Here is a 57,671-nt window from a genome sequence, read left to right on the forward strand (position 1 = left end):
GGAGTGGTAGTTCAGTTGGTTAGAATACCGGCCTGTCACGCCGGGGGTCGCGGGTTCGAGTCCCGTCCACTCCGCCATTTATATTAAGCCTCAGTCGAAAGACTGAGGCTTTTTTCGTTTTGGTTCCCCGACTTACCTTAAACCCACTTTCATATTGAAACCTTGCATCGAGAGGCAGGCTTCCCTCTGGCTATGCTTTCTAAGCCCTGTATGAGTGAAGTGGAACGCAGTTTTGTGTGGTTTCTGCAGTCTCGAGCGCTAGTTTTGAGCCTCTTCATTCACCAAAGCTCCTTTTGTTCGATATTAGAAAATCTAGTTATGTGACAGAGTTTAATTGTTTGAGGTGTCACTTGTTCCAATTTTGAAAACAGGACGACTTTGAATACAAGTTTAGTCTCACTGAGATCAAGAGAGAGGGGGACTAAATTTCTGTTAAGGCTTTGATCTACCTGAATGCTAGCTCAGTTTTATCTTGGTGAGGTTGCTAACCTGTCTGGGTTCTGAACGTAAGCACCCTAAACGTCTCTTTCTCATAAAAATATAAACTCGCTCATTGCTAAGTATTGTGGAAGTTTAGCTTTGATGTTTGCGAGGAGCCTATATTGCCAAGGGAAGAGAAGTGATACAGATGAAAATGGGTAAATTAAAAGATTCGTCTATGAATACTATCTGTCGGCAATAGTTAGTATCTATGAAAATGTAGCGTAGCGATTCTTAGTATATTTGAAGGTATATCAAAGAATAAGGAACATTCGTCCTTGAAGGGGAGTCTGAAAATTAGTTATGAAAAAAGCAGCTAGGTAGCTGCTTTTTATTTATTAAGTTACGTGTCTTTAAGAGTCCACTGGCTCCGTATGTTCCGGAGTGGTTATTGCTTGGTTGTTCTCTTCCATCTTCTTCTCTTCTGCTTTTGCTTTTTCAATCATTGGAGTGATTGTTGAGCCTTGAATGAGGATAGAGAAAACAACGACGGAGTAGGTCATTACAAGAATAATCTCTTTTACATCGATTAACTTATCTTGAATCACCCAAATACCAGATGGAATGGAAAGTGCCATTGCCAATGCAAGGCCCCCGCGTAAGCCGCCCCACGTCAAAATACGCACTGACCATGGATTATATTTTCTGTAACGTTTAAAGCCTATGTAAGAAAGAAATACACTTAGATAGCGAGCTGCTAGTACAAGAGGGACTGAAATAGCCATCATGATCCAGTCTTCTTTGTGGAATTCAAATAGCAGCATCGACATACCGATCAGTAGGAATAACACGCCATTCAAGAATTCATCAACAAGCTCCCAAAAATGGTCAAGGTGATCTTCACTCTCTTTTGAAAAGCCAATAAAGCGTGTCCAGTTGCCAATCATAATACCGGATACAACCATTGCGAGTGGGCCTGATACATGGATGTATTCAGCAAATGCGTAACCTGCCGTTGGGACACCAATGGTAAGTAACAATTCCATTGAGTGATCATCGGTGGCACTGATCAAGTAGTGGAATAGCAAACCGAGGACGAAACCATATGTGATACCACCGATAGCTTCTTGGATGAAGAGTAAGGTGACACTACCTACAGTTGGTGCCTCAGTGCCAAATGCAATCGTAAATAGAGTGACGAAGATAACCAAACCGAAGCCATCATTGAAGAGCGATTCTCCTTCAATCTGAGTGGAGATACGTTTAGGAGCATCGAGTTTTTTCACAATAGCCAATACAGCGATTGGGTCAGTTGGCGATATTAGAGCACCAAATAGTAAGCAGTAGACCAAATCAAATTGGATGCCAATTAACTGACAAAACCCATACAGCGCAAATCCAATAAAGAACGTAGAAAACAGTGTAGCTCCAAGGGCTAAAACAGTGATCTCCCACTTTTGATCTTTAAGGTTCGGGAGTTTGATGCCTAGTCCACCAGCAAATAGTAAGAAGCCAAGAATGCCTTTGAGCAAGAAATCTTCGAAGTTAATCCTTGTGACCGTCTCCGTTGCAATTTCGGTGAGATGGAACCAGTTGTTTTGACCCGCAATTAAGATTAGAAGTGAAAGCACCATTGAACCTGCGGTAATCGCAATGGTGGTTTGCATCTTTCCTATCTTGCTGTTTACAAAAGCAATTAGCATCGCAGCTGCGGATAGAAAACATAAAGTATGATAGACCGACATAGAGCTCTCTATTTGTAACATTTTATGAATGGAATTCTCGGCTGATGCTGCTTAAATAGCAAACATTTTTTCGTGATTATTTTGCAAGTTAAGAAGGATATAAAATAATCATTAATTCTACGTTTAGACGTCTAGACTCCTGAAGTTTGTGTGATAGGATGGAAAGATAACTAAAGGAATGAGGCTGTACTGTGGGAAGTAACGTAATACAACAGATTGAAGCTCAATTGAAGCAACGTATTCTTTTGATTGATGGTGGTATGGGAACCATGATTCAAGGGTACAAACTTGAAGAGCAAGACTATCGAGGAACGCGCTTTGCGGATTGGCATTGTGATCTAAAAGGTAACAACGACCTGTTGGTTCTAAGTCAGCCTCAACTTATCAAGGAAATTCACGCTGCATATTTAGAAGCGGGTGCAGATATTCTCGAAACCAACACGTTTAACGCAACAACCATTGCGATGGCTGACTACGAGATGGAAAGCCTAAGTGAAGAAATTAACTTTGCTGCTGCCAAGCTTGCACGTGAAGTTGCAGACGAATGGACCGCAAAAACACCCGATAAACCGCGTTATGTCGCAGGGGTTTTAGGGCCGACGAACCGCACTTGTTCTATCTCTCCTGATGTAAACGACCCTGGATATCGAAATGTTTCTTTCGACGAGTTAGTTGAGGCTTACTCTGAATCGACTCGAGCGCTGATTAAAGGTGGTTCTGATCTTATTCTTATCGAGACCATCTTCGATACTCTTAACGCTAAGGCTTGTTCATTTGCTGTTGAAAGTGTGTTTGAAGAGATGGGGATTGAGTTACCTGTGATGATCTCGGGGACTATTACTGATGCTTCCGGTAGAACATTATCCGGTCAAACCACAGAAGCGTTTTACAACTCATTACGTCATGTTAAACCGATTTCGTTTGGTTTGAACTGTGCACTTGGCCCGGATGAACTGCGTCCTTATGTTGAAGAGCTCTCGCGTATATCAGAATCTTTTGTTTCCGCTCACCCAAATGCTGGGCTTCCGAATGCATTCGGCGAATACGATTTGTCGCCAGAAGATATGGCTAAGCATGTTAAAGAGTGGGCTCAAAGCGGCTTTTTAAACTTGATTGGTGGGTGTTGTGGTACAACTCCTGAGCACATTCGCCAAATGGCACTCGCGGTTGAAAATATCGCCCCTCGTCAATTACCTGAACTTCCCGTTGCTTGTCGCTTGTCTGGCTTAGAGCCGCTCGCCATTGATAAAGACTCTTTATTCATCAATGTCGGTGAGCGTACGAATGTAACTGGTTCTGCGCGTTTTAAGCGCTTGATTAAAGAAGAACTGTACGACGAAGCGCTCGATGTGGCTCGTCAACAAGTTGAAAATGGCGCTCAAATTATCGATATCAACATGGATGAAGGCATGTTGGATGCACAAGCTTGTATGGTTCGCTTTTTAAACCTTTGTGCGTCAGAACCTGAAATCTCAAAAGTACCAATCATGGTTGACTCTTCCAAGTGGGAGGTTATTGAAGCCGGTCTTAAGTGTATCCAAGGCAAAGGCATTGTTAACTCGATCTCTCTCAAAGAAGGCAAAGAGAAATTCGTTGAACAAGCTAAGTTGATCCGCCGTTACGGTGCGGCTGTGATTGTGATGGCGTTTGATGAGATTGGGCAAGCAGATACACGTGAGCGCAAAGTAGAAATTTGTACCAACGCTTACCGAATTCTTGTTGATGAAGTGGGCTTTCCACCAGAAGACATCATTTTTGACCCAAACATTTTTGCCATTGCTACGGGGATCGAGGAGCATAATAACTACGCGGTGGATTTCATTGAAGCCGTTGGCGATATCAAACGTGATTTACCACATGCGATGATATCTGGTGGTGTTTCTAACGTCTCATTCTCTTTCCGTGGCAATAACTATGTACGTGAAGCGATTCACGCGGTGTTCCTCTACCACTGTTTTAAAAATGGTATGGATATGGGGATTGTGAATGCGGGTCAGTTAGAAATCTACGATAACGTGCCTGAAAAATTGCGTGAGGCTGTGGAAGATGTCGTTCTTAACCGTCGTGATGACGCCACTGAGAGATTGTTAGATATCGCGGCGGAATATGCAGGCAAAGGGGTAGGTAAAGAGGAGGATGCCTCTGCACTTGAGTGGAGAACTTGGCCTGTTGAAAAGCGTTTAGAGCACGCGTTAGTGAAAGGAATAACTGAGTTCATCGTTGATGATACCGAAGAGGCTCGTGTCAACGCTTCAAAGCCATTAGAGGTGATTGAAGGCCCACTAATGGATGGGATGAACGTCGTCGGAGACTTGTTTGGTGAAGGTAAAATGTTCCTTCCTCAGGTCGTAAAATCTGCACGAGTGATGAAGCAAGCAGTCGCGCATCTGGAGCCCTACATCAATGCAGAAAAGCAGGTGGGACAAACAAACGGTAAGATTTTGCTAGCGACGGTCAAAGGTGATGTACATGATATCGGGAAAAATATCGTTGGCGTTGTATTGCAGTGCAATAATTATGAAATTATTGATCTTGGTGTCATGGTTCCTTGCGAAAAGATCTTAAAAGTAGCGCAAGAAGAAAACGTCGATATTATTGGTTTATCAGGGTTGATCACGCCTTCATTAGACGAAATGGTGCATGTTGCAAAAGAGATGGAGCGTCTCGACTTTAACTTACCTCTTCTCATCGGTGGCGCAACAACGTCAAAAGCCCATACAGCAGTTAAGATTGAGCAAAATTACAAGCATCCAGTGGTTTACGTGAGCAACGCCTCACGTGCAGTGGGCGTATGTACTTCTCTTCTGTCAGATGAACGTCGCCCTGAATTTGTTGAAAAACTTGAAGCTGATTACGAACGAGTACGTGATCAACATAATCGAAAGAAACCGAGAACCAAACCAGTGACATTAGAAGCTGCTCGAGCGAATAAAGTTGCTATCGATTGGGAAGCTTATACTCCTCCAGTGCCTGTTAAGCCTGGCATTCATATCTTCGATGATTTTGATGTGGCTATATTACGTCAATACATCGATTGGACACCATTCTTTATGACTTGGTCACTTGTGGGTAAGTATCCAACAATTTTCCAACATGAAGAAGTTGGTGAAGAAGCAAAACGTTTATTCGAAGATGCCAACGAGATACTTGATCGAGTTGAGCGAGAAGGCCTGTTAAAAGCGCGTGGAATGTGTGGCTTATTCCCTGCTGCGAGCGTGGGGGACGACATTGAAGTTTATGCTGATGAAACTCGTACCGACGTTGTGAAAGTATTACGTAACTTGCGACAACAGACCGAGAAACCAAAAGGATTCAACTATTGTTTATCCGACTACATCGCACCTAAAGAGTCGGGTAAGCATGATTGGATAGGGGCATTTGCTGTCACTGGTGGTATTGGTGAACGAGAGCTTGCTGATGAATACAAAGCACAGGGAGATGATTACAACGCAATTATGATTCAAGCGGTGGCGGATCGCCTAGCCGAAGCGTTTGCTGAGTATTTGCATGAGCGTGTCCGTAAAGAAATTTGGGGTTATGCTGCGGATGAAGATTTATCTAACGATGATCTCATTCGTGAAAAATACCAAGGTATTCGCCCTGCACCAGGTTATCCAGCGTGCCCTGAGCATACTGAAAAAGGACCGCTTTGGGAGCTACTTAATGTGGAAGAGAATATTGGCATGACTCTAACCTCCAGCTATGCAATGTATCCGGGCGCGTCAGTCTCTGGTTGGTATTTCTCTCATCCTGACTCACGTTACTTTGCGATCGCACAGATTCAAGAAGATCAGCTAGAGAGTTACGCCGATCGTAAGGGGTGGGATAGGATCGAGGCTGAAAAATGGTTAGGGCCAAACATTAACGGTTAAATTGATGTTTACCTCGTCCAAATGTAACAACTATTGAAACAACAAAGGGCTGCAGATACGCAGCCCTTTGTTTTATTGAGTTGAACTTACTTCTCAAACAACTCCGTGTGGAGTTTTTGTATGGCTTGTTTCGATACCGATTCATGGAGCAAGAAGCATAAGTTGTGAGGGCTAGCGCCATAACAAATCATGCGTAGGTTAAAATCTTCTAGCGTGCCAAAAACCTGTTTCGCGTAGCCTTTACTCTCACTCATGTTGTTACCAATGAGAGCAACGAGGCATAGGTCATGTTCAACTTCTACCTTACATAACTCTTCTAACTCTTCTCGTGCAGCTTGCGGCAGCTGCGGCGCGCCACCAGATGTATCAGTTTGATCAAGTGTTAACGATACACTGATTTCAGATGTCGTGATCAAATCGACAGAGATCTTATGCTTTGCAAGGATCTCAAAGACCTTTGCTAAGAAACCGTATGCGTGGAACATATTGGCGCTGCGTAGCGTTACCATGGTTTGGTTACAACGCAAAGCTAGCGCACGGAATAACGGTGAGCTTTCGACTTGGTGGCGAATCCAAGTTCCCCCTTTTTCAGGCTCTTTCGATGACCCTACAAATACCGGAATGTCGTGGCGCAATGCAGGTACTAGCGTAGAAGGGTGAAGGATTTTAGCGCCAAAGTTAGCCATTTCTGAAGCTTCACTAAAGCTGATCTCAGGAATTGGTGAGGCTTTTGGTGCAATTCGCGGGTCTGTTGTGTAGATACCCGGAACATCAGTCCAGATTTCTAGCCCTGCCGCTTTAACGCTCTCAGCAATTAAGGCGGCGCTGTAATCGCTGCCCCCTCGACCTAATGTTGTTGTATTACCGGCTTCGTCAGATCCTATGAAGCCTTGAGTAACAACAACGGATTGTTGGCAAAGTGGTACGAGTTTATCTTGCGCAAGCGTCGAAATTGCTTCAATGTTTGGCTCCGCGCGACCAAAGTTGTCATCAGTACGCAGCACATCGCGGATATCAAAGCGCACTGCTTGAATGCCTCGCTCACACATTAACTGAGTTAGAATGTGCGTCGACATGAGTTCACCACATGCGACTAAATGATCGGTTAACTTCGCACTAGCTTGGATAGATGCAGCCTCGGCCAGGCTGGTTACGGTATCTAATATGCCATACACCTCGGCAGCAGTTTTCGTGCTGTCTTCGAGCTGAGTTAAAATGGCGTCATGAATGTTGGCCAGATTTTGCAGTAGCTCAGTACGGTGCGTTTGATCCTGAACACCGTTGGCGAGTTCTACCAATAGGTTGGTGACGCCAGAGCAAGCGCTGCTCACGACTAGGCGAGTATTTGGATTGTTTTCGATAATGGTGGCGCAACGACTCATTGCCTCAAAGTTGGCAACACTGGTTCCACCGAATTTAGCTACGTTAAATGCGCTCACTGCGTTCTCCCACGACTTCCTAAAAAATTGTACATCCAATGTTTAGTGAGAAAAGGAACAGAGCAAAAAGAGAGGTATTTAGAATGCTATTTGAAAAATTTACCCTCAGAAGCCCTTCATCAGACTGCGCTGATGACAGTTGATGGGATTCAGCCCAATTCAACCGACAAGTCAAATCCTGCAACTTTGACTTACCTCGGCACTACTCCCCCTCAATGATTGGTGTTGGAATTGCGGTTCCACAAATCATCTACCTGGGTAGCGCTCCTCTTCTACATAAAGCTCAAACATTGAACGGTTTTGAGGCCTTAATGTCAATCAATATTTCAACCTTTATGGTGTTTTTTATTAACGATTTTGTGACACTGGTTTGACCTCCATACTTACGGCTAATTGCTGATAGAGGAAAAATCTATTAGGGTGAAGAACCCTACACCTGAGCCATGTTATTGAATAGAACTTTTAGAATGCTCAGGATAAAAGATAATCAAGGAGCTGACATGTCGATCCAAAGCTTTATTCCACCTCACCGTATTTTAATGGGACCTGGTCCTTCTGATATTTATCCTCAAGTGTTACAAGCACTAAGCCGTCCTACTGTAGGTCACCTTGATCCTCTGTTTATCGGTATGATGGATGAGCTCAAGCAGCTATTGAAGTATGCCTTTCAAACTGACAATGAGTTCACTATTGCGGTTTCAGCGCCAGGTAGTGCAGGGATGGAAACCTGCTTTGTAAACTTGATCGAGAAAGGCGATAAAGTGATCGTCTGCCGTAATGGTGTATTTGGTGAACGCATGCGCGAAAATGTCGTCCGTGCTGGTGGTGAAGTTGTTATCGTCGATGATGAATGGGGGACGCCTGTTTCCATTGATAAAGTCGAGCAAGCATTCGAACAGCACCCAGATACAAAAATTCTTGCTTTTGTGCATGCGGAAACCTCAACTGGTGCAGTCAGTGATGCTCAAGCATTGGGTAAGCTGGCGAAACAGCATAATGCATTATCTATTGTTGATGCGGTGACGTCACTTGGTGGTGTGCCGTTAAAAGTGGATGAATGGCAACTGGATGCGGTTTACTCTGGCAGTCAAAAATGTTTGTCATGTGTACCTGGACTCTCACCAGTGACGTTTTCTCCTGCCGCGATTGAAAAGATTCAAGCAAGAACAACACCAGTACAGAGTTGGTTCCTCGATCAGAGTTTAGTTTTGGGGTATTGGAGTGGAAAAGGCAAGCGTAGTTACCATCATACGGCGCCAGTTAATAGCTTGTATGCGCTTCATGAAGCTTTATTGATACTGAAAAATGAAGGATTAGAAAACGCTTGGGCTCGTCACCAACTGATGCATGAAAAACTCAAAAATGGCTTACAAAAGTTAGGATTTGAATTTGTTGTGGACGAAGCCCATCGGTTGCCACAATTAAATGCGATTTACGTGCCTGAAGGAATTGATGAAGCAAAAGTTCGTGCTCACTTGCTAGAAACCTATAACCTAGAAATTGGTGCAGGCCTTGGGGCATTAGCTGGTAAAGCGTGGCGTATTGGCTTAATGGGTTACGGCGCTCGATCTGAAAACGTTGCGCTGTGCTTAAAAGCGTTAGAAGAGTCACTCACTGAATAAAATCATACAGCAATGAGATAAAGAAAAGCGAAGGTCATCCCTTCGCTTTTTTGTACTTATTACTCTGCACCTGAAGTGGGGGCTGGTGAGGCAGAGATTGCTTGAGAAGGTGGTTGGTAATTGACGTCACTGAAATCAATCTTAGGGAACAAAAACTGCGCTTCAGCTCTAATTTGCTCCGCTTTACTTGAGTCATCTAAGCCTTGGTAGGCCAAAATCAAATTATTATAAAATGCAGGGCGAGGCTTATCTTTGATGATTTTTAGCGACCAATCGATATAAGGCTGAATCAAGGTTGCGTCTTGTTGGTACAGCCCAAGGTTTAAAAACGTGCTATAGACATCCCAATCAAACCTGTCTTTCCAAACCACAGGGTTACTGACTTGATTCAGAATATCAGGGTTAGTTGGTCTAGTGGTCTCAAACTTCGTCAATACATAGTTCGTATGTAATGCGCTTACCATGTAAAACGTAAACGCAACGGGAAGTACCAAACTAAAAACACGCAGCAAGCTTTTGGTCACATTACTAAAGCCGACTTGTCGATAACGAGAGACGCGCTGATCGACCCAGTACAGTAGGATAACGAAGATCAACCAATGCACGAGAGAGTGGTAGAAAGGGTATTCCAGTTGCGAGTGCAATACGATAGGTATAAACAAGGCCAGCAACGCAAGACGAGTTCCGCGTTTGGCTTGATAGATTCGATACAGTACCAGTGCCATCGCTAAGAAGATGCCGAGTATTGGCAGCAAGCCACCTTCTACTCCCCAGTAAAGCAGCTCGTTATGCGGATGATCCATGGCTGGCAAACCTGCTGGGTAATTCTCATTTAGGGCATGTTGACGAGCCGTATACAGCATGTACTCAGATTCAAACTTGCCATATCCATAACCAGTAAAAGGCTTTTCAATCACCATGTCTAATGTTTGCGGAAAAGTATACGCTCGAGGAGACTCCATATTTACTTTTTCTGCGGCTAACCTACCTCCATCAGGAAAGGCAAGATGCATGACAACGACAGAGAGTAAGAGCCCACTTACAAGTGACACAACCCAGCGGATAAAGCGCCCTTTGGTTGCAAAGCGGTACATGTATGGAATGACCAACAACACGGCGATGACCGAGGCTAACCAACCAGTGCGTGAAGCCAACGCCACAATTAGTGGTAAAGTTAAAACTGGTACGGCATAGAGAAGGTAAACATCGCTTAACTTACGATCGTATTTGTAGGGCTGACGTGCAAGTAAATAGCTGGCAATCACCAACCCTGTCGCAAGAAAACTGGCCATTACATTGGGCTGTTGGAAAATACCATAAGGACGATTGGCCACCGTGTCGTAACCAAACGGATTGCCTGGTTTGAGATACAGATATTGTGTCAGACCAAAAATGGCTTCGATAACAACCGCAAGGACAATGAACCATAATAGGCGTTGGCGATGTTTATTACTGAAATGAAATTGTTGTAAAACAATAAAGAACAGGACACCACACCACAGGCCTATGAGCTTATTGGCTGCCAAGCTGCTATTCGCATTTGGGTACAGAATGGGCACTGTCATGATAAGAGCACTAATGAACAAGCCGATGGTTAGTTTTGAGTAACGTAGCACTCGATTATTCGCTAGTTGGTAACACCCAATGCCTAATGCAAAGCTAAAAGCAATCCAAGTTGTCGCATTGAACGAAAGCGAAAGCCCCGAACCGCCGGGGTTGGGCATGAAAAAGTGCATTGCCAACACAAATAGTGTTGCCAAGGCAATGAGAAACTTGCGATTGAGGGGAACCTGTACTTTTTCGGGAGAAAGCTTTGTTCCACTTACATGTATAGTAGCCATAGTTATTGCGTTGTTTTGAATGAAAAAAGACCAGCACTTGCTGGTCTCGATACTTTACCTGTTTTTTCTACTTCAACATAGGCTTGAGGAAGTGAGCTGTGTGCGAACCCTCGATTTGCGACACATCTTCCGGAGTGCCTTGAGCGATTATCTCGCCGCCACCTTGACCCCCTTCAGGACCAAGATCGATAATCCAGTCCGCAGTCTTAATGACGTCCAGGTTATGCTCGATCACCACGACAGTGTTTCCGTGGTCGCGAAGTCTGTGCAGTACAGTGAGCAACTGCTGGATATCATGGAAGTGCAAGCCGGTTGTTGGTTCATCCAAAATGTACAAGGTTTTTCCTGTATCACGTTTGGATAGCTCTCGCGCCAGTTTCACACGCTGTGCTTCACCACCGGAGAGTGTTGTTGCCGCTTGACCCAATCGTATGTACGACAAACCCACATCCATCAGTGTTTGTAGTTTGCGAGCGATGGCAGGAACTGGATCGAAGAAGGTGCGTGCATCTTCGACCGTCATTTCTAGCACTTCATCAATAGTTTTACCTTTGTAACGTACTTCGAGCGTTTCACGGTTGTAGCGTTTACCTTTACACACATCACATGGCACATAAACATCTGGTAGGAAGTGCATTTCTACTTTGATAACACCGTCACCCTGACAGGCCTCACAACGACCACCGCGTACGTTAAAACTAAAACGGCCCGGTTTGTAACCGCGAGAACGCGACTCCTGTGTGCCTGCAAACAGTTCACGGATTGGTGTAAAGATCCCCGTATAGGTTGCAGGGTTAGAGCGAGGTGTACGGCCAATTGGGCTTTGATCGATATCGATGACTTTATCGAAGTGCTCTAGACCTTTAATCGATTTATAAGGTGAAGGCTGAGCCGTTGTCGCTCCGTTAAGTTGGGTATGCGCAATTTTAAAGAAAGTATCATTAATCAGCGTTGATTTACCTGAGCCAGATACTCCTGTAATACAGCTGAATAACCCAACGGGAATTGAAAGGTTAACGTTTTTAAGGTTATTACCTGTTGCGCCTAATAGCTCAACCGTTTTTTTCGGATCTCGCGGCGTGCGATCTTTCGGTACTGCGATTTCTTTAACACCACTTAAGTACTGACCTGTCAGAGAATTCGGATTCGCGACTATCTCTTCCATGGTGCCTTCCGCAACAACATTACCACCATGTACGCCAGCACCAGGACCAATATCTATGACATGATCTGCACAGCGAATCGCATCTTCATCGTGTTCTACCACAAGTACGGTATTACCTAAATCGCGCAAATGAGTGAGCGTTTTTAATAAGCGTTCATTATCACGCTGGTGGAGACCAATCGACGGTTCATCTAAGACGTACATGACACCAACAAGACCTGCACCAATTTGGCTTGCTAAACGAATACGTTGAGCTTCACCGCCTGATAAGGTTTCAGCACTGCGTGATAAGTTTAGGTAGTTCAAACCGACGTTAACTAAGAATTGCAGACGGTCGTTGATTTCCTTCATCACTTTTTCAGCGATTTGGGCGCGTTGACCTTCCAGTTTCAAGGAATGGAAGAATTCCAATGCATCAGCAATGCTGAGTTCAACAATCTCAGGTAGTGTCGTATCAGCAATAAACACGTTACGTGCTTCAAGGCGTAGACGAGTACCGCCACAGCTTGAACAAGATTTAGTGGAGATGTATTTTGCAAGCTCTTCACGGACAGAGTTGGATTCTGTATCACGATAGCGACGTTCTAGGGTATTCAGAATACCTTCGAATGGATGGCGTTTAACGCGAATATCGCCACGATCGTTGATGTATTTAAACTCAATCTCAGTACGACCTGAGCCCTTTAGAATGACATCTTGCGTTTTCTTTGGCAGAGAATTAAAAGGGGCATGGAGGTCAAAACCATAATGATCGGCCAATGAGGTGAGCATTTGGAAGTAGTAGTAGTTCTTTTGATCCCAACCGCGAATCGCACCTTGTGCCAAGCTTAATGAATCATCTTGAATGACTCGGCTTGGATCGAAGTATTGTTGAACACCCAAGCCATCACAAGTGCCACATGCACCAGCAGGGTTGTTGAATGAGAAAAGTCGCGGCTCTAACTCTTGCATGCTGTAACCACATTGTGGACAAGCGAAGTTGGCGGAGAAAATAATCTCTTCACCGTCGCCATCCATTGGCGCGACAACCGCAATTCCGCCTGATAATTCGAGCGTGGTCTCGAAAGATTCGGCCAAGCGCTGTTGTAAGTCTGGACGAACTTTAAAGCGGTCTACCACCACTTCAATGGTGTGCTTTTTATGTAGCTCAAGGGTTGGAGGATCGGAAAGATCGCAAGTTTCTCCATCAATACGCGCACGAATAAAGCCTTGAGCCGCTAAGTTCTCAAGCGTTTTAACATGCTCACCTTTACGTTCTTTGACAATAGGTGCCAATAGCATCATTTTGCTGCCTTCCGGCATCTCTAGGACTTTGTCCACCATTTGACTGATGGTTTGCGCAGCAAGAGGGGCATGGTGCGTTGGACAGCGGGGTTCGCCCACACGAGCATACAATAGACGTAAGTAGTCGTAGACTTCGGTAATTGTACCGACGGTTGAACGCGGGTTATGAGAGGTAGATTTCTGTTCAATAGAAATCGCAGGTGATAACCCTTCAATGTGGTCGACATCGGGTTTTTCCATCAGAGACAAAAACTGACGAGCGTAGGCAGAGAGAGACTCTACGTAGCGTCGTTGGCCTTCTGCATACAATGTATCGAAAGCGAGAGAGGATTTACCGGAGCCACTTAGTCCAGTAATGACAATCAGTTTATCGCGAGGGATTGTAAGATTAATGTCTTTAAGGTTATGGGTTCGGGCACCGCGAACTTCTATTTTATCCATCGTTTTTGCTCTATGTATAACCAAGTGGGGCAAGTATTACATAGTGTGAGAAATGTGCAAAGAAAATTACTGGATAAAAAAACAGTAAAGTAAAAAGCCCAGCGTTGTGCTGGGCTTTCGATACAGTAATTTCGTACTACGACGATGCTTTATACAGCTTTTTGTGTTGCGTGCTTACCTAGCTCAGAGGTTTTTTCATCTTTTAGATACAGGTTTTCAAAACAATAGTTAGTTGCTTCGATGTAACCTTCAACGCTACCACAGTCAAAGCGTTTGCCCTTGAATTTGTAAGCCAACACACAGCCCGCTTTTGCTTGCTTCAGCAGCGCGTCAGTGATTTGAATTTCACCACCTTTACCAGGTTCGGTGTTTTCGATCAGTTCAAAAATATCGGGAGTCAGGATGTAGCGGCCAATGATAGCAAGGTTGCTAGGCGCCGTGCCTTTCTCTGGTTTTTCTACCATGTCGTCTACGCGATAGATGTCGTCTTTGATCATTTCACCAGAGATAACGCCGTATTTGTGTGTTTCTTCGGCTGGTACTTCTTGCACTGCAACGATAGAACAGCGGAACTGCTTAAATAGTGCCACCATCTGAGCCAGTACGCCCTCTTGCTCGTTCACACAAAGGTCATCAGCAAGAACAACAGCAAATGGCTCATCACCTACCAATTCTCGTCCAGTTAGAATCGCGTGGCCCAAGCCTTTCATTTCGCGTTGACGTATGTAAGTGAAGTTTGCAGATTCAATGATTTCACGGATATCTACCAACAGCTCTTCTTTGTTGGTACCGCTAATCTGATGTTCCAGTTCGTAGTTCTTATCAAAGTGGTCCATGATCGAGTGCTTGCCACGACCTGTCACAATACACATGCCGTTCATACCAGCTTGGATTGCTTCTTCGACACCGTATTCAATAAGCGGTTTATTCACGACTGGCATCATCTCCTTTGGCATAGATTTCGTTGCCGGTAGGAAGCGTGTGCCATAGCCTGCAGCAGGGAACAGACATTTTTTTATCATTGGGGGAATATCCTATCTCGTTTTTATCAAGAATCTGCGCATAACTTTAACACGAGAGGTATCAATGAATCATGAATAAAGTAGGAAAAAATGTGAGACTCGGTGCGGAAAAAAGATGAGCGACTCGTCATTTCAGTTATCAGAGCCGCTCACATTGCATCACGACATTAAGTTTTGGTCTGCCCACGCGATTGCCTGTACTCGGTTCTTTACGGATAGCTTTTTGAATATCTGATACAAGTGCGATTTGATGGTGAATTCACTGACGAATAACTCCTCGGCCATCTGACTGTTCGAGGCGCCAGCTTGTAGGCAACGCAGTACTTGTAGCTCACGAATGGTTAGGTCTACCGTAGCTGGTGCAGTATGAGTATTAATGACATTGCGGTAATAGTGTAAAAGTTGACTGGTTACATTACGCGGCAGCCAGTTTTGACCGTTAACAATGCCTTTTAACCCTTCTCCAATTTGCTCTAGCGTATCTTCAGAATAAAACACACCTTTTAATTGACCAAATGAAAGAAGTTCATCCGTGGTTAGTCTTTTAGGCACGTTGAAGACAACGGTTTCAAAGTTTTTCCATACAAGAGGCAAGTTTTTGATCGATTGAACAAGTGATTTATGTTCACTGAAGTCGATCAGTAGAATTTTATTACGGTGTTGTGGCTTGGCTTCCATGAGTGCTTCGGTTGAAATCACCGGGATGCTCATATCAATGTACTTTTCGAGTGCCGCCACTTTTTTTTGCGCATTATCTTCCATACTGATCAGAAATAGCTTTCTTGCGTAAGCCGACTTTCTCACGTGTTCCAATCTCCCTGGGTTCAATAGAAGCCATAAACTGGCACTAAAGAGAGGCCATAACCATCGCTTTACTGAATAAATGCGTTCGAATTCAAAGCTTCACGAAACGATGTCTGCAACGCGAATCAAAAATGCTACACACGTAAGTTGAAATACGATTTGGGTTCTAGAGCATGACTCAATAGATCACAATGGTATTAGACTTTAATCAAAACATTAAAGCGTGCTATTCTAATGCGCTAAAATTTTATATATCCAGAGTGAAACGGAGCACATCATGGCCAGCCGTGGAATTAACAAAGTTATTTTGGTGGGGAATCTAGGTAACGACCCTGAAATTCGTTACATGCCGAATGGCGGTGCAGTAGCAAACATTACTATTGCGACTTCTGATTCATGGCGTGATAAAGCGACTGGCGAACAGCGCGAAAAAACGGAATGGCACCGTGTTGTGTTGTTCGGCAAACTTGCGGAAGTAGCAGGTGAGTACTTGCGTAAAGGCTCTCAAGTTTACATTGAAGGGCAACTGCAAACTCGCAAATGGCAAGATCAAAGTGGTCAAGATCGCTACTCAACTGAAGTCGTTGTTCAAGGCTTCAATGGTGTGATGCAAATGCTTGGCGGTCGTGCTCAAGGTGGCGGTGCACCTATGGGCGGTCAACAGCAGCAACAAGGTGGATGGGGTCAGCCTCAACAGCCAGCTCAGCAGCAGTACAATGCGCCTCAGCAACAGCAACCACAACAACAGGCTCCGCAGCAACCACAGCAGCAGTACAATGAGCCACCAATGGATTTTGACGACGATATCCCGTTCTGAACTAAGACAAAATAAAAAATGTTGAAAAACACACTAAAGGCCGCTAATAGCGGCCTTTTCTTTTATTGGCTGAAAAAAAAGTGTTTATTTTTTAAGCTGGGTGTGTATATTATTAACTTACAAGTTTTTATGTTGATTTCTTTGGTTAGGTATGAAGATTGAGATAAAGAAGTTTATGAGCGGTGAGCGTTATGTCTTTTTACTAGACGATGACGGCATGCCTGATTTTTGGGTAACGCACTTTGTCACTAATAAACTCAGGAAGAATTTAACAACATCTTCAATTCAACAGTATCTAAAGTCCATCAAACACTTAAAACTTTGGGAAAGTATAAATGGTAGAGATCTGCTTGAAGAAATTTACAATGGGACCATTCCAACCCTTGATGATATCAATGCTCTGAAAGAGCATTGTAGCTATCGAGCTAGCGTCTTCAAAAATCAGACTAAAACAAATGTTACCGATATGGGCAAATTTCACCTTTCTAAATCAAAAGATAAGCCCACCGTCACAAAGTCTCAGTATATATCTCGCATGGCTCACATTACTGAATATCTCCACTTTTGTGGTAAAGAGCGAGTTAAGAAGAAACCGTCTGCTTCGCAGTTATCTGATGCGCTTGATTTAATGAAGACGCAGCTAAAAAGCGACATGCCAAAGGATCGTTTAAAAAGCAAACAAATGGCTTTAGATAAATCTGGGATACCAGATGATGTATTTGAAGATTTTGTTGCCGTGGCTAAACCCAACTCTGAACACAATCCCTTTAGTAACTCTGTCATTCGGTTTCGAAATTACCTCATCGTTCAAATCTTGTATGAAACGGGATGTAGACGCAGTGAACTAGCAGCTCTAAGAATTGGTGACATCGGTACTGATACTGACAACCCCACCTTATCAGTTGTACGCAGACATAATAGTAAAGAAGATCCTCGTTTAGATGAGCCTACAGCGAAGACGCTTGGTAGAGCCGTCCCAATCTCGAAAGAACTGAGAGATTTACTAAATACCTACGTTAGAACACATCGTTTTCAGACAAAGGCGGCCAAAAAACATCCATTTATATTTGTCTCTCACAAAGCCAAAAGTGGAAGCTATGAATCAGGTCAACCGCTGGTAAAACAAACGATAAACGATATTTTTAATCGTATTCGCAAGGTTAATTTTGAACGTTTTTGGGGGATCACGCCACACAGCTTTAGGCATTATTTCAACCATCTGCTATCCAAATGTATTGACCAAGAAAAAAAAGCGGTTGAAGAAGAAGTGAAGCGATTGGAAGCCGAAGGGAAGCCCCAAGCAGCCAAACTATATGCAGATGAAAATAAAATCACCGAAGCGCGTGAGCTAGAGATTAGAGCTGAGAAGAATGGACATTCCGACCTAAACTCTGGCAGACCTTATTTGAAACGAACAGTTATAGAACAAGCCAATAAGATGCGGAGAAAGATGCATGAAAATTTAAAACATAAGGCTGAAGTAGGTGTTTATGGCTATTAATACGAAAAAAAACAGTGATTATAGAGATATAAAGTCAAAGACAGACAAGCGACTAAGTAAAGCTAACTATGAGTTTGACGTTTATTCTGATAATTGGCAGTTGGATACCAATGTGCGTTTGAATTTGACTCTTTTAGAACCATTAAGTCTTACTCCTAAGTTTTCTGAGTGTTTCAGACTTGCTTTAGCGGACTACGCTGCTGAGTTTTCATCTTCTTACACGTCCAATATTTTTCGAGAGTGTCGTGCTCTCTTTGCTTTTGGTGTGACAAATAAAATCAGTGAGAAGCACGTCGTCAATTTTAAGAGCAGCTTGACTAAAAACACAGAATACAAGCTAGGGAGTATCCGTGCTTTTTTGCTTGATTGGCATGACAAGGAAATCTACGGTGTTGATAAGAAAGTTGTTGGCTTGCTCTCAGCGCTCAAAATTTCAGGAAATGAAAAAGGGAAAGCGGTTGCACTTGGTTGCCTGTTTAGCGGTGCTTATACACTGGAGGAGCAATCAGCATTCATTACGTGGTACGTAGATGCATTTACAGAGCAGCTCATTTCATTATATGACTATGCATTTATCATGGCATTGCAATACACAGGTGCTCGGCCTATCCAATTAACCCATATGTATTATGAGGATCTACTCACAAGAACAGAGGCTGGCATTGAGCACTTTGATTTACGAATACCTAACGCCAAAAAACGTAATGAAACGTTTAGAGGGTCTTACCAAATCAAAAAAGATGTGAGTGAAGACCTAATATTGGTGCTGACTGCACAGGCAAAACAATCAATAAAAATGGTTGAAGAACATTTCAACGTTAGCCTTACTAGTCAGCAGAAAAAGCATATCCCCATTTTTATTAATGACCGAGAGATATCGAATCTCACTGACTTTAGTGCATTCGAAGAAATAAAACAGAAAACGCCTGATTTATTGTGCTTACGGACGAGAGGTGCAAATCCATCAGTAGGGGAAATAACACGAAGATTAGCTCGGCTTTGCCCCTTAAAAACAACCCGAATTAAAGTGGGTGGGGATTATGGAGATTTGCATATTAATCCACGTCGATTTCGTTACACTCATGCGACGAACATGTCTATGCTTGGAGCCAGCGAGCATACGATAGCTGAGGAGTTAGGGGCATGAAGATACTCAACAGGTCACCGTGTATACCGAGTTTAATGAAGAGATGGCGGATAGAATCGACGAGGCGCTAGCTACCGCTCTTACCCCATTAGCTCAAGCTTTTTCTGGCACGTTAATAGACAGTGAAAAAGACGCAATTCGAGCTAACGATCCTCGAAGTAGAATTAACAATGACGAAGGCAACCCTTTAGGAAACTGTGGAACATTCGGCTTTTGCGCTAATGGTTCTGTACATTGCTACACATGTAACAAATTTCAACCTTGGTTAAATGCTCCTCATGAAAAAATGCTGAAAAGCGTCGTTTTGAAACGAGATCGAAAGCTTGATATGGGAGCCAGTGAGTTTGTTTTGCAAGGACATAACCGCAGTATCAATGCTATTAAGGCGGTCATTCTAAAGTGCAACGCAAGAAAGCAAGAGTTAGAAAATGAAGGAGCCTTAAATGTCTAATGTTTTGCTGTTTACTCCTAAGCATAAAATTGATTTTCAAAAGAATTATGATGATTTTATCGCTTTTGCAAAAAATGATCTGAGTCTGTTTGAAGACATTCAGTTCAAAACCCCTGAAGGCATTATTCAGAATGGCTGGGAATGTGATAAGTGGTCGTGGAAGACGGAAAAAGGAAAAAAGCTGACGATTGTTTTTGGGGCAAGTCAGAATCATTCAAAATATACACCTTTCCAGCCTCCTTTTTCTGACTTTGCGAAAGCATATGTTCGCTACCAGCAATCGCTTAACAAGAAAGATTCAACTACTTGGGCTTCATCACTTGTATTCCTCTATCAAGCATTAGAAGAGCACGCTGCTCACAATGATAAATCTTCAGTTGATATAATGAACATCAACAATAATGTGATTGATCGCGTAGAGCAGAAGATACGGAGCAGTGATTTAGGTGCTGGCGGCAAACGCAATATCGGCCTTTCGTTCGAAAAGGTATTGAAATTCATCAAAGAAAAACGATTTAAACTAGATCTACAAGATTGGTCGAACCCGTTTCCTCGTCAATCTGACGCGAGCATAAAACTAGACGAAAAAAGTCGCAAGGAAATAGAAGATAAATGTCCGTCAGATTATCAGATGTTGCAGGTAGCAGACGCTTTTCATAAAGCTAAGACACCACGCCAGAAGTATTTTAGTAGTGTTTGCGTTATGTTGATGTGCCAGCCCAGCAGAAATATAGAATTGAATGGTTTGACTGTCAATTCATTACAGCGAAGTGATAAAGGTCGTTGGTACTTGATGTGGCATCCTGCCAAAGGGGGGGGGGGGGGCCGTTCGAAAGTGGGTGCCAGCTTTGCTAGAAGACGTTGTTAAACAAGCATTTGAAAGACTTGTTGAGATTTCTGCTCCAGCCAGGTCTGCTGCAAAATTTGCGTACGACAATCCTGATCTGTTCATGTTGGCTAGTGACTCAGAAAGCTCCCAAGACAAGCCTTTGACATATAATCAGTTCGCGAAAGCAATGGGATTTAAAACAGGTAAATCAGGAAGAGGAGTCAACATTACTTGGACTACATATGGAAGCAACGTCAAATGGTTAAATCGTTTAATTAGTGACTTGAATAATGTGAACAACTGGAAAAAGGATTTGTGTCAAGGATACACCATTCTCCCAAACAATGAGGTCGTCAATAAGCGCACAGGTAAGTCAGCAGGAATCGTCATTCGATTTCCTAGTTACAGGGATCTCCGTTCTATTATTGATGAACAATATAAGACGCTGGATTTCCCTAATTATGGCGATATGAAAGTATGGGATTGCATCACATTAGTCAGAGATTATGAATTTCACAAGGAATTCGCGGCTAAGCCCTTCTCATGGGTTCATCTTGGGCATGGCTCTCTGAGTGATGCTATCGGCTCTGACAGAGGCTTAGAATCAATTTTTGATGAGCTGGGTATCACAGATGAAGATGGGACACCTCTCAAGCTAAATAGTCACCAATTTCGTCACTGGTTAAACACGAAATTAAAGTTAGCAGGTGAAGCTGATTGGCTTATCGCCAAATGGTCAGGGCGAGCTGATATCAAGCAAAACAAAGCTTACGACGGACGAACTGAAAAGCAAAAGTCACGTCTAACTCAGCGTATTGGGCATGTTACGATTGGATCTGGTGTCATGACTGTTGCTCAAGCTAACCAGTTGTTAGAACCTTACACTGCCGAAGCGCCGCCACCGCCAATGGTTTTACATGACCTTGGACTTCCCATCTCACTAAAAGCTCTTGGGGTTGATAGGGATGGTGTTGCTCAGTTCACAGGATTAGGCTTCTGTGTTCACCAACTATGCCGAAAGTCCATGTGTTAAAAATGGTGACTGTGAGGTCTGTAATGAACATGTTTGCCTTAAAGGTATACCTCACTCTCTTGATGAGTTAAAAACTCTTGAAGCGCTATATGAAGAGCAATTGAGGCATGCGAAAGCCGCCGCAGAGGATCAGGTTTTTGGATCGGATAGATGGGTTACAGCTCTGGGCTTTCGCTTGTCTAAGATAAAAACACTCATTTTTCTTCTTGAAGATCCAAAAAAAGCGGATGGCGCACACGTTAGAATACCTGATGAGCTATCACCATCTCCTGTGAAGCGCTCACTGAACATAAATGAACAAAGCGCTATCCAAGGGTTTGATCTTATGGCTTTGGCACTATCTGATATGAGGGAGGCATAATGGCTTTTGTTCCAGATAACAAAGAAACGATACTGGCTATCATCGATGGGTGGACTGGTAAACTTAGTTATGAGCTTTTAGCTGAGAAATTACAGTTAGAACTTGGCCTAAAAAAGCCGCCATCACGTTTCACATTCACCAAGTATGATGAAATTAAGCATGCTTTTGATTTGAAGAAAGAGCAGCTAAGGCAAAAGAAATCAGCAGCTATCCAAGATGCCAAGTCGTTGTTCGAAAGTACTGACAAATTAAGTGATCTTATCTCTAATCTAGGGAATGATGACGTAGCGATTGCTGAATTAATCAAGCAAGTAGAAAAACTTGAAAAAGAGAATAAAAGGCTCAGTTCAGAAAATAAAAGGCTTAATTCTCAAAACGATATATTGCTTGAAAGATTTGCGAGATGGCAATACAACCTTCAGAAGATGGATGGCGTCGATCTCAATAAGTTAGCTTCTACAATTGATGATGGTTTACCTGCCAAGTCAAAATAGATGATATTCTACGGTAAATAATCCTAAGCTAGGCAATTATCTTGGAAAGAAGCCCCCCCATCCTTAAAATGCCACAAAACAATTAAATTGATTATGCTTGGGGGGGACTCTTAAGCTATCAAGCTGCTTTTATTGACACAGCAGAAGACAAAGTTGAAACAACACTAGACATTACATGCCACATCATTACAGGTGGAACCGCATTTCCGATGGCTTTATATGCCCTTGTGTTCGATACATTAAACTTAAAGTTTTCTGGAAAAGACTGGATACGAGCAGCCTCTAATGGTGTAAATCTTCTATATCGGCCATTTATACACAATACAGGATCAACACTATTTAAACTTGCTTTAGATAGGTGCGCACTAATAGTATTGCAATACCCAGTAGGATCTTGAACTCTACCTTTATTCATCGTCTCTCTTTTCTTTAGCATTCCGTCTATAGCTTTTTGTGAAAAGAAAAACTTACTATCAACTTCATCTTCATTTTCTAAGACATCCTGGAGTGTAATATCGGATTTGATAGCTGTTGGGAAGCTAAAACTCTTAGCCAACTCAGGGTTTAGGAAACCAACGATGAAAACCCTTTCTCTTTTCTGAGGAACCCCAAAATGAGACGAGTTTAGTATGGTGTACTTACAAGTGTAACCAGCCTCTTCAAATGATTGTATTACCAGAGGAAATGCTTGCTTTTTATTTGCAGAGAGTAGCCCTTTAACATTTTCAGCAATGAAAACCTTGGGTTTATGCTTCTTTAATATATCGACCATTTCAAAAAAAAGCTTTCCATTATCATTCTTATAACCCAAGCGAGGAGGGTTTTGAGCAACAACGGAAAATGATTGGCATGGAAATCCTCCAATCAATACGTCATGCTTAGGTACAAAAGGTTTTAGATCTCTAATGTCACCGAGCATAGATATATGATCAAAGTTATCGTTATAAATTTCAACTGCATATGGGTCAATGTCAGATGAAAAAACGATTTCAGAGTTATTGCTATCGTAGTACTTTCCTTGATAGCTGAATCCACCAATAGCTCCCAAGTCCATCCCACCACAGCCACTAAAAACTGAGCAAATTTTTAGCTTATTCATGCCAATATCTCTACTTCTTCCATTATCGTTGGTTTAAATATTAACTCTACTCCCTTTGGGGCGGAAAGTTTCACTAGATCTTCTTGGAATAGCTTTACAGGGTTATTCATGACCAGCAACTTTCTGCTTTCATCCGTGATAATAAGTCGGTATATGTAGTAATTTTCTTTATGAGTATATGCAGCATTCCACTCATTTTTCGTGAGGGATATTCTGCTTTGGGTTATCGGATGATTACTTAAAGTTGTTTTAACTTCTATAAATATTTGGTTATCCATTTCATCCATAGATTTAACATCATAACCAGCCCCCAAATGTGTTGGGATGAACTGAACTAAGTGCTGATTATGTTCAAGTCCAAGCATCTTTAGTTTATTCTTTTCATGAGCTATAACCAGATATTCACCCATATCTCCAATATCTTTAGTAGTCATTTTAGTTGTTTGACCACTATCTAAACTCAGTACGAACTCATCTTTTTCTGATTTCGTTCGGATAAACTTATCCAAGCTAGTCGCACTGGTAGAGAAATCTAAATCATTTACATAATCAAACCAAGCTTCTTTAACATCATGCAGTTCACTTACATCAAATTCTCTACCATAAAACTCAGAGAAGCGGTCAAACGTCCCAGATTGAGTGTAAGCATACGTAAGAAACTCACTTTCAATATTGTTTAGGAAGTACTTGGAAGATTTTTTTACAAGTAAGTTACCTAACTGCATATAGTCGAGAAAGTCTAGAGCTGTACGAGTTTGGTCTCCTTTGCTTTCATAAGTAAAACCTCGAATAAATTTGTGGCTTCTGTACACAACATTATGTTTTCGATTTTCTACAATGATATTTTTGGCATCACTTACTGATAGAGAACCAGAAGTAAACCTGAGATCGTCAAAAACGACGTAGGTCAACTCATCTTTAGTGATAAAACCCTGACCGTTATCGTGACCTTCAAGAAGTGTAAGTAGATCTTTAATAAACTTAAGTGGTGCGAAATTTACATTATGATCTATTAAATCCTTATTTACATGTGGCTTCAGCATGCCATTAGGGAATTGAATTTTCATTGAGAAATTCTTAAAAAATTCAATTAAATCTTCTGTTTCAGCTAGCCTTTTTGAAATTGCACTTGCATAAAGCCCTAAACCGTGTCTGTACTGCATTAGACCAAAAATGGCGCTAATCTCTGTACGCCAATTATCTAGAGTTTTGACGGTGGCATGACTATTACCTGGGAATTCAGCAATAATTTTGTTTAAAGATTCTTTATCAATAGACCCGTTGAATGCACTAATCTCTTTAGACATGTAAAATAGAACGTTCTCTAGGTTGTTCTTAAATCGAGGGCGCACCATATGTAAAGGAAACAAATGCTCCTCTGGTGTTTTATATAAACTTTCACCTGTCATATAATCAATTCCTTTGTCTCTACTGAACTTATCGATTCCTTGTCTACAGTTTGCCTTAATATCTTCTCTGCTATTGCTTTCCCCATTAATGGAGGAACTGCATTTCCAACTTGACGATACTGCTCTGTTTTATTTCCCAAAAATATAAATGAATCAGGAAAAGATTGAAAACGAGCATTTTCTCTAACTGTTGGAACTCGATTATGTTTATAGTGAAAATGGTGTCGATGACCAGTGTCGATAGTACTTGCTGGCTTTTTACTATGATATCGAGTCCAAGCAACATTAAATTTGCGTGTAGAAACAAAGTCTTCTGGTAAATTCTTGTAATTCCCACCTTCAGGAACTAGGGCGATAGTTGACTTAACTTTATCTTGGTGCTTTGTAATAAGATGATTATGGAGTCTCTTAGGAGCATATTTTCTCATTTCAACTTGATAAGCACTTTGTGGTTCAGTTGCATATGAAAATGACTCTGGCATGTCGTCATCATCTAAAGCATGAAGATCTGAAACTGCCTGCTCACAATTAATAAAGGCTTGTTCTTCAGAAATTATTTTTTCTGGGAAATAACTAGCACCAGTGCAATCAAGTGAACCAATAAAAATAGCTCTCTTACGAATTTGCGGTACTCCATAGTGAGCACTATTTAGCACTTCGTACTCAACGCTGTAGCCTAATTCACTAAACTCTTTGATGATCTGGTCTTTTATTTTTCCTTTAAATAGACTTATAATTCCCGGCACATTTTCTAGAACAAAGAACTTTGGTTTTAAATCTCTAACCAAACGAACATAAGACAAAAAAAGCTTATTTCTGGGATCTTCAAATTTACGAGGGCCTGATAATGATAATCCTTGACATGGAGGCCCTCCGATTATCACATCAACAGTTTGATTGCTGATGACTTGTTTGATATCGTTAGCCGAGATTTCTTGGATGTCCCCATGAATAACCTCAGAGTTCTTATGGTTGGCTTTAAAGGTTTCTAATGCTGATTTATCATGATCAATGCCAAGAAGAACATTATATCCAGCTTGCTCAAAACCAAGGGATAGCCCCCCACAGCCACAGAACAAGTCAATTACATTCATATCCACTCCAAAGCCTGTTTTTTTGTACAGTAAAAATCACAATAATCATCAGATTATCCATGTCTTACAACTTATTTTAAAGTCCAGAATTCATTTTTTTATAAGTTGCTGTTTCACAAGGCTGTTTGTGGCAAGGATACTAGGATATACGGTGAAACACACTAGAACGATGTGATCTTGCTTTGTACTTGCTCATGAATCTACCAAACATTTTTTCTTTACTCAGGTTATTGCTAATACCAGTGATGATAGCCTTCTTCTATTTGCCAATAGAGCATGCGGCGGCAATAACAAGTAGCATTTTCTTTATTGCAGCCTTAACAGATTTACTTGATGGTTATCTAGCGAGAAGGCTGCAACAATCATCCACTTTTGGGGCATTCATTGACCTTGTAGCTGATAAAGTTTTAGTAGCTATAGCAATTATATTGATAACCGAGAGCTACAACTCAATATTCATAACTTTACCTGCCATCATAATGATTGCAAGAGAGATTATCATTTCTGCTTTGCGTGAGTGGATGGCTGAAGTGGGCAGAATAAGTTCAGTCGCTGTCTCATCAGTTGGAAAATTCAAAACGACATTTCAAATGCTGTCGATATGGCTGTATTTACTTCAGCCCGAAGGTGTTTTTCTTTACATAGCCCATTTCGTACTCCTTGTTGCAACAATTCTTACAATTTGGTCTATGTGTTTATACTTATACCAAGCACAACATGATCTACTTAAGGATATTATTTAACTTTTTTAGGCTGTGTCCCACTATTTAGCTACTAACACCCTAAGCACTGTTGGGTGTGTTAGGTGGGTAAAGTGCAAAAATCGAGTGCTAACTTTTTCAGTGATGGGGTTTGCTAGTGCTCTACATATGTTGTGAATAATTCAATACAGATCAAGGCAAAAGCTCCTTAGCATCACAGCCTAAGGCATCCGCAATCTCATACAACTTCTCAATCGTGATATTGACTTCACCGCGCTCAATGCGTCCAACATAACTTCTATCTATCTCTGCGAACAACGCGAGTTTATCTTGAGTTAACCCTTTAGATTTCCTCATTTTTGCAATGCGTTTGCCCACAAGTTCTGCAAGGTTCTTGTTCATGTTTTTTATTTATGAAATTAATTTGCTGAACAATCACACACTTGCGGCATATAGATCCACGGATTATAATCCTCAAAATCAACAGTAAAGGTCACTTTTTGAACACATGAAGGTAAAGATCAGAAAAGAGTTATTTCTCGCTATTTATCACAATGAACATTTCTCTGCTAACGACCTAAAATCCATTTCATTAGACAGTGAGGAAAATGAATACTTATCAGATGAATACGTCGAAAAAAAATTGAAGGAGATGTCTCTTATCGGTGCAGTCCTCTCATGCGGCTTCGATAAACGCGGCGATGAGAAGTTTTCCAAAGGTTTTATGTTCAACCATACCGATTGGGAGGTTGTTGATTACGACAATTACAGTGAGGACTCCAACTATCTTTCTCTCAAAAAAGAAAGTCTCTTGACGATTTTGCAAGATAAACAGTCAGAGCTGTCAGAGTCCAATTCTCTTCATCAAAGGGCATGGAAGCATTTCAATCGGTTGTGTGCGCAATACTCCGAGCTGAGGCCATGCATAGAACAATACATCTCAGAACATGACAATCGTAGATTGGATATCAAAGCTGAAATGCTGGCAGTAGAAAATGCAATTAACCTCTACAAAAACACAGCCCAACTAGAAGAAAGTGGGAGCTAATTTGTACAATCCTATACTTTACGCACATGCCACAAATAACAACATGCTCGTGGGGCAGTTTGTTCAACGGTCGAAGAACAACTTGTCATTTTCATATTCTGAACAATGGTTAGCATATCATTCATCCTTTCCGATCTCGTTGAGCCTACCGTTAAGAACGGGAGAAAATTCATCATTTAATGTATTGAATTTCATGAATAATCTTCTTCCTGATTTAATGGAAGAACGATTAAGCCTTGCTCACTCAATGGGAATACAATCCAATGATGCATTCACTTTACTCTCCAAACTTGGTCATGATTGTACTGGCGGTATTTCGTTCACGGGTAGTGAGAACCTGCCAGATATAGGGTGGGAATATCGAGAGCTATCAATAAGTGACTTAAATGAACTCGTTACTCTGCGTAAATCATTTCTCCCATGTTTTGGTGAATACAGGCCATGTGTATCTGGTACACAAAGAAAAACCACGCTGATGAAAACAAATGGAAAGTGGTATGTCCCACAGGGAACCGCGTTCAGTAGTCACATAGTTAAGTATCCGATGGATGTTATTACCCAAAGTAACTCCGTGCTAGATATGAGTAGCAGCATTGAGAATGAATTCATATGTGCTCAAATAGCGAAGGAACTTGGTTTTAAAGTCCCCGATATGGACATAATAACCGTAGAATCAGGAGCTAAAGCCCTTGCAGTAAAACGGTTCGACCGATGTTTTGGTGATGGAGTTGTGACTCGTAGACACCAAGAAGATTTCTGCCAGATTTTGGGTGTACCTGAACATCAAAAATATCAATCGGAGAACAACCTAAGTGTCTCCAAAATTGTTGATGTTTTAAGTCTCTCTGCGCAAAGCAAGGCGAACAATCATGATTTTTTTAAATTCATGATTTTACAGTGCCTTCTTGGTGCCACTGACGGTCATCTCAAGAATTTTTCCGTGCATATTGATCCTGTCGGATACTATAAACTTGCACCGTTCTACGATTTGCTATCAGCTTACCCTGCTGTCAGCGCTACAGGGTTAAATAAGCGCAAGCTAAAACTAGCAATGGGACTGCAAGCATCACGAGGATACAAATACCATATCAGCAAGATTTGCTTACGGCATATAGAGCAGACAGCGAGTCAGTTCGGTATCAGTAATGCTGAATGCCATGAAATCGTCTATACCTTTCTCGCTCAATTTAGTAGCGCACTGAGTTCTATAGACAAAAGATTCCCTGGACAGGAGTTTGCGTTGGTAAAGGATGCAATATTTCAACATGCCACTGAAATCGTTGAAAAGTTAAACAGAACAATTAAGTAAACATCTGGGGTAACAATGGTTGCCCGTGTTGTAAGCATACTCGTTAGCAGTGAGGGGAAATATGGCTGAAACCACGACCAATGGAAGTAACACGACTCTCGACTTGAAGCAGTCTTTCGCGCTGTTAAGTGTCGATAAAAGCGGTATCGTAACGATGAAATTTGGAGATGAAGTAACGTTTTTTATGAATGACAAATGTTCAGCAATCACGGCCGATTTATTAAAAGTGATTGCGTCAATAAAAAATGGGAGTATCCAGCAATGAAGTGCGAAAAAGAAAAGATCAGTGGACTAACAGAAACTTCGTGTGAGAACCACTTCTGTTGATTGCTCCTTCCCAAGAAATGAAAAAAGAATTAGATGCGACTATTAGGAGTGAGGATGGTATGGAAGCAAAAATCGGCATTCTATCAGAAGAGCTTGCTCGTAAGAGTATGATTCGTATTGCAGAAGGAAAAGTGACGTCTGAAGAACCTTATCCTCAATTTTTGTTTGAGTCACTGGCTGCGCTTTCACAACTGTTGTCTAACGAAAATGTTGAACTGTTGAATTTGATTGCTCGCGAGAAGCCAAACAGTCTTGATGAACTTGCTGAAATGAGTGGGCGCAGTATCAAGGATGTTACTGATGCTTTCGAAGCTCTTTCATCTAAGGGCTTTGCTTGCCTGGATGTGAGGGGAATGGAATCTCGACCAATAGCGTTGTTTACGAAGTTCGAGATCGTCATGGGCAACAATTTTACCCTTTGAAAAGTGCTTCAAGTACCGTGTAGTTCTTTCCGTTTTTTTGATGTAAATAAAACGAAGGTTTGTGTTACATCTCCTTTCTCATCATATTTTAATGAATAACCTTCCATTTTCCGTAACAAAACTCGTAAACTAAACTATGTAACATAAACGTATGCGAATGTTTCATGATAATTGGATATGCGAGAGTAAGCACTACAGATCAAAACTGTGATTATCAGATTGATGAACTAACCAAATCTGGCTGTGAAAAAATCTTTATAGAAAAGGCTTCAGCTAAGACCAAAGATCGCCCTGAACTTACTAGATTACTAGACTCCCTTCGCCAGGATGACATAGTTGTAGTTTATAAACTCGATAGGCTTGGACGCAGTCTTAAAGATCTTATTACTTTGCTTGAGATGTTTAAGAGCAACGGAGTTCTGTTTAAATCATTGTCCGAAAACATTGATACAACAACATCTACAGGGAAGCTAGTGTTTAACGTGATTGGAGCTATAGCTGAGTTTGAGCGAGATATTATCGTGGAAAGAACCAAGGCTGGACTTAAAGCTGCAAGAGCGCGAGGCAGAAAAGGTGGCAGGAAGCAAAAACTCACAGATAAGCAAATTAAGCTCGCGAAATCGATGCTACAAGATCCCTCAGTACAAAAATCTGATGTGGCTAAGCACTTCAATATTTCTAGGCCAACGCTCAACAGATATCTAGATGCGGCACCAGATTTGGAACAAGAGAGTCTGTTTAAATAGCGTCTTTAATTTGAAATATCGGGATTTGGGAATTGGTGCAAATAGAATCTAGTAGAAGACCAGTTGAGCAAAGAGAAAGGACAAAGAAATAGAAATCTCTTCATTGCGTGGGTTGATGAAATGAAGGCCAAGAACCCTCCGAATTGGCTGGATTACTGGCATGGTGATACTTTAAGTCCCAAAAAGATAGCAGATGAGCTTGGTTTTGATTCGTCTGCATTCAAAGCATCTAGAAACAAAAAACTCTTCGAACTATTCGATGAGCTTAAGAAAGAGCTTGCAACAGAGGGGGTGTATCAAAAACGGAAAGAGAATCTGCCACTGGAAGAACAGAGCGCTGAAGTCAGGGAAGTGTTCCAGGACAATATGGACGAGGGTATAACAGATAGCATCAAGGTTCGTGACTTAAAGCGGTTCAATGCTCGGTTACAAGCTGAGAATGCAAAACTTACCGCCGAAGTCGCTAGGCTATCTGAATTTAAAGAAGTTCTCATTGAAATGGGGCTTTGGAAATGAGTAACGGTACTTTCTTGGTTCGGATTACCCAGATATATCAATATCATCCTGATAATGTTCAGTTAGGTGCTGTGTTTGTTAACCAAAACGCTGGAGCACACCGAATCGTATTGCTAACTACTCAAAACCAGCTAAATATGAAGCCGCAAGTAGGGCAGCAATGGGAGATATTAAAAGAGAATAACTATAGTGTGCGACAACAGCCAGTTAGTGTGGGTGGTTATGTGGACGTGTGGCGCTTCATGCAACCCAAACTTAAGTGTGTGATGCCTGACAATGGTATTGGTTTCGTTAACTTTTTAAGCTCTGAGAAAGAGTTTGTCGGTATTGGCAGGGTGAAAGCACAATTACTCTGGGCTGAATTCCGTAGTGACATTTTCACCATGCTCGAATGCGAAAAAGATGAACCATATAAACATGATAAATCAATAAGTAACTTTCAAGCGATCAAGGATGTTTTGAGGAGTGATGGGACGGTAAATGCGCTTTATCAAGGTTTTAGAAAATATGCCAATCTCAAGTATGCGAGCCAGTTAGTTGAGAGGGAGGTAGAAGAACCTATTCAACGTCAACTTTTTAGATTGTCAGGTAAGGATGCAATTGGATTTTTGAAAACGAATCCGTACCGCTTGTTCTCTTTGGGTATGAGATTTAGCAAGGTTGATGAGATCCACAAAAGCACTTCAAAGTTGAACCAAGTGATGAAATAAGGCTTGCAGCTATAATTGAACAATCTTTGCGTCTATGGAGTGACAAAGGGCATACGGTTGCACTTTGGCGTGATATAGAACATACGATTCGCACCTACTTAAATAACGACAAGTTACTTATTGAAAGGGCTAAACAGTTAACAGGTGACATCATCGGTTTTGTAAAACACGATGACAAATACTACGCATCAGGCAACTATATTTTTGAAAAAACAATAGCCAAACGATTCAGCAAACTCAGCAAGATGGGAAGCCTTTGGCGAAGTGAATTAGAGGTTGCGTTCGCTACTTCTATCCCTGAAGGTTGGAAACTTGAGGAAGCTCAAGCAAGAGCTGTAAGGACAGCATTAGTCAGCCATATTTTTGCTCTCACTGGAGGTGCTGGAACAGGTAAAACGACAACCACGAAGCTTATCGTTGATGCCTATCAAAAATTAGGTTTTAGTATTTATCCAGTAGCGCTTTCAGGAAAAGCAGCTAGACGCCTTCAGCAGTCTATTGGCATTAATTGTATGACGATAGCGCGATTATTACGTAAAGATAGTATTCCAGATAACAGTGCTTTACTGATTGACGAAGCGTCGATGCTAGATGCCTACACTATGTGGCGTTTGGTTACTTTGTTCTCCGACAAGTCAAGGATCGTACTCGTGGGAGATCCTAATCAGTTACCTCCGATCAATGCAGGGTTAATTTTGCATGATGTTATTAAGAGTGGGGTAATCAATCATGTCGAACTAGATGTGGTTAAGCGACAAGGCGCTATTAGTTCTATTCCTGCTTATTCGAATGACATACGCAATGGCAATAAGCCATCTTCTTTAACGACGTCTGATATTACGTTCCATGAATCAAGTGATGACCTGCTTCAGGACGCTGTGTCGGTGTATTTGCAATACGACAGGGCGATGATTGTAGCATCGACGAATGCCACCGTAAGAAATGCTAACCTCAAGTTACAAGCAGAGGTGAACCCTAATGGTCGGTTACTTGATCTAACAAATATGCCGATCACTAAAGGAAACTATGAGTTCAGAGAAGGCGACCCAATAGTTATAACCCTGACAAACTATAAATACGATGTTCAAAATGGCACTTTGGGCGTGATAACAAACGCTGAAGCAACCGAAGAGTATGCTTGTGTCATTGAGCTAGAGGATATTGGCGAGGATGGAAGCAAAAGGTCTTTAAAGGTCGATTGGCAGCTATTCGAATACATAGAGCTGGCTTACGCACTAACGCTACATAAGTTGCAAGGCTCGCAAGCTGAGAATGTAATCGTGCTGCTGGAGCGAAGCTTGTTGCTTGATCGAAGTTAGCTTTATACAGCCATAACACGAGCCGAAAGTAAGGTACATATCCTTGGTAAGGAGTATGACTTTCAGTATGGGATAAACAAGCGCAGTGCTTTGGATACACGCAAAACAGCTTTGTCAGAAATGTTGAAAAATGCTTAAATCGAGCTGAGTTAAGTAAAAAACGCGGATACTTTTACACATTCAGCTCGTGAAAGGTTGATTTTTCAATCGGGGTCATTGCTGCTATGTTTATGATTAATATGAAGATTTTAATTTTACTGACCCTGTTTTGGTTTTTTTGTCTTAGTTAACCGTTTTAGATTACGTATAAATTAAAATCGTAAAGAAAAGCGGCAAATTTACAGCGAAAGCTACTATAACCCAGCAGAAGTGCTGGTTTTTTTTTATTTTTACACTTTTAAATTCTGCTTATGCTTGAATCGAAAAGGCCGCGAATATCGCGGCCTTTTTTATTGTCGCAATCTAATGATTTCACAGGCTTCTCTTGGCAAGGTTAGGCGTAACAATAAAACTTATCAATGAGTGTGATTTTCTTTATGCTCCAGCCTCTCACTATCAGACTAATCCGATTGTTTGATGAACTCTTATCAAGTATAAATATTTCAATAAGGTATATGATGAATAAAAAAGGAATTTGGTATTCATGAGGTATACCCCAACTCTTAAGTTAAGCACACGGCTGGTGGCCTTTGTCACCATGATCGTTATCTGCGCCATGTTTATCTTGTTTGTCGGTGGCACCCTCTCTTTTAAACGTCTTGGGCAGGAATATCTCACCCATTATTTAGAAGGGATCGTAGAGGTGGTCGACAAGGAGATGGAAGATCCTGACGCCGCTTATTCTATGCAGCGCTGGATGCCGAAAATGCTGCAGGCTTCCAATATTGTCGAAATGACGTTGTCGACCAACAACGCCGTTGTTTATCGCTTCAAAGATACTTCTCATCAAATGGAAGCGTCAGTCTTGTTTGAGGCAGAGTATCAGCTGACTCACAATCAAGATTACACGATTCACTTTAAAGCAATTCCCCCTTACTTAGGTTACAGCTACTCAATGCAGGCGCTTTGGTCGATCACGCTTGCCGTTATATTGATCATCTTCTGCTTAATGCGCGGCGTGGCATGGCTTAAGGAGCAATTAGAAGGCTCCGAAATGCTCGAAGAGCGAGGCAGAATGATCCTGGCTGGTAGGGTGGAGCAGTATGCCAAAGGTGACAAAAAAGAATGGCCTTACACCGCCAGTGAAGCGCTCGATGTATTAATCGAAGAGTTACAAGATGCGCGTCAAGAGCGAAGCCGATTTGATACCTTTATTCGAACTCAAACCTTCCTTGATAAGCTAACCGGTACCGCTAACCGAGTGTTATTTGATAGCAAGTTGGAATCGGCGTTACTAGAAAGCGGGGCTCGCGGCGCCGTGTTGCTAGTTCGTATTCAAGACTGGAAACTGGTTGAAGAAGAGCAAGATAAGCAAATTACGGATGAGTTTATTGTTGAAGTTGGGAGTTTATTGTCCAATTTAGTTCAACGATACCCAGATGTTGTATTTTCCCGTTATTACGATGCTGATTTTGCGCTTTTTCTACCGCACCAAAGTGCGAAAGATGTGGCTAACCTTGCCTCGCAATGCATTCGCCAGTTAGAAAAGTTAATGCCGCCAGAGCCACTTGATCCAGACAACTGGTGCCATATTGGCATCACCACTTATAAAGAAGGTGAGCGACACAGCCAAATCATTGATGAAGCCGAGACTGCTTTGCGTAGTGCGCAACTACAAAATAACAATAATTGGAGTCGCTTCAAAAAATGGAACCACGATGAAGAAGCTCGCGGAAGTGTGAGATGGAGAACGTTATTTGACACAGCACTTACACCAGAAAGTGTGATACTCTACGCACAATCTGTGCATCCAATAAGTGACGCGACGCATAAAAAATCATTATATGAAGAGTTAACATGTCGGATTCGCGATCCTGAGAATGGGATTGTTAAAGCGTCTCGGTTCATTTCTGCGATCAGACAGGTCGGTTATGAAGCGCAAATGGATAAGTCAGTTATTAATAAATTCTTAAGAGAGTTTAAGGATAATTTTGATAACTCAAGATCGTATGCGCTCAATTTGAATGTAACGCCATTTTCTAACCGAGAGTACTTTAAATGGTTTCGTGATGAACTCTTACAGTTGTCACGTGAGCAGAGAAAGTGTCTCAGTTTTGAGTTTGTTGAAGCACAATTTGTAAGACACTTAGACTTTATGCGACCAGTCGCTAAAATGCTGGCCGGTTTGGGGTGCTACTTAATGGTTGGGCAGGCTGGGCGTACCATCGTCAGCACTCACTATTTAAAAGAAGTGGACATTCGTTACCTAAAACTTCATCGCAGTTTAGTAGCAAAAATCGACCAACGACATGAAAACCAGCTATTTGTCCGCAGTATGCTAGGTGCGGCGGCAAACAGTAAAACTAAAATTATAGCAGTGGGAATTGAGAATCAGAACGAGCTCAACACATTAATTGAGCTCGGGGTTTATGGTGGGCAAGGGCGTTACTTTTCTGCGGAGCAGCAGTTTCTTCCTCGTCCCCAAGCGTTGCCGAATTCTCAATCAGAATCCCAAGTTAAATTGGGAAGACGAAATCGCTGGCGGAAAAAATAAAGATAATAATCATGGATTTCAAAGCACTATTCGACAAGCTTAAGCGATCATCTAGTGGTGGTCGCTCCTGCTTTTTGGTTATTCAGCCAGACGCCGTTTATTTATCATCTTCAATCAAAAGTAGTCGTCCATACCAATTTGATATTTCTGAGTCCAATTGGGAAAAAGCCGTTGAGCAAGCATTGAGCGTTGCAGCGAGTGCGTATGATTCATTAACGGTTGTTCTTTCTCATAACTATTACCAGATGTACCAAATCGACAAACCGGTCATGCCGCGTCAAGAATGGCCAGCCGCATTACCGTTTTTGTTGAAAGAACTGATCTCTGAGCGTGCTATCGACATTATTGCCGATGCGGTCGAGTTACCGAATTCAACCAAAGTGCAAGCATACGTCTTATCGCGAAAAATATTGGATAAGATTGTGTTACTGGCCAGTCGAGCCCAGTTACCATTAGAAGCCATTCTTCCTGAAGACGATATTTGGGGAGAGACTGCTGGTGAACTAGGAAACTTCCTATTATTACAACGCAGTGTGCGTGGTCATTTCCGTATAAGCGCTTTTGTCGAAAATACTATTGCGTTCCACCGCTCTATTCGCAGTGTGACGCCACCGTTAACGGGGGTTCCGTCTAGCGATTTACAGATGGACAGTCTGTCGTTAGAACTGCAACGTTCGATTGACTATCTTTCATCTCAGTTACGCCACGTGCAATTACATCAATTGAAAGTGTGCTGTGATGAAGAGGATGAGAGCGAGCTTGTTCAGGCTCTGAACTACCGTTTAAGTACTAAGGTTTCACCGTTATTACCACCAGAACATGAGCTATCAGGACATGTTTTGGCTGACACTGCGGCTACTTCAAATACTCGACGCGTCAACTTATATCCCGATTACTTAAAACCGAAAAAAGAGCTCCTGACGCTAAAAAATATCGCGTTATCTTGGGGCGTTGCGGCGGCTGCAATTCTATTTTCTTACGGTTATGTCACTTGGCAGAGCAGCGGTTTGGAAGATGAGATTGCTATTGTAAAAAGTAAAGGCGATATCATGAAGTCAGAGCTTGAACGTTATCAAGTCAAGCTACGTAAACATCAACCTGACAATAATAAGCTGGCAGCTAAAGCCCGCTTAGAGCGTGAAGTCAAGGCGAAGCGAGACTCGCTTAAAGCTGTCGGGAAATACGATGACTCGCAACGCACGGGTTACTCTGGCGTGATGCAATCATTAGCGAAGCTAGGAAACCAAGAAATTTCTTTGTCCGAAATTCGAATCAATACCCATACCTTAGACCTGAAGGGACTAGCGAAAAAACCGAGCTCAGTGCCAAATTGGGTCAGCCAATTTAAAAATGAAATTAACTTGGTTGGCCGAACGTTTGACGACGTCAAAATAGGTCGAAATGATAAGGATATTGTGACGTTTGAACTAAAAACGCGCGAGGATAAAGAGAAATGAACGAATTCTGGCTCTCATTAGAAGGGCGCTTTGGCGAAATGAGTACGCGTGAAAAAGTGCTCACTGCATTGTGCGGTTTAGTTGTCGTGATCATGTTGCTCTTTACGCTGGTATTGGAGCCAAAGCTTAACGAGATCATCAGTAATGAGAGGCAACTAAGTAATTTAAAGCAAGCCAATCAAAAGATTGAAATCGATACGCTACGTATTCAGGCGCAACTTAAGAAAGATCCAAATGCTGAGATTGATCGCGCGATATCTAATCTGTTAGCTGAGAGTCAGCATCTTTCGATGCAATTAGCGGAGATCATCGAGCATCTTATTACACCTTCGCAAATGGCTGAGCTGCTTGAAAATGTGTTGGAGCAGCAAAGTGGCATTCACCTTTTGTCTCTGCAAACCTTGCCATCTGAGCCAATAACGGAAGATAAAGAAGCATCGCAATACTCTGGTTACTACGTGCATCCTGTTCGTATGGAACTGACTGGTGACTATTTTTCTATTGCTAATTATCTGAATAAATTGGAGAGCCTTCCTGCGAGTTATTACTGGCGCAGCTTTAGTTATAAAGTCGAAGAGTACCCGAAAGCGAAGCTTGTGTTAGAAGTCTACACACTAGGATCTAGAGAGGAGTTTATTGGTGGTTAACAAACTCATCATCTCATTGCTTGTTATGGCAGCGGTAGGAACCGCTTGGGCAAACCAGGATCCAACGGCCCCACTTGGTTGGGAAAAGCCAGCGGTTGAAACGTCAGCGAAACCAAAAGTTAAACGGTATCGACTGCCTAAGCTCAACAGTATTGTGTGTAAGCCAAGTACTGATTGTATCGCGATTATGGATAACAAACTTGTCGAAAAAGGCGAGCTATTTAAGGGTTATCGCGTCGCGAGCATTAATAGTGAATTTGTAACTTTAAAGCGTGGTAACCGTCAGTGGGACCTAGAGCTTTTTGATTTAAACGTAAAACAATAATAACCAGAGCCCGATCAGATATGCGCAAATTAGTTGTAGGAATAACGATTGCTTCTTTAATGGGATGTTCAATGGGTCATCGGAATCCAGTGGAAGTTAAAGAAGCGCTCAATGAATCGATCAATCAAGCGAACAGCCGCACATTGGAAGAAATCCCTTCTTCTGTTGAGGCAGACTTGATGCCAAATTTAGACTCGAACGTTGCATCAGAGCAAGGCACCTCGAAGCGTTTTCGTATTCAGGCGAATGCGGTCGATGCAAGAAGCTTTTTCGCCTCATTAGTGAAAGGCACTGAGTACAGCGTGGCGATTCACCCATCGGTACAAGGTAATATCACCGTCAACTTGTCAGATGTGACATTGGATGAAGTTCTGAATGTCGTACAGAATATGTATGGCTATGACGTGGTGAAGTCTGGCAAAGTTATTCAAATCTACCCAGCAGGTATGCGTACGGTGACCATTCCAGTCGATTACCTGCAGTTCAAGCGTTCTGGTCGCTCATTAACCAGCATTGTTACGGGCTCTGTAACCTCGGCTGGTACGTCTAATTCTGGTGGTAGCTCAGACAGTTCTGACTCGTCAGACTCTAACAATGGAAACAACAACGATAGCTCGACCACATCTACGGGTGGTACACGCATCGAAACCATCACTGAAAGTGACTTCTGGCCGATGCTGCAGCAAGCTGTTGCGAATCTAATTGGTTCAGGCAAAGGGCAAAGTGTGGTTGTAACGCCACAAGCGGGAGTTATTACGGTTCGAGCATTTCCAGATGATATTCGCGAAGTACGCGAGTTCTTAGGTGTATCGCAGGAGCGCATGCAGCGCCAGGTCATTCTTGAAGCTAAAATCCTAGAAGTGACGTTGAATGATGGCTACCAACAAGGCATCAACTGGTCAAACTTATCGGCGTCAATTGGTAACTCGGGTAGTATCGTAGTCAACCGCCCTGCGTCGACATTACCACCATTGGATGCGATTGGCACGCTATTGGGCGGTCAAACTAACGTGACTATTTCGGATGGTAACTTCAATGCTGTATTGAGCTTCATGTCTACGCAAGGTGACTTGAACGTCCTTTCTAGCCCTCGTATTACCGCTGCCAACAACCAAAAATCTGTCATCAAAGTGGGTACCGATGAGTACTTTGTTACCGAGCTATCGAGCAATGCAGGCAACGGTGAAAACTCAAATGCAGTTCCTGAAGTGGAACTGACGCCATTCTTCTCGGGTATTTCCCTCGATGTGACTCCGCAAATTGATAACAAAGGCAATGTGTTCCTGCATGTTCACCCCGCAGTTATTGAAGTCACGGAAGAAGTGAAGCAATTGAACTTGGGCGGAGATTTCCAAAACATCCAACTGCCATTAGCGAAAAGCTCTATTCGTGAATCAGACTCGGTTATTCGTGCTAAAGATGGCGATGTTGTGGTTATCGGCGGGTTGATGAAACAGCAAAATCGTGAGCTTGTTTCTAAAGTCCCATTTTTGGGCGATGTACCAGCACTGGGGCACTTGTTCCGCAACGTGAATAACGTAACTGAGAAAACAGAATTGGTCATCTTGCTAAAACCGACCGTAGTTGGCGTGAACTCTTGGCAGAAAGAGCTAGAGCGCTCTCGTGATCTGCTGCAAGAGTGGTTCCCAGATGCGCAATAAGCGCTGGGAAAGGTTCTGTTTTTCAATAGGTTTGTGATTCGAGTATGTACTTGTCACACTTTGGGTTCCGAGTTCAGCCTTTTTCGTTAACCCCAAATACCGAAATGTTCTTGGGGTTAGTCCCTCACTATGAGGCGATCCAAACCATCCTAGCTGCCGTGCAAATGGGAGAAGGGGTGATTAAGGTGACGGGAGAAGTCGGCACTGGAAAAACCATGGTATGCCGTAAGCTGATCGAGCAGATTGAATCTGAAGTTGAGCTTATTTACTTACCCAATCCAGTGTTGAATGGGGAACAGTTGCAGTTTGCTGTCGCCAGAGAGTTAGGTATCGAGAACGATGATCCGCTGCGCATCGTTTCCCTCATTCAAGAGCACTTGATTCAAGTACATGCCTTGGGAAAGAAAACCGTCTTGATCGTTGATGAAGCGCAAGCTCTTTCCCCACAAGCTTTAGAAACATTGCGTCTATTTGGCAACCTAGAAACGGAACAAGATAAGCTCATTCAATTGGTGTTATTCGGACAACCTGAGTTGGATGAAAGATTGGCTAACCATGAGCTAAGGCAATTTCGTCAACGCATTACGTTTAGCTGCCAGTTACGTCCTCTCTCTATCGATGAAGGCGTGGCTTACATCAATAATCGTTTAGATAAAGCAGGCAATGGGGCGCACATTTTTTCTATTGAACAGAAAAAAGCGATTTGGCGTTCATCCATGGGGATTCCGCGCTTGATAAACCAAATTAGCCACAAGTCGTTGCTTGCTGCATTTAATGATCGTTGCACACTATTAAAAAATCATCACGTTTACGCCGCTATGCACGATACGTTTGATGCCCGTAAACCTAAGTTTAAAACACCCGTATTTTGGGGATGGAGTCAACCTTGAGTGCCATCAATAAAGCATTATCAGAACTTGCTGAAAAAACATCGCCGTCAGAGCTTACTCGTGCGGAGATTCCAAGTGTCTCACGCAGTAAACCTTGGCTTTGGCTTGTCGCCGGTTTTTCGTTAAGCCTTGCGGTTGGTAGCTGGGCGGTCTCTCGCGGTCCTGTCCCTTCAGGCGAGCTATCACAGTTTCAAACCGACGCTATGCCACTGTCGTCTGTGAATGTCTCACCAATTGTTTCATCGGAGCGCACTCACTCGCCAACGAGTAAAATGACGCCCGATACAACTCAAGTGGTTTACACTAAACCAACCACACAGCCGGTAACGCAACAGCTTCACATGCAAGAGACTGATAGGTTCACGCCAAGAGCTGAGATAAATATCGCCTCTGATGATTCAGTTTTACTCGCGCAGTTAGCAACGATGCCGAGCGAGGAACAATACGATCACGTAACCCACACGACAGCAGAAAACAGTTCAATGAGTATTGAGCAGGTTGAGCTTACACATCGTCAGCTTTCCCTTAAGGCTGTTAGTCGAGCGGAAAAGGCACTCGATGCTAACGATATGCAAACAGCGTTATCGGCTTATGCCGAGGCGTTGCGTTATGAGCCAATGAATGCAGACACGCGTCAAAAGTTATCAGCGTTGTACTTTGGTAAAGGTGACACGCGTAAAGCATATGAGATTATTCAAGAAGGCATCAACCTAGATACGAACAACCAAGTACTCCGCTTGGCCTTGTCTAAGTTGTTAGTGAAAGCTAATCAACCTGAAGCGGCGCTGAGCCCGCTTGTTCATTTGCCTCCAGTACCAAGTCGAGATTACTTGGCGATGCGTGCGGCATTGGCACAAAAACACAAGCAAAATGACATTGCGCTTGAGAGCTATCAACTCCTCACTCAGCGTGAGCCGGAAAACGCGCGCTGGTGGTTAGGTTTGGCTATTCAACAAGAGCGCGCCCTGGCTTTTACTGCCGCGATTAACTCTTACAACCAAGCTCTGGGTAAAGTTGGCATTTCGAATCAATCGCAAGCATTTATCCGTGACCGTTTGAGCATCTTGAAAGAGTTGGAGAGCGCACAATGAAAATTCAGTTGAGAAAACGCTTGGGCGATCTTCTGGTTGAGGAAGGTATCGTCTCTGAAGAACAAATCCAGCAAGCACTAAACGCACAACGCAGTACCGGGCAGAAGCTAGGGGATGCGTTAATTGACCTTGGTTTTATTACCGAAAAGCAAATGTTGGACTTCTTGTCTCAGCAGCTTGGTTTGCCACTGATCGATCTTGGGCGTGCGCCTGTGGATGCCGAAGCCGTGCAGATTTTACCTGAGGTACACGCACGTCGCTTACGTGCGATGGTCGTTGCTCGAAATGGGGACACACTGCGCGTTGCTATGAGTGACCCAGCGGATTTGTTCATCCAAGAATCATTGATGAACTTGTTGGGCCAATACAACCTTGAGTTCATTGTGGCTTCAGAGCGTCAGCTCATTTCAAGCTTTGACCGCTATTACCGCCGTACTAAAGAGATCGCCTCCTTTGCTGAGCAGCTGCATGAAGAGCATAAAGATGTACAAAGCTTTGATTACGGTATTGATGAAGCCGATAGTGAAGAGGTTACCGTTGTAAAGCTGGTTAATTCCATGTTTGAAGATGCGGTACAGGTTGGAGCTTCGGATATTCATATTGAGCCAGACGATCAAGTGTTGCGTTTGCGCCAGCGTATTGATGGCGTATTGCATGAAACGCTCTTAAATGAAGTGAATATTGCATCGGCTTTGGTTCTTCGACTGAAGTTGATGGCACACCTAGATATTTCTGAAAAGCGCTTGCCGCAAGATGGCCGATTCAATATCAAAGTTCGTGGCCAATCAATTGATATTCGTATGTCGACGTTACCAACGCAGTACGGAGAATCTGTGGTAATGCGTCTGCTTAACCAGTCCGCAGGTTTGCGTCCGTTAGAAGAGTCGGGCTTGCCGCCAGACTTGCTTGCTCGCTTACGTCGACAGTTGGCGCGTCCGCACGGCATGATTTTGGTTACCGGGCCGACAGGTTCAGGTAAAACCACCACGCTTTACGGCGCATTGAGTGAGCTCAACGAACCTGGGAAAAAGATCATTACAGCAGAGGACCCGGTTGAATATCGTCTGCCTCGCATCACTCAGGTACAGGTTAACAGTAAGATCGATCTAACTTTCTCGCGTGTTCTGAGAACCTTTTTACGTCAAGACCCAGACATCATTCTTGTTGGTGAGATGCGTGATCAAGAGACGGTAGAAATTGGTCTGCGAGCTGCACTAACGGGTCACTTAGTATTGAGTACTCTCCACACCAACGATGCTGTCGACAGTGCGTTACGTATGATCGATATGGGTGCGCCGGGTTACTTGGTTGCTAGTGCAGTCAGAGCCGTGGTGGCGCAGCGTCTTGTGCGCCGAGTTTGCCCAGATTGTAAAACAGAAGACCACTTAGATGAGTCTCGTCAGCAGTGGTTAGCTGGGCGTTTCCCAAATCAAGTTAGCACCATTTTTTATAAAGGCGCAGGTTGCCAAAACTGTAACTTGACTGGTTATCGAGGCCGAATCGGTGTGTTTGAAATGCTCGAACTTGAGCAAGAGATGATGGATAAATTGCGCGCCAATGATGCGGTTGGCTTTGCGCAAGCCGCGCGCCGCTCAGAAAACTATAAGCCACTGCTTGCTTCTGCAATGGAACTGGCGCTACAAGGCACCGTCAGTTTGGATGAAGTGATGACCCTAGGTGAGGGTGATGCTTCTGGTAAGACTGATCCCATTTTCATATAGGTAAGTGAATGCCAACTTTTCGTTATCAAGGCCGCACGCTAGACGGCTCATCCACTAACGGCAAAATCGAAGCAGTGAACTCAGAAGCTGCGGCGGAAGCATTGATGAATAAAGGAGTCATCCCGCTCAATGTACGTTTAGAGAAAGAGTCGGCAAAAAGCCAAGTGAGCTTATCTAAGCTGTTTGTGCCTGCTATTCCGTTGGAAGTAATTATTCTTTTCTCTCGCCAGTTGTTTAGTTTGACTAAAGCTGGCGTACCTTTGCTGCGCTCTATGCGTGGCTTGTTGCAAAATTGCGAAAACAAACAGCTTAAAGAGGCGCTAGAAGATGTCGTTTCTGAACTGAGTAATGGCCGAGGTTTGTCTTCTGCGATGCAGCAACACAGTAAAGTATTCAGCCCACTGTTCGTTTCTATGATCAACGTCGGTGAGAATACGGGTCGGCTTGACCAAGCGCTATTGCAACTGGCGAATTACTACGAACAGGAACTTGAGACTCGTAAACGCATTAAAGCGGCGATGCGTTATCCGACGTTTGTCATTATCTTTATCACCATTGCCATGTTTGTATTGAATATCTTGGTGATCCCTGAGTTTGCATCGATGTTCATGCGCTTTGGGGTGGAGCTACCATTGCCGACGCGTATTTTGATCGCGACTTCTAATTTCTTTGTTAATTATTGGGTGTTGCTGGTTGTGGCAATGATTGGCGCGTTTACGGTGTTCAGAGCGTGGGTGGCGACGGCTGATGGTCGGGAGAAGTTCGATAAGTTTCGGCTTCGGCTGCCAATTGTAGGCGATATCGTTAATCGTGCGCAGCTTTCTCGTTTTGCCAGAACCTTTTCGTTGATGCTGAAATCAGGGGTGCCACTTAACCAGTCTTTGGCTTTGGCCGGGGAAGCCTTAGGGAACCGTTTTTTAGAAAACCGAATTCTTGAGATGAAGTCCGCGATTGAAGCGGGTAGCACCATTTCAGTGACGGCCATCAACAGTAAAATATTCACCCCATTGGTGATTCAGATGATTGCAGTAGGTGAAGAAACTGGTCGTATTGATGAGCTGCTGCTGGAAGTGTCGGATTTTTACGATCGAGAAGTCGATTACGATCTAAAAACACTGACCGCAAGAATAGAACCATTACTTTTGGTGATTGTCGCAGGCATGGTCATGGTGCTGGCATTGGGTATCTTCCTACCAATGTGGGGAATGCTCGACATCATCAAAGGCGGCTAATGCGTGGTTGAAAATCAAAGCCGAGCAACGCTTATTGTGTTTGGGGTTATTGCTACGATTATGGCGGTGGGTTTGGCGGTCAAATTACGTCCTGTGACCGAGCAAGCACAAGTAACTGGAGCGAAGTTAGCGAGAGTTTGGATGCAAGATAGTGTTCAGCGTTATCGTCAAGCTTGGCTAGTACAAGGCGAGCCAGAACATATGCTGATAGATGGCTTAAACCTTACTATGACTGAGGGCGGGTTAGTGTCTCCCTTTACTCAGCAAGGTGTATTAGATTGTGGTTATTGGCTAGCGGTGCATTACCCCCAACGTAAAATAATGACCAACAAGTTAATAGATATCAGTGGAGCCATCAAAACTGATCGTTATGTCTGTCACTACACTTATGAAAATGGTCAGTCGATTGTAGTTATCTCAACTGCTAATCAACTGAAAATAGACGTCGAAATGTCGGCGGAGTGAATTTTTTGACACCTAATTACTATAATTGGTAATGAAAGTCGGTATAATGCAATCATTACCATAAGTAACAGGCTGTAATCGTGGGTAAACAATAATGTGTTTTTCTCATTGCAGCATGAACTGAATAATGGCGAATCGTCATTCTGCTCAAGCGGTAGATACAGTATCCACTTCACGGTCAGTTTTAGTGAAGGTTGCTGCCCCAAACCGTTTTGACAATATCCAAAATGGTCGCGTGACCTAAACGAAACTTTGCAGTTGTACTGCATGCTTACATAGAGAGAGTAAACAATGAAAAGACAAGGTGGTTTCACCCTTATCGAATTGGTAGTGGTAATTGTAATCCTAGGTATTCTAGCGGTAACTGCAGCACCACGTTTCCTTAACCTGCAAGATGATGCTCGTGATTCGACATTAGAAGGTCTTAAAGGCGCTATTACAGGTGCATCTGGTATTGTGTATGGTAAGTCTGCAATTGCAGGTGTAGAGACTTCTTCTGATAGTTCAATTTCTGTTGGTACCGATACTATTGGAGTTGCTTATGGTTACCCTAAAGCAGCAAGCGACATTGAGAAAGTTGTAGATGGTGTTGGTTCTGGTAAAGATTTTATTGAAAAAACTGGTGATACAAACGCTGATACTAAGATTTACTTCGGTATTGAAAAATACACTAAAAAGTGTGTTGAGTACTCTCAAGCAACATCAAGTGCTGCTGCAACGGTTAAAGTTGTGACACCTGGTAAAGATAGCGTTGTAACTGCTGCATGTAATGACAAGGCTTAAGCTAAAGATTCAGTCAAAGGCCAGCTAGTCTGGCCTTTATCTCTTTATTTTGATTAATCTCGGAATAGTACATATGCGTAAAACATCGGGTCTTAGTGCGATAGAGTTTGTGGTTGTGCTGATTATCTTAGGTGTGATCGGTTATGTGGTATTACCAAGATTTATCAGCTTCGAGCCAGAAACTTACGAAGCGAAGTGGGAGCAAACCAAGCAGACCGCCGAGCACGTTTCTGAAACGCTGAGCAATAAAGAAACTTACGATCGAATTGAAGAAGAAATTGGTCGTTCAAAAGGGCAAAATAACTAGACATTGGTTATTTGTTCGTCTGTTCACACTTCGAATCGAAAAATTATAAACCTATCATTAATCTCATAATTTCATCGTATACTTATCTCGCTTGTTCTAAGCCTAAGGTTGGGTTATGAAAATTCGCAGCTCTGCATTAGGGTTCACGTTAATGGAGTTAATCCTCGTGATTGTTCTCCTCTCTATCCTTTCACTTTTTGCAGCCAGCCGTTTTATGGGATCTGGCAATTTCTCTGCATATGCATTACAAGAACGCGTGATTTCTGTGATTCGCCAAGTGCAGGTGAATCGTATGCAGTCGAATATCAGCATCCCAAACAAGCCTTATCCTGAAAGATGTCTACCCAGTAGCTACAAAGCTGGAGAGGACTCTAGCTACACAAACTTTTGTCTATCGATTACGAGTACTTGTATAGGATCTAGTGCAGCGTGCAATCTGGCTAGTAAGGAACGAGATGCTCGAAGCGATGTTGTTGTCGATAACTCAGCACAGTTTTCTATTATTAATGGTGCCTCTAGTCCCATTGAATTTGATCTATTGGGTAATCCTCTCAATGTTTCTTCTGCTGGTATTTCTATTCTTATTCAAGATAAAAACAGCCAAAGCCAAAGCCAGTGCCGAGTATTGATTAACCCTCAAGGTTATGTTTCGGAGGGAGCATGTTCATGAGAAAGCATATTGGTATGACGCTTATTGAGATGATCATTGCCATCATTCTTATGGGGATTGCGATGGTAGCATTTACGTCTTTTTTAGTTCCTCAAATTCGTGATTCAGCAATGCCTCATTATCAAATGCGTGCAGCAGCCTTAGGGCAGGGTTTTATGTCGCAAATATTGGCACGTGGCTTTGACCAGTGGAGTGATTTTGATGGTGGAGTTATTCGTTGTGAGGAGCCTAGTTTTAACCCTCATCCAGATAACCCCTCTAACGGTTGTTCGGCAACATTGGGTGTCGATACAAAATATGGCGAAATTTCTAATAATCCGAGTACTTTTAATGACGTGGATGATTACATAGGTTGTTGGAGTACACCGACGACAATAGGTCAGTGCCAAAGTGCGAAGCGTGGGAGTATTGCTGATGTATTAGGAAAGAGCGGTGAAGATAAATATCGCAATTTCCGTGTTGAGGTCGGAGTTGCGTACGACAACTTATCTGCGGCGAAAACGACAGGCATCACTAACTATAAAAAAATCACTATTACTATTTTTGCGAGCAACACTCAGCCATTAACACTCACTGCCATAAGAGGGAACTACTGATGAAAGCTCGTGGTTTTACCTTAATGGAAATGATCGTCACCATTGTGATCGGGAGTTTTATCATGCTGGGTATTGCGGGTTATGTTCAGCTTGGTATGAAAGGTTATGCAGATACAGTTGACCGACAACGTATGCAAACTCAAGCCCAGTTTGTGCTAGAGAAAATGTCGCGAGAAATTCGTCACGCAGTCCCAAACAGCTTTCATGTACCTACCGGAGCTACCAATTGCTTGGAGTTTATGCCGATTGAATATTCCGGTTTTTACACGCTGACGAATAACAACTTAGAGTTTCTGTTAGGCAATGACTCTACATTGAATCCTATTCCAGCGAATCGTTGGATGGTGATTAATCCAAATCGCTATGAAGACTTACAGCCTTCTTCTTCGCAGAGTTTGGATGTTGGTAATTTAGATAAAAGAGATGGTGTGTTTGTTGTCAGTGATGCAGCAAGTACTATTGGTGGCTCTTCTATTTCGAGTCGTCATTACATCTATCAAGATAAGTCTGAAGTACGTTACTGCTTCGAGAACAAGCAAATCACGCGCAATGGAATTACGGTCGCGGATAGTGTCGATACTTCTGTAAGTGATATGCACTATCTAGAACCAACGCTGCAACGTGGTGGTCTTGTACACATCAATTTAGAGTTCACTCAAAACGGGGAGCGTAGTGTTTACCAACAAGACGTGCAGGTGCTCAATGTTCCGTAGAAATGTCCAACAAGGTAGTGTTCTGATCGTCGTGTTGTTTGTCATCATTGTGATGGGGTACTTAGCTGCTTCTTTGATGAGAGTAAGTTGGTCAAACCAAAGTACATTAACGAGAAATTTTTTGGGTACCAAAGCTTGGTTTGTTGCTCAATCTGCCAATGAGTGGGCACTAACTCAGCTTTATCCATTAAACACAGATGGCTCGGTCATCACTGATGTTTGCTCTAAGATTGAAAACGGGAATACACCTCCTCCTACACAGATTACACAAGGATCGGGTTGCCGAATCAATACTATGACATGTTCAAATATCGGTACCTTTAACGCAGGTACCTCTGAAGCTGAATCTCTTTTTAGAGTGCAAGCCACAGCAGTTTGTGGTTCCGGGGTTGCACAAGTACAGCGACAACAAGAGGTTTGGGTTAAGGAATGAATTATATGATTCGTAAAAAAATACTAGTGATGATTACATTGTTGCTCTTTTCTAGCATCTCTTGGGCCAGTCAAAGTTGTAACGTTAAAAGTAACAAAGATTCGTGGGACATAAAATTTAAAATAACCAATGCTGAGATGTCTGAAACCGTTACGGCAAAAAAGAAAAATGGAGCCTCGGAAACAATCGTTTTCTGGACAGATGCACTAAGTGAAAAGGCAAGCGCGATATTTGCTGATAATAAAGTGTTGAAAAACGAAGACTATGAAGTTTGGATTTTTTATGATCCTGAAAATGCTGAAGCCCACAAAGCTGGATTAGCAACGTATTACATCAAATCTGGAACCGATTGGGAGTTCGTTGAGAGTGAAGAAGCTGATTTTACGTCATTGAATGGCGCTAATATTGCTCTTTCGTCATCCTCTCCGAGAATTACGTCCTTAAGTTGTCACGAAAATACAGAACATCCTAACATTATTAATCGTTCTCCTAAATTTGAATTTGGCACGATTGATTGCTCTTCTGGGACTGAATGTACAATCAAATTCGATAAAAAATTTAATACGGTACCCCTAGTCTTTGTTATGCCCGTTATTGATGCAAATTTAACGTCTAGAGATGATGGGGAAAGGATTACAGAATATCCATCTACCGTCGGAGTAAAGGACGTAACCAGATCAGAAGCCACAATTTATCAAGATTTTGCTCCGGCTGATAAAGCTGATGATGATGTTGATTTTATTGATAAGGATAAAACACCAGTAGGTAAAATTGACTACTTTGCCATTGAGCAAGGTGTCCTCGAGCTTGAAAATGGCTCGAAAATTGTGTCAGGAACCCTTCCTATTGGAGCTGGGGATGACTATATCGGGGACGGTGTGGCATCACATTATAGTTGCAAGAAGAATGGCTGTAATGAGACCGAGCAAAATGATGGCATTGAAATTAACTTTTCTGACTTTGGTTTATCAGGAGGTTTTACTAAAACGCCAGGCGTGTTAGTTCAAACTCAAACGACAAGTAACAAAGATATTGGGATCTCAGAGCATTGGGCAACAGCTTTGGCTCGTGATGTAACACTAAGGAGTGCTGTTATTGCCTTAGATAAATCCGAGGTTTATAAAACATTACGAAACAAAAAACTAGATGTCAGCTTTAACCCTGTTTCTGAGCCCGAAGTCGTTGCTTTTGTTGCAGGACAAGGGGAGGGGTTTAAGGATGGTTTGAAGTTTTGGTTGGGGTACGGTGAGACGGAATACACTTTGAAAAAGGATGACCCAGTTATTTCTCCAGTCTTGGATGGGTGTAAGGTTTACACCGATTTTCCTGAAGGTGTAGTTTTCGATGAACCACCTGTTCTAGTGGCCAACAAGAACTCTCGTAAAGGTAACAATGGCGGTTGGCTGCGTCGATGCGATGTCAGAACTTCAAGTGTCGCACTTATTAATGAAGAGGATATGCAGCGAGATAAAGAAAGAGGGCATACTGATGAGCAAGTTGGCTGGTTTATGTTTGAAAAGGCTAACCCTAACCCTATTTGTTCAGTTTTTACTTCCCCTTTGCAAACCTGGGCTGAGTATGATGATCAGGATAATATCATCGATGGTAACGGGACGCTAAGTATTCAAAATACAACAGTTAAAATCATAGGTACAAAAAAAAATAGTTCTGGAGAACGACTCGTTGGCTTTGAACAGAATAATATATCAGTTGCAAACCCCCAAACAATGAAAGTCTGTGATGGGCAAGCCTGTGTTGGAGATGCAGGGATGATACAGCCTAAAGAAGCATTGGGTGCTTTTTTAGGGGGGGCTAATTCGCTGAATTTAGCTGGATACACCGGTTATACCCAAAGTAAGGAATTGAGCGGTAGCGCGGAATACAAAAGTGTTAATATTCAAGAAGGTGGTACCCTCATTTTAAAAAACGGAACCTACTGGTTTGAATCAATATCCATGAATGGGAAGAGCGCCATAGTGGTGCCTGAGGGTGAAGAGGTTGTTATCCATACTAAGAAACTTTATATGACAAGTGCAAGTTTTATTGGCACTGTTTCTGACGATGTAATGCAAAGCAATACATCTAAAAATCCTGAAATTTATAGATCTAGCTCTCTAGACTTGGTTAAAAATGGCGGTTGGTTTGCTGATGACAGCTATTTAAGGATAAATGTACATAAAGACAGTTCGTTAAATGGTTCGGTACCATTTAAGATGGATAGCAATGCTATTTTTATTGGTATGGTTTATAACGAAAGTAACACATACCTAACCTCTAATGTTCAGTTTTATGGGGCATTGACGACAAAGGATATTAAGCTCGATAGTCATTCCCAAATAATTCGGTCATCAGGTTGCCTAGCACCAGTTAATAGCTATGAGCTTGGTATAACGCCAAGTACTCAATTGGCGTTGATGTGTGGCGAGGACACCCCAACATTCGATATCCTTACTCAAAACAACTCTGTTGGTGAAAGTTTAGAAGTCATTATTTCTATTCCTGATGCTGATAGTGTTGCATTTACTTTAGAAGCATCAGTTGGAAGCGGGAATGCTTGTTCGATAACGAGTAGTGCAGATCGTTGTAAGTTTATAAGCAATCGTAATGGCGAGCTTACGATTAGCGCGAAGGTGGACAACTTTGATGCTAATTTGGCTAAAACACGTTATCAGCTTAAAGCCATGCTTCTAGAAGATACTGATAATTCAAAAAGTGTCGATTTTAGTTTTGTCCCTTATAAATTTGATATCAAGTCTAGCAATCAAGATGAATGGGATAACTCTGCTATTTCAATGATTGCAAACAAACCTGTTGATATAGATGTTCGAGTACTTGCGTGTCCGCCATCGTCAGATCCGTCTTCTCCGGTCGTGCTCAAATATAATCATTCATTAAAGGGTGATGATGTATCTTCTCTAATTACAATGCCATCAGCGAATCAATCCGGTTCTATCTCGCTGTCTGGTCTAGATTTTAAGGACGGCCTAGCAAAATCTTCAGTTACGTTTACGGATTCAGGGGAAGCAACGATAACCCTAAAGGATTCAGAGTTTGATTGTGATAGTTTTGATGAGCTAAAAGACCCCGATACAAAAGAATGTCAAATCGACGGCGGTATCTTAAGTGGGGAGTTTTCTGTTAAATCGCGTCCATGGAAGTTTTCTGTTTGCCCTCAGAGCACTGAAGGTGAGTATGTTTCCGCAAATGGTAACAGTAAGAGTGGTAATGCTTTTGTTGCCGCTGGTCAGCTCTTTTCTGTTCGAGTCGCACCGCTAAAATACAATAGCCCAGAGTGTAGCGAGCAAGAACAGTTAACCCACAATTACTTTTTATCTGAGGCGTCTGCTGAGTTATCGTATACGCTCGATTCTCCAGTCGGTGGTATTTTAGGCAACTTGAGTGGCACATTGGTACGCAATGTGTCTGATGATAAAAAAATGGCCTATAGCTATGTTTTTTCCGATCTAGCCTATTCAGAGGTTGGAAGCATAAGTTTGTCTGCCTTGGAAACTGGGGCTTTTTATTCTTCAATAGAAGTTGATGGAGATAAAGGGGTCAAAGGTTCTCGTAAGATAGGGCGCTTTTATCCTGATAGCTTTGTGATCAATTCAACGAAATGGGATGCGCCAAAAAATCAAGGAAACATTTCGTATATGGGACAGAATTTCGATTTGGCAGAAGTATCGATACTCCCATACGGTATGGGCAGTAGTGCGCCATTGAAAAACTACCACTTAATTGATGGCGGTTATCAAGCTAAGCTTGCCGTTCAGGGGGATGGAAAAGTATCAAACAGTTTAATTCTTGATACATCGCTAGGTGATTGGCGAGAGAACCCCGATGTATCGGAGACTTCACAGTGGTATTTGCAGGACGCTTTTGCATATGTGACTAAGCCCCTTGACGAAAATGGACCTTTCAACACAAATGATCGACTCTCAAAAGCTACAGAGTTTAGTCTTGAAATATCGGGTAAAGACCCTGTTAGATTTAAAAATAGTTCTTCCGAGAGCTACAGTGTATCTGCTGTACTTCCTAGCCAACCTCCCGTTAGGTTTGGGCGAATGATGTTATCTGACGTGGGGGGATATCAAGGGCAGAAGTTGACAGTTCCTCTTTCTGTGGAATTTTGGAACGGTGAGCGTTTTGTAACTAATGCAGAAGATAACAATACCTCAGTGATTAACTTCATTCAGAAACAAACACCAATTTGGCCTGCTGATGGAACTGATTGTTCAGTTCTTTTAGAGGGGAATGCTACTGTTTCTGGAGGAAAAACACGGAAAATTAAAGCCCAACAAGACTTAGCTACATGTCAATCTTCGGTTCGTCAGCAAACAGAAGTTTGGCTAGGGCTCGACTCGAATGGAAGCAATGTCCCTTGGCTCAAGTACAACTGGGACAATAAGAAAGCTGGTGAAGAAAACCCATCCTCCGTCGTCACCTTCGGTATTCACCGTGGTAATGACCGTGTGATTTACCGTGGTGAGCCAGGGTTAACCGGACAGTAACAACTTAGGTTTTTGCCCTTAAGTTAGGAAACTGCAAGAAATTGAGGCTTTCTGCTCATGTTTGTGTACCAATACCTTGCTGTGACAGCGAGGCATTGGTACATTTAGAACAATTTTTGTCTTCTATATTTTTGCAGGATGAGCGAAGAGTATGTTTAAGAAACTTCGTGGCATGTTTTCTAACGATCTATCTATCGATTTAGGTACAGCCAACACTCTAATTTACGTAAAAGGGCAAGGAATTGTCCTTGATGAACCTTCTGTAGTTGCTATTCGTCAAGATCGTGTAGGTTCTGCAAAAAGCGTTGCTGCAGTCGGTCACGCAGCAAAACAGATGCTTGGTCGTACACCTGGCAACATTTCCGCTATCCGCCCAATGAAAGACGGCGTAATCGCTGACTTCTACGTAACCGAAAAAATGCTTCAGCACTTTATCAAGCAAGTGCACGATAACAGCATCCTAAAGCCAAGCCCACGTGTTCTTGTTTGTGTTCCTTGTGGTTCTACCCAAGTTGAGCGTCGCGCAATTCGTGAATCAGCACTTGGTGCTGGTGCCCGTGAAGTTTACCTAATCGACGAGCCAATGGCGGCGGCAATTGGTGCTGGTTTACGCGTATCTGAGCCGACAGGTTCAATGGTGGTCGATATCGGTGGTGGTACAACTGAAGTTGCCGTTATCTCTCTAAACGGTGTGGTTTACTCATCGTCTGTACGTATCGGTGGTGACCGCTTTGATGAAGCTGTGATCAACTACGTACGTCGTAACTACGGCAGCTTGATTGGTGAAGCAACGGCTGAAAAGATCAAACACGAAATCGGTTCTGCTTACCCAGGTGATGAAGTTCAAGAGATTGAAGTTCGCGGTCGTAACCTTGCAGAGGGTGTGCCACGAAGCTTTAGCTTGAACTCAAACGAGATCCTAGAAGCGCTTCAAGAGCCGCTATCTGGCATCGTATCAGCAGTCATGGTTGCACTAGAACAGTGCCCACCAGAGCTTGCTTCAGACATTTCTGAAAACGGTATGGTACTAACCGGTGGTGGTGCACTACTTAAAGACCTAGACCGTCTGCTAATGGAAGAAACTGGTATTCCTGTGGTTATCGCGGAAGATCCACTAACGTGTGTGGCTCGTGGTGGCGGTAAAGCTCTAGAAATGATCGACATGCACGGTGGCGATCTGTTCTCTGAAGAATAAAGGTTTAGGTGAAGCTCATGTCGGGCTTCACCTTCATTTCTGCTCTCTCTGTAATTCAAACATGCTCCATACCTAAAAGTATTTTTAGGTGCCAAGTAAGGCTCAATAATCATGGAAGCAATCAGGTCAAAAACAAGATGAAACCGATTTTCGGCAGAGGTCCGTCTCTGCAATTACGTCTGTTTTTTGCTGTCATCGTGTCGGCGAGCTTAATGCTGGCCGATAGTCGTCTAGATACGTTTTCCAACGTTCGATACCTACTAAACAGTATGGTTGCACCGATTCAGTACGCAGCGAATTTGCCTCGTAGTATGTTCGATGGCGTATTTGAACGTTTTAATTCTCATCAGGCATTGGTTGAAGGCAATCGCAGCTTAAAGCGAGAAGTGCTACGCCTGAAAAGCGAGCTTATCTTGCTCGACCAATATAAAGAAGAAAACCAACGCCTACGTAAGTTGTTAGGATCTTCATTTGTCCGTGATGAAAAGAAAGTCGTGACAGAAGTAATGGCGGTGGATACTTCACCTTATCGTCATCAAGTGGTGATCGATAAAGGCCGTATTGATGGTGTTTACGTTGGTCAGCCTGTTATCAACGAGAAAGGCATCGTTGGTCAGGTTACGTTTGTCGCAGCGCACAACGCACGTGTTCTGCTGCTAACGGACGCGAAAAATGCAATTCCTGTCCAGGTGATCCGCAATGATATCCGAGTGATCGCATCGGGCAATGGTGAAATGGATGAAATCCAACTGGAGCACATTCCAACCAGCACAGATATTCAGGTTGGTGATTTATTGGTGACATCCGGTTTAGGTGGTATTTACCCTGAGGGATACCCAGTCGCGACGGTTACCAATGTGGATCACGATACGCGTCAAGAGTTCGCTTCAATCAAGGCTGAGCCGGTTGTGGAGTTTGATCGCTTACGCTACCTACTGCTGATTTGGCCGAATGAAGACCGTCAACACAAAGTACTGCGGTCCAATGTAGATGAAGGGTTAGAGCAAGAACAAGAGGTAACCGATGGCCAATAATGTATTGAGTAGCCGAATGGTGATTGGCGTCAGTTTCTTCGTTGCGCTGGTACTGCAAACCATTCCATGGCCAGGTGTGTTAGATGTGTTACGTCCGTCATGGTTGTTCCTTGTCACGTGTTATTGGGTGTTGGCACTACCACACCGAGTGAACGTCGGAACTGCGCTAGTGTTGGGCTTATTGTGGGATATCTTGATCGGCTCAACGCTTGGAATTCGTGGCATGATGATGTCGATCGTTATCTACCTCGTGGCGCTGAATTTCCTGTTGATTCGCAACATGGCTTTGTGGCAACAGTCGATTTTAATTGCCTTTTTTACTGCGTTATTGGAAGTTCTGATATTCTGTGGGGAATATTTGAACCAGGACGTAGTATTTAATCCATTATCTCTGTGGACGGCGGCAATAAACTGTATACTTTGGCCATGGATGTTTTTATTAATGCGACGAGTTCGTCGTGCATGGCACGTAAGGTAAAGCGGTGAAGAAAAGCTTATCTCTCGTTCTCGCATCGGGTTCTCCGAGAAGAAAAGAGCTGCTTGCTCAACTGGGTTATGATTTTGAGATCGTATTGCCTGATGTTGAGGAAGCCAAACAGGCTCATGAGCAAGCACGAGATTACGTGTTGCGTCTTTCTTTGGAAAAAGCTCAGGCAGGCTTAGCGTTGGCTAAGCCTGATTCCGTTGTATTGGGCTCTGATACGGTCGTAGTATGCGATGACCGTGTGCTAGAAAAACCAAAAAGTTTTGAAGATTCAAAGCGTATGCTTACTGACTTATCGGGTCGTCGTCATCAAGTGATGACTGCGGTGAGCGTTGTATCATCGGAACAACAACATTCAGTGGTCGTTACCACTGACGTGTGGTTCAAACCACTGACTCACGAAGAAATCGAACAATATTGGCAGTCAGGAGAGCCATGCGATAAAGCTGGAAGTTATGGTATTCAGGGACTCGGAGGGCGATTTGTCACCCGAATCGAAGGCAGTTATCACGCTGTAGTAGGCTTACCTTTGTTCGAAACCGATCAGCTAATTCAAGAATTTTTATAATTGTTTTGAGGTGTGCACATGAGTGCAGAATTGCTGCTTAACGTGACCCCGAGTGAAACTCGTGTGGCCATGATTGAAGGTGGAGTACTACAAGAAATACATATCGAGCGCGAATCGCGTCGCGGTATTGTGGGCAATATATACAAAGGCAAAGTAAGCCGAGTGTTACCAGGTATGCAGGCGGCTTTCGTCGACATTGGTTTAGATAAAGCGGCATTTTTACATGCGTCAGATATTGTTCCTCATACCGAATGTGTGGCAGAAAACGAAAAACAGCAGTTTCAAGTCCGTGATATCTCTGAGCTGGTACGCCAGGGACAAGACATTGTTGTGCAAGTGGTCAAAGATCCGCTCGGCACAAAAGGTGCGCGTTTAACGACGGATATCACCTTACCTTCGCGTTATCTTGTTTTTATGCCGGGGGCCAGCCATGTCGGTGTTTCGCAGCGTATTGAAAGTGAAAAAGAGCGCGAGCGTTTGAAAAAGGTGGTGAACCATTACTGCGATGAGCACGGTGGTTTTATCATTCGTACCGCGGCAGAAGGCGCTGATGAAAAAGAGCTATCTCAAGATGCGGCATTTCTAAAGCGTTTGTGGCTAAAAGTCATGGAGCGTCGCTCAAAATACAAAACGCGTTCAACACTTTACGGTGAACTCGGCTTAGCTCAACGCATTCTGCGTGACTTTGTTGGCACAGAGCTCGATAAGATCATGGTCGACTCCCGCCTTGAATACGAGAACCTGAAAGAATTCACTTCTGAGTATGTACCGGAGTTAACAGATAAGCTTGAGCTTTACGAAGGTGACAAGCCAATCTTTGACATGTACGACACCGAAAACGAAATTCAGCGTTCTTTAGAGCGCAAGGTCGAGCTAAAATCGGGCGGCTATTTGATCATCGATCAAACCGAAGCCATGACCACCATCGACATCAACACGGGTGCATTTGTTGGTCGTCGTAATCTCGAAGAGACTATCTTCAATACCAATATAGAGGCAACGCAAGCTATTGCGCGTCAGCTACGTTTACGTAACCTCGGCGGTATCATCATTATTGATTTTATCGATATGGCATCCGAAGAGCATCGTCAGCGAGTACTTACCTCACTGGAAACGGCGCTGGCGAAAGACCGAGTAAAAACCAACATCAACGGCTTTACCCAGCTTGGCTTAGTTGAAATGACGCGCAAGCGCACACGAGAAAGTATTGAACATATCTTGTGTTCTGGCTGTCCTACTTGTGAAGG

General features: G+C 42.8%; 51 protein-coding genes, 1 tRNA gene and 1 riboswitch (1 of these 53 running past the window's edge). Of the genes, 42 read left to right on the plus strand and 10 right to left on the minus strand.

What is annotated here, in order from left to right; all coding sequences use genetic code 11:
• Positions 1-77 (plus strand) — tRNA-Asp (locus R7P74_RS18810).
• Between the two features lie 756 nt (positions 78-833).
• On the opposite strand, the gene R7P74_RS18815 is transcribed toward R7P74_RS18810, so the two are convergent.
• On the minus strand, positions 834-2,165 hold the full coding sequence (locus R7P74_RS18815) for a cation:proton antiporter (RefSeq protein ID WP_053306797.1): 1,332 nt from the start codon (positions 2,163-2,165) through the stop codon (positions 834-836).
• Positions 2,166-2,356: 191 nt separating this feature from the next.
• On the opposite strand from R7P74_RS18815, the gene metH reads away from it, so the two are divergent.
• A complete protein-coding gene (gene metH / locus R7P74_RS18820; protein ID WP_318123050.1) occupies positions 2,357-6,037 on the plus strand; it encodes a methionine synthase in 3,681 nt (1,226 codons plus the stop codon).
• A gap of 86 nt (positions 6,038-6,123) precedes the next feature.
• Here the strand turns inward: metH and lysC are convergent, their stop codons facing one another.
• Positions 6,124-7,476: a lysine-sensitive aspartokinase 3 gene (lysC, locus tag R7P74_RS18825; RefSeq protein WP_017821324.1), complete on the minus strand. Its 1,353-nt coding sequence runs from the start codon at positions 7,474-7,476 to the stop codon at positions 6,124-6,126.
• A gap of 101 nt (positions 7,477-7,577) precedes the next feature.
• Positions 7,578-7,756, minus strand: a riboswitch (Lysine riboswitch).
• Between the two features lie 220 nt (positions 7,757-7,976).
• On the opposite strand from lysC, the gene R7P74_RS18830 reads away from it, so the two are divergent.
• Complete coding sequence (locus R7P74_RS18830; RefSeq protein ID WP_053350597.1) at positions 7,977-9,098, plus strand: pyridoxal-phosphate-dependent aminotransferase family protein; 1,122 nt, start codon at positions 7,977-7,979, stop codon at positions 9,096-9,098.
• Positions 9,099-9,157: 59 nt separating this feature from the next.
• Here the strand turns inward: R7P74_RS18830 and R7P74_RS18835 are convergent, their stop codons facing one another.
• The 4 genes from R7P74_RS18835 to R7P74_RS18850 form a co-directional block, all read right to left on the minus strand.
• Positions 9,158-10,939, minus strand: coding sequence for a PglL family O-oligosaccharyltransferase (locus R7P74_RS18835; RefSeq protein WP_318123053.1), 1,782 nt, complete (start codon positions 10,937-10,939; stop codon positions 9,158-9,160).
• A 67-nt stretch (positions 10,940-11,006) separates the two neighbouring features.
• The gene (gene uvrA, locus R7P74_RS18840; protein WP_005381241.1) at positions 11,007-13,829 is read right to left on the minus strand and encodes an excinuclease ABC subunit UvrA; all 2,823 of its coding nucleotides are present in this window, start codon (positions 13,827-13,829) and stop codon (positions 11,007-11,009) included.
• 149 nt (positions 13,830-13,978) lie between these two features.
• Positions 13,979-14,851, minus strand: a complete 873-nt coding sequence (gene galU / locus R7P74_RS18845) for a UTP--glucose-1-phosphate uridylyltransferase GalU (protein ID WP_005381239.1) — start codon at positions 14,849-14,851, stop codon at positions 13,979-13,981.
• A gap of 159 nt (positions 14,852-15,010) precedes the next feature.
• Positions 15,011-15,655 carry a LuxR C-terminal-related transcriptional regulator gene (locus tag R7P74_RS18850; RefSeq protein ID WP_033907423.1) on the minus strand — a complete coding sequence of 215 codons (645 nt, stop codon included), beginning with the start codon at positions 15,653-15,655 and terminating at the stop codon, positions 15,011-15,013.
• Between the two features lie 277 nt (positions 15,656-15,932).
• Between R7P74_RS18850 and R7P74_RS18855 the strand changes: the two genes are divergently transcribed.
• From R7P74_RS18855 to R7P74_RS18890, 8 genes are all read left to right on the plus strand, one after another.
• Positions 15,933-16,472, plus strand: a complete 540-nt coding sequence (locus R7P74_RS18855; RefSeq protein WP_005387798.1) for a single-stranded DNA-binding protein — start codon at positions 15,933-15,935, stop codon at positions 16,470-16,472.
• A gap of 151 nt (positions 16,473-16,623) precedes the next feature.
• Positions 16,624-17,973: a tyrosine-type recombinase/integrase gene (locus tag R7P74_RS18860; RefSeq protein ID WP_225474112.1), complete on the plus strand. Its 1,350-nt coding sequence runs from the start codon at positions 16,624-16,626 to the stop codon at positions 17,971-17,973.
• On the plus strand, positions 17,963-19,120 hold the full coding sequence (locus tag R7P74_RS18865; RefSeq protein WP_225474113.1) for a site-specific integrase: 1,158 nt from the start codon (positions 17,963-17,965) through the stop codon (positions 19,118-19,120). The genes R7P74_RS18860 and R7P74_RS18865 overlap by 11 nt, the downstream gene beginning before the upstream one ends.
• Positions 19,121-19,139: 19 nt before the next feature.
• Positions 19,140-19,571 (plus strand): hypothetical protein, encoded by a 432-nt coding sequence (locus R7P74_RS18870; RefSeq protein WP_225474114.1) that lies wholly within the window; start codon positions 19,140-19,142, stop codon positions 19,569-19,571.
• Positions 19,564-20,439: a hypothetical protein gene (locus R7P74_RS18875; RefSeq protein WP_318123054.1), complete on the plus strand. Its 876-nt coding sequence runs from the start codon at positions 19,564-19,566 to the stop codon at positions 20,437-20,439. Before R7P74_RS18870 ends, R7P74_RS18875 begins: the two co-directional genes overlap by 8 nt.
• Positions 20,420-21,433 carry a hypothetical protein gene (locus R7P74_RS18880; RefSeq protein ID WP_262634458.1) on the plus strand — a complete coding sequence of 338 codons (1,014 nt, stop codon included), beginning with the start codon at positions 20,420-20,422 and terminating at the stop codon, positions 21,431-21,433. Before R7P74_RS18875 ends, R7P74_RS18880 begins: the two co-directional genes overlap by 20 nt.
• Complete coding sequence (locus tag R7P74_RS18885; RefSeq protein WP_225474116.1) at positions 21,399-21,794, plus strand: hypothetical protein; 396 nt, start codon at positions 21,399-21,401, stop codon at positions 21,792-21,794. Before R7P74_RS18880 ends, R7P74_RS18885 begins: the two co-directional genes overlap by 35 nt.
• Entirely contained in the window at positions 21,794-22,288 is a 495-nt protein-coding gene (locus tag R7P74_RS18890; protein ID WP_069544308.1) for a hypothetical protein, read from the plus strand. Before R7P74_RS18885 ends, R7P74_RS18890 begins: the two co-directional genes overlap by 1 nt.
• Before the next feature lie 118 nt (positions 22,289-22,406).
• Here R7P74_RS18890 and dcm read toward each other — a convergent pair whose 3' ends face one another.
• From dcm to R7P74_RS18905, 3 genes are read right to left on the minus strand one after another with little or no spacing between them, the layout of a single operon-like run.
• Positions 22,407-23,387 (minus strand): DNA (cytosine-5-)-methyltransferase, encoded by a 981-nt coding sequence (gene dcm / locus R7P74_RS18895; RefSeq protein WP_069544309.1) that lies wholly within the window; start codon positions 23,385-23,387, stop codon positions 22,407-22,409.
• Entirely contained in the window at positions 23,384-24,796 is a 1,413-nt protein-coding gene (locus tag R7P74_RS18900; RefSeq protein ID WP_069544310.1) for a protein NO VEIN domain-containing protein, read from the minus strand. The genes dcm and R7P74_RS18900 overlap by 4 nt, the downstream gene beginning before the upstream one ends.
• Positions 24,793-25,890, minus strand: coding sequence for a DNA cytosine methyltransferase (locus R7P74_RS18905; RefSeq protein WP_225474117.1), 1,098 nt, complete (start codon positions 25,888-25,890; stop codon positions 24,793-24,795). Before R7P74_RS18905 ends, R7P74_RS18900 begins: the two co-directional genes overlap by 4 nt.
• Before the next feature lie 188 nt (positions 25,891-26,078).
• Between R7P74_RS18905 and pgsA the strand changes: the two genes are divergently transcribed.
• Positions 26,079-26,633: a CDP-diacylglycerol--glycerol-3-phosphate 3-phosphatidyltransferase gene (gene pgsA / locus R7P74_RS18910; protein WP_225474134.1), complete on the plus strand. Its 555-nt coding sequence runs from the start codon at positions 26,079-26,081 to the stop codon at positions 26,631-26,633.
• 150 nt (positions 26,634-26,783) lie between these two features.
• Here pgsA and R7P74_RS18915 read toward each other — a convergent pair whose 3' ends face one another.
• Positions 26,784-26,993 carry a helix-turn-helix domain-containing protein gene (locus R7P74_RS18915; RefSeq protein WP_069544313.1) on the minus strand — a complete coding sequence of 70 codons (210 nt, stop codon included), beginning with the start codon at positions 26,991-26,993 and terminating at the stop codon, positions 26,784-26,786.
• A 106-nt stretch (positions 26,994-27,099) separates the two neighbouring features.
• Here R7P74_RS18915 and R7P74_RS18920 point away from each other — a divergent pair, with 106 nt between their 5' ends.
• From R7P74_RS18920 to rng, 30 genes are all read left to right on the plus strand, one after another.
• Entirely contained in the window at positions 27,100-27,639 is a 540-nt protein-coding gene (locus R7P74_RS18920; protein WP_130200189.1) for a hypothetical protein, read from the plus strand.
• 1 nt (position 27,640) lies between these two features.
• On the plus strand, positions 27,641-28,948 hold the full coding sequence (locus tag R7P74_RS18925) for a HipA domain-containing protein (RefSeq protein ID WP_406707380.1): 1,308 nt from the start codon (positions 27,641-27,643) through the stop codon (positions 28,946-28,948).
• Between the two features lie 61 nt (positions 28,949-29,009).
• Positions 29,010-29,213, plus strand: coding sequence for a hypothetical protein (locus tag R7P74_RS18930; protein WP_000852434.1), 204 nt, complete (start codon positions 29,010-29,012; stop codon positions 29,211-29,213).
• A gap of 121 nt (positions 29,214-29,334) precedes the next feature.
• Entirely contained in the window at positions 29,335-29,697 is a 363-nt protein-coding gene (locus R7P74_RS18935; protein ID WP_225474119.1) for an HVO_A0114 family putative DNA-binding protein, read from the plus strand.
• A gap of 164 nt (positions 29,698-29,861) precedes the next feature.
• On the plus strand, positions 29,862-30,443 hold the full coding sequence (locus R7P74_RS18940; protein WP_225474120.1) for a recombinase family protein: 582 nt from the start codon (positions 29,862-29,864) through the stop codon (positions 30,441-30,443).
• 63 nt (positions 30,444-30,506) lie between these two features.
• A complete protein-coding gene (locus tag R7P74_RS18945) occupies positions 30,507-30,959 on the plus strand; it encodes a hypothetical protein (protein WP_042763352.1) in 453 nt (150 codons plus the stop codon).
• A complete protein-coding gene (locus R7P74_RS18950; RefSeq protein ID WP_225474121.1) occupies positions 30,956-31,669 on the plus strand; it encodes a hypothetical protein in 714 nt (237 codons plus the stop codon). Before R7P74_RS18945 ends, R7P74_RS18950 begins: the two co-directional genes overlap by 4 nt.
• 26 nt (positions 31,670-31,695) lie before the next feature.
• Positions 31,696-32,988 (plus strand): ATP-dependent DNA helicase, encoded by a 1,293-nt coding sequence (locus tag R7P74_RS18955; protein ID WP_318123070.1) that lies wholly within the window; start codon positions 31,696-31,698, stop codon positions 32,986-32,988.
• A 643-nt stretch (positions 32,989-33,631) separates the two neighbouring features.
• Positions 33,632-35,641 (plus strand): RNase E specificity factor CsrD, encoded by a 2,010-nt coding sequence (gene csrD / locus R7P74_RS18960; protein WP_262634456.1) that lies wholly within the window; start codon positions 33,632-33,634, stop codon positions 35,639-35,641.
• A gap of 11 nt (positions 35,642-35,652) precedes the next feature.
• Positions 35,653-37,098: an MSHA biogenesis protein MshI gene (locus R7P74_RS18965; protein WP_225474123.1), complete on the plus strand. Its 1,446-nt coding sequence runs from the start codon at positions 35,653-35,655 to the stop codon at positions 37,096-37,098.
• On the plus strand, positions 37,095-37,745 hold the full coding sequence (gene gspM / locus R7P74_RS18970; RefSeq protein ID WP_005381197.1) for a type II secretion system protein GspM: 651 nt from the start codon (positions 37,095-37,097) through the stop codon (positions 37,743-37,745). Before R7P74_RS18965 ends, gspM begins: the two co-directional genes overlap by 4 nt.
• Entirely contained in the window at positions 37,738-38,070 is a 333-nt protein-coding gene (locus R7P74_RS18975) for an MSHA biogenesis protein MshK (protein ID WP_065274907.1), read from the plus strand. The genes gspM and R7P74_RS18975 overlap by 8 nt, the downstream gene beginning before the upstream one ends.
• A gap of 20 nt (positions 38,071-38,090) precedes the next feature.
• Positions 38,091-39,731, plus strand: coding sequence for a pilus (MSHA type) biogenesis protein MshL (gene mshL / locus R7P74_RS18980; RefSeq protein WP_005388471.1), 1,641 nt, complete (start codon positions 38,091-38,093; stop codon positions 39,729-39,731).
• Positions 39,732-39,775: 44 nt separating this feature from the next.
• Entirely contained in the window at positions 39,776-40,621 is an 846-nt protein-coding gene (locus tag R7P74_RS18985; protein WP_005381192.1) for an ExeA family protein, read from the plus strand.
• Positions 40,606-41,712 carry a tetratricopeptide repeat protein gene (locus R7P74_RS18990; protein ID WP_406707381.1) on the plus strand — a complete coding sequence of 369 codons (1,107 nt, stop codon included), beginning with the start codon at positions 40,606-40,608 and terminating at the stop codon, positions 41,710-41,712. Before R7P74_RS18985 ends, R7P74_RS18990 begins: the two co-directional genes overlap by 16 nt.
• Positions 41,709-43,433, plus strand: a complete 1,725-nt coding sequence (locus R7P74_RS18995) for a GspE/PulE family protein (RefSeq protein WP_005381188.1) — start codon at positions 41,709-41,711, stop codon at positions 43,431-43,433. Before R7P74_RS18990 ends, R7P74_RS18995 begins: the two co-directional genes overlap by 4 nt.
• Positions 43,434-43,441: 8 nt before the next feature.
• The gene (locus R7P74_RS19000) at positions 43,442-44,665 is read left to right on the plus strand and encodes a type II secretion system F family protein (RefSeq protein ID WP_225474125.1); all 1,224 of its coding nucleotides are present in this window, start codon (positions 43,442-43,444) and stop codon (positions 44,663-44,665) included.
• A gap of 3 nt (positions 44,666-44,668) precedes the next feature.
• Complete coding sequence (locus R7P74_RS19005; protein ID WP_225474126.1) at positions 44,669-45,130, plus strand: MSHA biogenesis protein MshF; 462 nt, start codon at positions 44,669-44,671, stop codon at positions 45,128-45,130.
• Between the two features lie 291 nt (positions 45,131-45,421).
• Positions 45,422-45,913, plus strand: coding sequence for a type II secretion system protein (locus R7P74_RS19010; RefSeq protein WP_170890900.1), 492 nt, complete (start codon positions 45,422-45,424; stop codon positions 45,911-45,913).
• Between the two features lie 73 nt (positions 45,914-45,986).
• A complete protein-coding gene (locus R7P74_RS19015) occupies positions 45,987-46,220 on the plus strand; it encodes a type II secretion system protein (protein WP_064368798.1) in 234 nt (77 codons plus the stop codon).
• 115 nt (positions 46,221-46,335) lie between these two features.
• Positions 46,336-46,890, plus strand: a complete 555-nt coding sequence (locus R7P74_RS19020; protein ID WP_318123073.1) for a type II secretion system protein — start codon at positions 46,336-46,338, stop codon at positions 46,888-46,890.
• Positions 46,887-47,486 carry a type IV pilus modification PilV family protein gene (locus tag R7P74_RS19025; RefSeq protein ID WP_225474128.1) on the plus strand — a complete coding sequence of 200 codons (600 nt, stop codon included), beginning with the start codon at positions 46,887-46,889 and terminating at the stop codon, positions 47,484-47,486. Before R7P74_RS19020 ends, R7P74_RS19025 begins: the two co-directional genes overlap by 4 nt.
• Positions 47,486-48,199 (plus strand): PilW family protein, encoded by a 714-nt coding sequence (locus R7P74_RS19030; RefSeq protein WP_262634454.1) that lies wholly within the window; start codon positions 47,486-47,488, stop codon positions 48,197-48,199. Before R7P74_RS19025 ends, R7P74_RS19030 begins: the two co-directional genes overlap by 1 nt.
• On the plus strand, positions 48,189-48,632 hold the full coding sequence (locus tag R7P74_RS19035; RefSeq protein ID WP_225474130.1) for an MSHA biogenesis protein MshP: 444 nt from the start codon (positions 48,189-48,191) through the stop codon (positions 48,630-48,632). The genes R7P74_RS19030 and R7P74_RS19035 overlap by 11 nt, the downstream gene beginning before the upstream one ends.
• 5 nt (positions 48,633-48,637) lie before the next feature.
• A complete protein-coding gene (locus R7P74_RS19040; RefSeq protein WP_318123074.1) occupies positions 48,638-53,143 on the plus strand; it encodes a DUF6701 domain-containing protein in 4,506 nt (1,501 codons plus the stop codon).
• A gap of 151 nt (positions 53,144-53,294) precedes the next feature.
• Positions 53,295-54,338, plus strand: a complete 1,044-nt coding sequence (locus R7P74_RS19045; protein WP_005381144.1) for a rod shape-determining protein — start codon at positions 53,295-53,297, stop codon at positions 54,336-54,338.
• A gap of 137 nt (positions 54,339-54,475) precedes the next feature.
• Positions 54,476-55,372 carry a rod shape-determining protein MreC gene (gene mreC / locus R7P74_RS19050; protein WP_005381142.1) on the plus strand — a complete coding sequence of 299 codons (897 nt, stop codon included), beginning with the start codon at positions 54,476-54,478 and terminating at the stop codon, positions 55,370-55,372.
• The gene (mreD, locus tag R7P74_RS19055) at positions 55,362-55,850 is read left to right on the plus strand and encodes a rod shape-determining protein MreD (protein ID WP_005381141.1); all 489 of its coding nucleotides are present in this window, start codon (positions 55,362-55,364) and stop codon (positions 55,848-55,850) included. Before mreC ends, mreD begins: the two co-directional genes overlap by 11 nt.
• Before the next feature lie 4 nt (positions 55,851-55,854).
• The gene (locus R7P74_RS19060) at positions 55,855-56,424 is read left to right on the plus strand and encodes a Maf family protein (RefSeq protein WP_017821310.1); all 570 of its coding nucleotides are present in this window, start codon (positions 55,855-55,857) and stop codon (positions 56,422-56,424) included.
• Positions 56,425-56,442: 18 nt separating this feature from the next.
• Positions 56,443-57,671, plus strand: partial view of a ribonuclease G gene (gene rng / locus R7P74_RS19065; RefSeq protein ID WP_005381138.1) — the 5' portion only. Its footprint extends 241 nt past the window's final position; 1,229 of the gene's 1,470 nt are visible here — the first part of the coding sequence; it begins with the start codon at positions 56,443-56,445; its stop codon lies off the right edge, out of view.

It is taken from the genome of Vibrio sp. 2033 (assembly GCF_033339735.1).

Bases quoted from the DNA above. Each gene is read 5' to 3' on its own strand.
- R7P74_RS18815 (WP_053306797.1), bottom strand. From the start codon at position 2,165: ATGTCGGTCTATCATACTTTATGTTTTCTATCCGCAGCTGCGATGCTA.
- R7P74_RS18830 (WP_053350597.1), top strand. From the start codon at position 7,977: ATGTCGATCCAAAGCTTTATTCCACCTCACCGTATTTTAATGGGACCT.
- R7P74_RS18835 (WP_318123053.1), bottom strand. From the start codon at position 10,939: ATGGCTACTATACATGTAAGTGGAACAAAGCTTTCTCCCGAAAAAGTA.
- uvrA (WP_005381241.1), bottom strand. From the start codon at position 13,829: ATGGATAAAATAGAAGTTCGCGGTGCCCGAACCCATAACCTTAAAGAC.
- galU (WP_005381239.1), bottom strand. From the start codon at position 14,851: ATGATAAAAAAATGTCTGTTCCCTGCTGCAGGCTATGGCACACGCTTC.
- R7P74_RS18855 (WP_005387798.1), top strand. From the start codon at position 15,933: ATGGCCAGCCGTGGAATTAACAAAGTTATTTTGGTGGGGAATCTAGGT.
- R7P74_RS18860 (WP_225474112.1), top strand. From the start codon at position 16,624: ATGAAGATTGAGATAAAGAAGTTTATGAGCGGTGAGCGTTATGTCTTT.
- R7P74_RS18865 (WP_225474113.1), top strand. From the start codon at position 17,963: ATGGCTATTAATACGAAAAAAAACAGTGATTATAGAGATATAAAGTCA.
- R7P74_RS18875 (WP_318123054.1), top strand. From the start codon at position 19,564: ATGTCTAATGTTTTGCTGTTTACTCCTAAGCATAAAATTGATTTTCAA.
- R7P74_RS18890 (WP_069544308.1), top strand. From the start codon at position 21,794: ATGGCTTTTGTTCCAGATAACAAAGAAACGATACTGGCTATCATCGAT.
- dcm (WP_069544309.1), bottom strand. From the start codon at position 23,387: ATGAATAAGCTAAAAATTTGCTCAGTTTTTAGTGGCTGTGGTGGGATG.
- R7P74_RS18900 (WP_069544310.1), bottom strand. From the start codon at position 24,796: ATGACAGGTGAAAGTTTATATAAAACACCAGAGGAGCATTTGTTTCCT.
- R7P74_RS18905 (WP_225474117.1), bottom strand. From the start codon at position 25,890: ATGAATGTAATTGACTTGTTCTGTGGCTGTGGGGGGCTATCCCTTGGT.
- R7P74_RS18915 (WP_069544313.1), bottom strand. From the start codon at position 26,993: ATGAACAAGAACCTTGCAGAACTTGTGGGCAAACGCATTGCAAAAATG.
- R7P74_RS18920 (WP_130200189.1), top strand. From the start codon at position 27,100: ATGAAGGTAAAGATCAGAAAAGAGTTATTTCTCGCTATTTATCACAAT.
- R7P74_RS18930 (WP_000852434.1), top strand. From the start codon at position 29,010: ATGGCTGAAACCACGACCAATGGAAGTAACACGACTCTCGACTTGAAG.
- R7P74_RS18935 (WP_225474119.1), top strand. From the start codon at position 29,335: ATGGAAGCAAAAATCGGCATTCTATCAGAAGAGCTTGCTCGTAAGAGT.
- R7P74_RS18940 (WP_225474120.1), top strand. From the start codon at position 29,862: ATGATAATTGGATATGCGAGAGTAAGCACTACAGATCAAAACTGTGAT.
- R7P74_RS18950 (WP_225474121.1), top strand. From the start codon at position 30,956: ATGAGTAACGGTACTTTCTTGGTTCGGATTACCCAGATATATCAATAT.
- csrD (WP_262634456.1), top strand. From the start codon at position 33,632: ATGAGGTATACCCCAACTCTTAAGTTAAGCACACGGCTGGTGGCCTTT.
- R7P74_RS18965 (WP_225474123.1), top strand. From the start codon at position 35,653: ATGGATTTCAAAGCACTATTCGACAAGCTTAAGCGATCATCTAGTGGT.
- gspM (WP_005381197.1), top strand. From the start codon at position 37,095: ATGAACGAATTCTGGCTCTCATTAGAAGGGCGCTTTGGCGAAATGAGT.
- mshL (WP_005388471.1), top strand. From the start codon at position 38,091: ATGCGCAAATTAGTTGTAGGAATAACGATTGCTTCTTTAATGGGATGT.
- R7P74_RS18985 (WP_005381192.1), top strand. From the start codon at position 39,776: ATGTACTTGTCACACTTTGGGTTCCGAGTTCAGCCTTTTTCGTTAACC.
- R7P74_RS18990 (WP_406707381.1), top strand. From the start codon at position 40,606: ATGGAGTCAACCTTGAGTGCCATCAATAAAGCATTATCAGAACTTGCT.
- R7P74_RS18995 (WP_005381188.1), top strand. From the start codon at position 41,709: ATGAAAATTCAGTTGAGAAAACGCTTGGGCGATCTTCTGGTTGAGGAA.
- R7P74_RS19000 (WP_225474125.1), top strand. From the start codon at position 43,442: ATGCCAACTTTTCGTTATCAAGGCCGCACGCTAGACGGCTCATCCACT.
- R7P74_RS19010 (WP_170890900.1), top strand. From the start codon at position 45,422: ATGAAAAGACAAGGTGGTTTCACCCTTATCGAATTGGTAGTGGTAATT.
- R7P74_RS19015 (WP_064368798.1), top strand. From the start codon at position 45,987: ATGCGTAAAACATCGGGTCTTAGTGCGATAGAGTTTGTGGTTGTGCTG.
- R7P74_RS19020 (WP_318123073.1), top strand. From the start codon at position 46,336: ATGAAAATTCGCAGCTCTGCATTAGGGTTCACGTTAATGGAGTTAATC.
- R7P74_RS19025 (WP_225474128.1), top strand. From the start codon at position 46,887: ATGAGAAAGCATATTGGTATGACGCTTATTGAGATGATCATTGCCATC.
- R7P74_RS19030 (WP_262634454.1), top strand. From the start codon at position 47,486: ATGAAAGCTCGTGGTTTTACCTTAATGGAAATGATCGTCACCATTGTG.
- R7P74_RS19035 (WP_225474130.1), top strand. From the start codon at position 48,189: ATGTTCCGTAGAAATGTCCAACAAGGTAGTGTTCTGATCGTCGTGTTG.
- R7P74_RS19040 (WP_318123074.1), top strand. From the start codon at position 48,638: ATGATTCGTAAAAAAATACTAGTGATGATTACATTGTTGCTCTTTTCT.
- R7P74_RS19045 (WP_005381144.1), top strand. From the start codon at position 53,295: ATGTTTAAGAAACTTCGTGGCATGTTTTCTAACGATCTATCTATCGAT.
- mreC (WP_005381142.1), top strand. From the start codon at position 54,476: ATGAAACCGATTTTCGGCAGAGGTCCGTCTCTGCAATTACGTCTGTTT.
- mreD (WP_005381141.1), top strand. From the start codon at position 55,362: ATGGCCAATAATGTATTGAGTAGCCGAATGGTGATTGGCGTCAGTTTC.